At 68.3% G+C, this 44,544-nt stretch carries 39 protein-coding genes, 1 tRNA gene and 1 pseudogene; 25 read left to right on the top strand and 16 right to left on the bottom strand.

Annotated features, from left to right (window positions below):
- The 5 genes from AB7F93_RS12140 to AB7F93_RS12120 form a co-directional block, all read left to right on the top strand.
- On the top strand, nt 1-782 hold a 782-nt coding region (locus AB7F93_RS12140; RefSeq protein ID WP_428303174.1), incomplete at its 5' end, for an RHO alpha subunit C-terminal catalytic domain-containing protein.
- Nucleotides 783-824: 42 nt separating this feature from the next.
- Nucleotides 825-1,328, top strand: a complete 504-nt coding sequence (locus tag AB7F93_RS12135; RefSeq protein WP_428303173.1) for an aromatic-ring-hydroxylating dioxygenase subunit beta — start codon at nt 825-827, stop codon at nt 1,326-1,328.
- A 40-nt stretch (nt 1,329-1,368) separates the two neighbouring features.
- A complete protein-coding gene (locus AB7F93_RS12130) occupies nt 1,369-3,132 on the top strand; it encodes a thiamine pyrophosphate-requiring protein (protein WP_428303172.1) in 1,764 nt (587 codons plus the stop codon).
- Nucleotides 3,133-3,230: 98 nt separating this feature from the next.
- Complete coding sequence (locus AB7F93_RS12125; protein WP_428303171.1) at nt 3,231-4,103, top strand: VOC family protein; 873 nt, start codon at nt 3,231-3,233, stop codon at nt 4,101-4,103.
- Between the two features lie 539 nt (nt 4,104-4,642).
- Nucleotides 4,643-5,209 carry a hypothetical protein gene (locus AB7F93_RS12120; RefSeq protein ID WP_428303170.1) on the top strand — a complete coding sequence of 189 codons (567 nt, stop codon included), beginning with the start codon at nt 4,643-4,645 and terminating at the stop codon, nt 5,207-5,209.
- Nucleotides 5,210-5,301: 92 nt separating this feature from the next.
- On the opposite strand, the gene AB7F93_RS12115 is transcribed toward AB7F93_RS12120, so the two are convergent.
- The 6 genes from AB7F93_RS12115 to AB7F93_RS12090 all read right to left on the bottom strand — a co-directional run bounded on the left by AB7F93_RS12115 (nt 5,302) and on the right by AB7F93_RS12090 (nt 11,870).
- Nucleotides 5,302-6,006 (bottom strand): hypothetical protein, encoded by a 705-nt coding sequence (locus AB7F93_RS12115; RefSeq protein ID WP_428303169.1) that lies wholly within the window; start codon nt 6,004-6,006, stop codon nt 5,302-5,304.
- A 301-nt stretch (nt 6,007-6,307) separates the two neighbouring features.
- On the bottom strand, nt 6,308-7,294 hold the full coding sequence (locus AB7F93_RS12110; protein ID WP_428303168.1) for a 2-hydroxyacid dehydrogenase: 987 nt from the start codon (nt 7,292-7,294) through the stop codon (nt 6,308-6,310).
- Nucleotides 7,291-9,033, bottom strand: coding sequence for a SulP family inorganic anion transporter (locus AB7F93_RS12105; protein WP_428303167.1), 1,743 nt, complete (start codon nt 9,031-9,033; stop codon nt 7,291-7,293). Before AB7F93_RS12105 ends, AB7F93_RS12110 begins: the two co-directional genes overlap by 4 nt.
- Before the next feature lie 112 nt (nt 9,034-9,145).
- Nucleotides 9,146-10,291, bottom strand: a complete 1,146-nt coding sequence (locus AB7F93_RS12100) for an alkane 1-monooxygenase (RefSeq protein WP_428303166.1) — start codon at nt 10,289-10,291, stop codon at nt 9,146-9,148.
- 214 nt (nt 10,292-10,505) lie between these two features.
- The gene (locus AB7F93_RS12095) at nt 10,506-11,081 is read right to left on the bottom strand and encodes a YajG family lipoprotein (protein WP_428303165.1); all 576 of its coding nucleotides are present in this window, start codon (nt 11,079-11,081) and stop codon (nt 10,506-10,508) included.
- 72 nt (nt 11,082-11,153) lie between these two features.
- Nucleotides 11,154-11,870 carry an SDR family NAD(P)-dependent oxidoreductase gene (locus tag AB7F93_RS12090; RefSeq protein ID WP_428303164.1) on the bottom strand — a complete coding sequence of 239 codons (717 nt, stop codon included), beginning with the start codon at nt 11,868-11,870 and terminating at the stop codon, nt 11,154-11,156.
- A gap of 212 nt (nt 11,871-12,082) precedes the next feature.
- Between AB7F93_RS12090 and AB7F93_RS12085 the strand changes: the two genes are divergently transcribed.
- Together AB7F93_RS12085 and AB7F93_RS12080 are read left to right on the top strand one after the other, a co-directional pair.
- Nucleotides 12,083-13,045, top strand: a complete 963-nt coding sequence (locus tag AB7F93_RS12085; protein ID WP_428303163.1) for a dihydrodipicolinate synthase family protein — start codon at nt 12,083-12,085, stop codon at nt 13,043-13,045.
- A gap of 34 nt (nt 13,046-13,079) precedes the next feature.
- The gene (locus AB7F93_RS12080; RefSeq protein ID WP_428303162.1) at nt 13,080-14,045 is read left to right on the top strand and encodes a dihydrodipicolinate synthase family protein; all 966 of its coding nucleotides are present in this window, start codon (nt 13,080-13,082) and stop codon (nt 14,043-14,045) included.
- Between the two features lie 125 nt (nt 14,046-14,170).
- Here AB7F93_RS12080 and AB7F93_RS12075 read toward each other — a convergent pair whose 3' ends face one another.
- Genes AB7F93_RS12075 through AB7F93_RS12065 form a run of 3 tightly spaced genes read right to left on the bottom strand, consistent with a single transcriptional unit; the run spans nt 14,171 to nt 17,017 of the window.
- Nucleotides 14,171-15,163 (bottom strand): lysylphosphatidylglycerol synthase transmembrane domain-containing protein, encoded by a 993-nt coding sequence (locus AB7F93_RS12075; RefSeq protein ID WP_428303161.1) that lies wholly within the window; start codon nt 15,161-15,163, stop codon nt 14,171-14,173.
- Nucleotides 15,160-15,909 carry a DUF2334 domain-containing protein gene (locus AB7F93_RS12070; protein ID WP_428303160.1) on the bottom strand — a complete coding sequence of 250 codons (750 nt, stop codon included), beginning with the start codon at nt 15,907-15,909 and terminating at the stop codon, nt 15,160-15,162. Before AB7F93_RS12070 ends, AB7F93_RS12075 begins: the two co-directional genes overlap by 4 nt.
- Nucleotides 15,896-17,017, bottom strand: a complete 1,122-nt coding sequence (locus tag AB7F93_RS12065; RefSeq protein ID WP_428303159.1) for a glycosyltransferase family 4 protein — start codon at nt 17,015-17,017, stop codon at nt 15,896-15,898. The genes AB7F93_RS12070 and AB7F93_RS12065 overlap by 14 nt, the downstream gene beginning before the upstream one ends.
- A 172-nt stretch (nt 17,018-17,189) precedes the next feature.
- Here AB7F93_RS12065 and AB7F93_RS12060 point away from each other — a divergent pair, with 172 nt between their 5' ends.
- From AB7F93_RS12060 to AB7F93_RS11985, 16 genes are all read left to right on the top strand, one after another.
- Nucleotides 17,190-17,897 carry a cytochrome b/b6 domain-containing protein gene (locus AB7F93_RS12060; protein ID WP_428303158.1) on the top strand — a complete coding sequence of 236 codons (708 nt, stop codon included), beginning with the start codon at nt 17,190-17,192 and terminating at the stop codon, nt 17,895-17,897.
- Between the two features lie 65 nt (nt 17,898-17,962).
- Nucleotides 17,963-18,036, top strand: a tRNA-Arg gene (locus tag AB7F93_RS12055).
- Between the two features lie 31 nt (nt 18,037-18,067).
- Entirely contained in the window at nt 18,068-19,063 is a 996-nt protein-coding gene (locus tag AB7F93_RS12050) for a biotin--[acetyl-CoA-carboxylase] ligase (RefSeq protein ID WP_428303157.1), read from the top strand.
- A complete protein-coding gene (locus AB7F93_RS12045) occupies nt 19,047-19,799 on the top strand; it encodes a type III pantothenate kinase (RefSeq protein WP_428303156.1) in 753 nt (250 codons plus the stop codon). The genes AB7F93_RS12050 and AB7F93_RS12045 overlap by 17 nt, the downstream gene beginning before the upstream one ends.
- Nucleotides 19,796-20,770 carry a hypothetical protein gene (locus AB7F93_RS12040; RefSeq protein WP_428303155.1) on the top strand — a complete coding sequence of 325 codons (975 nt, stop codon included), beginning with the start codon at nt 19,796-19,798 and terminating at the stop codon, nt 20,768-20,770. Before AB7F93_RS12045 ends, AB7F93_RS12040 begins: the two co-directional genes overlap by 4 nt.
- Before the next feature lie 197 nt (nt 20,771-20,967).
- Entirely contained in the window at nt 20,968-22,410 is a 1,443-nt protein-coding gene (mgtE, locus tag AB7F93_RS12035) for a magnesium transporter (RefSeq protein WP_428303154.1), read from the top strand.
- 187 nt (nt 22,411-22,597) lie between these two features.
- Nucleotides 22,598-23,851, top strand: coding sequence for an LLM class flavin-dependent oxidoreductase (locus tag AB7F93_RS12030; protein WP_428303153.1), 1,254 nt, complete (start codon nt 22,598-22,600; stop codon nt 23,849-23,851).
- Nucleotides 23,852-23,862: 11 nt separating this feature from the next.
- Nucleotides 23,863-24,669 (top strand): alpha/beta fold hydrolase, encoded by an 807-nt coding sequence (locus tag AB7F93_RS12025; protein WP_428303152.1) that lies wholly within the window; start codon nt 23,863-23,865, stop codon nt 24,667-24,669.
- A gap of 127 nt (nt 24,670-24,796) precedes the next feature.
- Nucleotides 24,797-26,170 carry an aromatic ring-hydroxylating oxygenase subunit alpha gene (locus tag AB7F93_RS12020; protein ID WP_428303151.1) on the top strand — a complete coding sequence of 458 codons (1,374 nt, stop codon included), beginning with the start codon at nt 24,797-24,799 and terminating at the stop codon, nt 26,168-26,170.
- Nucleotides 26,167-26,661, top strand: coding sequence for an aromatic-ring-hydroxylating dioxygenase subunit beta (locus tag AB7F93_RS12015; protein WP_428303150.1), 495 nt, complete (start codon nt 26,167-26,169; stop codon nt 26,659-26,661). The genes AB7F93_RS12020 and AB7F93_RS12015 overlap by 4 nt, the downstream gene beginning before the upstream one ends.
- A gap of 112 nt (nt 26,662-26,773) precedes the next feature.
- Entirely contained in the window at nt 26,774-28,459 is a 1,686-nt protein-coding gene (locus AB7F93_RS12010) for an N-acyl-D-amino-acid deacylase family protein (protein ID WP_428303149.1), read from the top strand.
- A gap of 28 nt (nt 28,460-28,487) precedes the next feature.
- Complete coding sequence (locus tag AB7F93_RS12005; protein WP_428303148.1) at nt 28,488-29,648, top strand: acyl-CoA dehydrogenase family protein; 1,161 nt, start codon at nt 28,488-28,490, stop codon at nt 29,646-29,648.
- Between the two features lie 129 nt (nt 29,649-29,777).
- Nucleotides 29,778-30,239: a CoA-binding protein gene (locus AB7F93_RS12000; RefSeq protein ID WP_428303147.1), complete on the top strand. Its 462-nt coding sequence runs from the start codon at nt 29,778-29,780 to the stop codon at nt 30,237-30,239.
- A 4-nt stretch (nt 30,240-30,243) separates the two neighbouring features.
- On the top strand, nt 30,244-31,527 hold the full coding sequence (locus AB7F93_RS11995; RefSeq protein WP_428303146.1) for an O-acetylhomoserine aminocarboxypropyltransferase/cysteine synthase family protein: 1,284 nt from the start codon (nt 30,244-30,246) through the stop codon (nt 31,525-31,527).
- 124 nt (nt 31,528-31,651) lie between these two features.
- Nucleotides 31,652-33,676 carry a carbon starvation CstA family protein gene (locus AB7F93_RS11990; protein WP_428303145.1) on the top strand — a complete coding sequence of 675 codons (2,025 nt, stop codon included), beginning with the start codon at nt 31,652-31,654 and terminating at the stop codon, nt 33,674-33,676.
- Nucleotides 33,673-33,849: a YbdD/YjiX family protein gene (locus AB7F93_RS11985; RefSeq protein ID WP_428303144.1), complete on the top strand. Its 177-nt coding sequence runs from the start codon at nt 33,673-33,675 to the stop codon at nt 33,847-33,849. Before AB7F93_RS11990 ends, AB7F93_RS11985 begins: the two co-directional genes overlap by 4 nt.
- Before the next feature lie 14 nt (nt 33,850-33,863).
- Here the strand turns inward: AB7F93_RS11985 and AB7F93_RS11980 are convergent, their stop codons facing one another.
- Nucleotides 33,864-34,598, bottom strand: a complete 735-nt coding sequence (locus tag AB7F93_RS11980) for a J domain-containing protein (protein ID WP_428303143.1) — start codon at nt 34,596-34,598, stop codon at nt 33,864-33,866.
- A 191-nt stretch (nt 34,599-34,789) separates the two neighbouring features.
- Here AB7F93_RS11980 and AB7F93_RS11975 point away from each other — a divergent pair, with 191 nt between their 5' ends.
- The gene (locus AB7F93_RS11975; protein ID WP_428303142.1) at nt 34,790-36,022 is read left to right on the top strand and encodes a DEAD/DEAH box helicase; all 1,233 of its coding nucleotides are present in this window, start codon (nt 34,790-34,792) and stop codon (nt 36,020-36,022) included.
- Nucleotides 36,023-36,063: 41 nt separating this feature from the next.
- Nucleotides 36,064-36,849, top strand: a complete 786-nt coding sequence (xth, locus tag AB7F93_RS11970) for an exodeoxyribonuclease III (protein WP_428303141.1) — start codon at nt 36,064-36,066, stop codon at nt 36,847-36,849.
- Between the two features lie 16 nt (nt 36,850-36,865).
- Here the strand turns inward: xth and ntrC are convergent, their stop codons facing one another.
- From ntrC to AB7F93_RS11940, 6 genes and pseudogenes are all read right to left on the bottom strand, one after another.
- Complete coding sequence (ntrC, locus tag AB7F93_RS11965) at nt 36,866-38,296, bottom strand: nitrogen regulation protein NR(I) (protein ID WP_428303140.1); 1,431 nt, start codon at nt 38,294-38,296, stop codon at nt 36,866-36,868.
- On the bottom strand, nt 38,293-39,390 hold the full coding sequence (gene glnL / locus AB7F93_RS11960; protein ID WP_428303139.1) for a nitrogen regulation protein NR(II): 1,098 nt from the start codon (nt 39,388-39,390) through the stop codon (nt 38,293-38,295). The genes ntrC and glnL overlap by 4 nt, the downstream gene beginning before the upstream one ends.
- Before the next feature lie 39 nt (nt 39,391-39,429).
- On the bottom strand, nt 39,430-40,014 hold the full coding sequence (locus AB7F93_RS11955) for a DUF4124 domain-containing protein (protein WP_428303138.1): 585 nt from the start codon (nt 40,012-40,014) through the stop codon (nt 39,430-39,432).
- A 46-nt stretch (nt 40,015-40,060) separates the two neighbouring features.
- Nucleotides 40,061-41,470, bottom strand: a complete 1,410-nt coding sequence (gene glnA, locus AB7F93_RS11950; RefSeq protein ID WP_428303137.1) for a glutamate--ammonia ligase — start codon at nt 41,468-41,470, stop codon at nt 40,061-40,063.
- Between the two features lie 215 nt (nt 41,471-41,685).
- Entirely contained in the window at nt 41,686-44,001 is a 2,316-nt protein-coding gene (locus tag AB7F93_RS11945; protein ID WP_428303136.1) for a penicillin-binding protein 1A, read from the bottom strand.
- A 202-nt stretch (nt 44,002-44,203) separates the two neighbouring features.
- Nucleotides 44,204-44,544, bottom strand: a pseudogene (locus AB7F93_RS11940) (hypothetical protein); the annotation flags it as partial.

Raw genomic sequence — 44,544 nt, 5'->3', positions numbered from 1 at the left:
AGGCCATCCCGGGCGTGTCGACCTACACCTACGACGCCAACTGGAAGATGCAGGTCGAGAACTGCATCGATGCCTATCACCTGACGTCCTGCCACCCGAGCTTCATGAACATCGTCAGCCGCCGCAAAGCTGGCGAGAGCAAGAACAAGCAGGTCAGGTCCATCGACTTCAACATGATGGACGTAGTGAAAGGCGGCACGGCCTGCTTTCCGCGTGGCCACGCGGTGATCTACGCCACCAATCCCAACGCCGACGAGCGGGGCCTGTACCAGCATCTCGACGAGACGGTGGCGCGCTGCGGTGAGACCAAGACCAAGTGGATGCTGGCGACGCGCAACCTCACCATCTACCCGAACGTGCAGTTCGCGGAGAATGCGTCCTTGCAGATGCGGGTGATCCGTCCGCTGTCGGTGGACAAGACCGAGATGACCATCTACTGCATCGGCGCCAAGGGCGAGAGCGACGCCGCGCGGGAAATCCGTATCCGTCAGTACGAGGACTTCTTCAACACCTCGGGCCTGGCGACGCCGGACGACACCATCGCCTACGAGGACTGCCAGGTCGGCCACCAGGCGCGCGTGCTGGAGTGGATGCAGGGCACCGCCCGCGGCATGAGCGCCTACCACGACGGCGGCGATGAGCTGTCGCAGGAAATCGGTTTCGAGCCGCAGTCCGGTTCCATGGGCCCGATGGGTGCTTGGGACGAGACCGTTTACTTCGGCGGCTACCGCGCCTGGAAGCAGTTCATCAAGGACGGCATGAAGGGCGACGGGCTTCTTTAAGAGCGGAGTCAGTCCGCCGTATCAACGCAAGGGGAAATTGCCGTGACCGATCTAGTCAAGGCCCTGGCCGACGCGAGCCAGGCGCTGTACCGCGAAGCCTACTATCTCGACGCGCAGCGCTGGGACGAGTGGCTCGCCATGTTCACCGAGGATTGCGAGTACTGGATGCCGGCCTGGAAGGGCGAGCACGAGCTCACCGAAAATCCGAAGCGCGAGATCTCGCTGATTTACTATGGCACCCGCGCGGGCCTCGAAGACCGCGTGTGGCGTATCCGCTCCGGCCAGTCCATCGCCAGCACGCCGGTGCCGCGCACCACGCATGCGGTCAACAACATCCTGGTCGAGGACGTCACTGCCGACAGCATGACGGTGCTGTCCACCTGGACCGCGCACTGTTTTTTCCACAAGACCAACAAGAGCGAAGTCTTCTACGGCGACTACCGGCACACGCTGCGCCGCATCGACGCCGGCTGGAAAATCGCCCGCAAGTACGTGGTCCTCAAGAACGACTACGTGCCGACCATGCTCGACATCTACAACGCCTGATCTGATCAGACCCGCCGATTCACTCACTGGAGCCACTGCAATGTCCGCCAACCCCATATCCGTACTGCCGCAGCGCGAGCAGTCGCCCACCAACATGACCGCCTCCTACTGGCTGGAGGCGATGAACGAGATCGGCGTCGATTACCTGTTCTGCAACATGGGTACCGACCACGCGCCGATCATCGAGACCATGGCCCAGTGGCGCAAGGAAGGCCGCAAGTACCCGCAGGTCATCCTGTGCCCGCACGAGAACACCGCCGTGCACATGGCGATCGGCTACTACCGCGCCACCGGCAGGGCGCAGGCCGTGCTGGTGCACGTCGACGCCGGCACCGCCAACGCCGCCATGGGCCTGCACAACGCGTTTCGCTCGCGCGTGCCGCTGGTGTTGATGGCCGGCACCGCGCCGGTCACCATCCGCGGCGAGCTGCTCGGCACGCGCGACACTTACGTGCACTTCATCCAGGACCCCTACGACATGAAGGGGATCGTGCGCAATTACGTGAAATGGGAATACCAGCTTCCGACCGGCGTGGTGGTGAAGGAAGCCATGCGCCGCGCGTTCTCGATGGCAGAGAGCGACCCGCCGGGCCCGGTGTACATGACCCTGCCGCGCGAGATCCTGGCCGAGACCTGGGAGCCGTCGCAAATCGCCTCCTTCCCGGTGGATGCCTACGGCCCGCTGCGCCTGGGCGGCGTGAACGACGCGCCGCTCACCGAGATCGCCGACCGCCTGCTGGCGGCCGAGTACCCGCTGCTGATCACGAGCTTCGCCGGCCGCAACGTGAAGACCCCGGCGCTGCTGGATGAGCTGGGCCAACTGGTCGGCATGGGCGTGATCGAGTCCTACCCGCAGGTACTGAACATCTCCAAGGCCTCGCCGGTGTTCCTCGGCAACCTGTCCGAGCCGCACCTGCCGAAGGTCGACTTCGGCCTCATGGTCGACACGGACCTGCCGTGGATGCCGAAGGAAGCGAGCCCGAACCCGAACACCTTCTGGGCGCACATCGACATCGACCCGATCAAGAGCGAGATCCCGATGTGGGGCTTCCCGGGCCACCTCAAGGTGCAGGCGGACAGCTACGAGGCGCTCAAGCGGCTGATCGAAATCGTGAAGACCAAGCTCACAGACGCCCACCGGGCGCGTGCCAAGGCGCGGCTCGAAGCCTTCGGCAAGCAGCGCCAGGAGGCCGTGGTCTTCATCCAGAACCTCGCCAAGGACAAGGGCACAGACGGCCTGATCAACCCGGCTTACCTGTGCGCGGAGCTGAACAAGGTGCTGGGCGAGGACGACATCCTGGTGTCCGAGGCGGTGATGAACGAGCCCTCGGTCGGCATGCAGATCCTGCGCACCAAGCCCGGCACCACGTTGGGCTTGGGCGGTGGCGGTCTCGGCTACAGCCCGGGCGCGGCGCTCGGCGTGAAGCTCGCGAACCCGAAGGCGATGGTGCTGCACCTGTCCGGCGACGGCAGCTTCTACTTCGGCAACCCGAGTTCCACCTACGAGGTGGCGCGCGAGCACAAGCTGCCGATCTTCACCGTGGTGTTCGAGAACGGCGGCTGGTCGGCGGTGAAGGAGTGCACCATCAAGGTCCACCCGGACGGCATCTCGCGCGACACGGACGAGTTCCAGGCGCGCCTGAACCCGGCCTACCAGTTCCAGAAGGTGTGCGAGGCGGCCGGCGGCCACGGCGAGGACGTCGCCAACCCGGACGACCTGCCGGCGGCGATTGCCCGCTGCGTGAAGGCCGTCCGCGAGGAAGGCCGCTCGGCGCTGCTGGTGGCGCACGTCCGGCGCCTGTGATCCTGATTCGATCGTGATCGAGGCGCCGTCATCCGGTCGGGTGGCGGCGCCTTTTTTGTGACGTCGAAACCCGAACCCAACCACACGGAGAAGTGACCATGTCCCTGAAAGCGCTCGGCTACATCGGTGCCAACGCCGTCAACCTGAAGGAATGGAAGGACTACGCCTGCGACATCTTCGGCGCGCAGATAATCGCCGAAACCCCGGACCAGCTCAAGCTGCGCCTGGACGACAAGCACCACCGCATGAGCATCCACAAGGCGGACGCGCCGGGGGCGCGGCATTTCGGCTGGGATGCGGGTTCCCGCGAGGGCCTGGCCGGCGTGGTGAGCCTGCTCAAGCAGCGCGGCTGCGAGCTGCGCGAAGGCACCGCGGCCGAGTGTGAGGACCGGCAGGTGATGGGCCTCGTGCACGTGCGCGATCCGTCCGGCAATGCGCTCGAGATTTTCTATGGCCAGAAGAGCGGCTATCCGTTTCAGCCGGCCCGGCCGATGAGCGGCTTTCGCATCGGCGATCTCGGCATGGGTCACGTGGTGTTCATGACGCCGGCGCTGGACGAGATGCTCGATTTCTACGGCGCGCTCGGGTTTCGCATGAGCGACTACATCGTCATGCGCGCCTTCGGCAACGTGAAGGCGCACTTTCTGCACTGCAACCAGCGCCACCACAGTCTGGCCATGGTGCCGGGCCCGCACAGCGCCTTCCACCACATGATGCTGGAGGTCAACAGCCTGGACGACGTCGGCAGCGCCTACGACCTGGTCAACGCGCGCAAGATCAACGTCACCCAGACCTTCGGCAAGCACACCAACGACCACATGCTGTCCTTTTACTCGCAAACGCCGTCCGGCTTCGAGCTGGAATACGGCTGCAACGGCCGCACCATCGACGACGACGCCACCTGGAACATCGTCGAGTACGACTCGATCAGCTACTGGGGCCACATCGGCGCCATCAACGCTGCTAACTGAAGCGGCGCGAGGAGCACGGCATGGCGCGGGCGCGCCCGCGCCCGCCAGTTCGACAATCCTTGATGCGCGAACCCCGCAGTCCGGTCTGCGCGGCTTACCGCCGAGCGATACGTAACGCCACAACGTGCGCGGCGGCAAGACGGATGTGCACGCAGCAGGATTGAGCGACGCCGTGCGCTTGGCTGGATGAAGCGTGGCAACGGCAGCTTGCGGGGCCGTTGAGATGGCGGATTGCGCGGCGTTTCGGCGGGTGTTGGATGGGGCGGGGGTGGGCGTCGATTGACCAGAAATTCATTCCGGGGCCGCGGCAATGAATGCCCTGCAAGTTTCACCGGCGGGCAGGGTGGGCAAAGGCCGATAGGCCGTGCCCACCGATCCGACAGGCCAGTTCTTCAACGCCATGAAATGACGTTGGGCCGTTGCGTTGATTCGCGATATGACGTTACATTCAGTCCCGCGTGGGCACGCTGCGCTTTGCCCACCCTACGGCTCGCTGCGGCTCGCTCGCTGAATTTCGTGAATCGTAAAGGTGAAGCCCATTGTTAGAAACTCTGAAAAATTCGCCATCTGAGGCATGGGTCGGGTTGCTCGGCGTAATTGTTGGCGCGCTATTGAGCATCTTTGGTTCGTGGCTCTCGACGCGCTCAAGCGCAAAGCAGCTGAAAGTTCAATTGGAGTTTGAAAAGTCAGAAACTGAGAGGCGAGTAAGACGAGAGCGTCTTGAAGAGCTGTATGTCTTGTTGGGTAACTGGCTATCGGGGCTCTTCGGCCACTCAATGACTTTGATTCTCGTCATGCGCGGGCAAATCGATTACAATCAATACCTTGATCAAGTAATCGAAATGGGAAGAAAGCGCAAGCACGATTTTAACCGACTTGAAATGATAATTGACATCTATGCGCAAAGTTTGAAGCCAAGCTACCAGCGTATCCTAGAGGCTAGAGAAACGCTCAACGATATCGCCGACGAGCACAAACGGTCTTATAAGGCGGGCGATTTCGATGGAGAGCGGTTCTTAAAGCCATATTCTGAGGCCCTGCTGCTTATTGATGAGCTCACTGAAAGATTCAGAATGGAAGTAGCCCAACTTGCCGCGTATGCATAACAAGTCTTTGAGGTCCAGATAGACGCGGTGGTGATGGGCTTCGTGTTTCGCTATACCCTGAGCCGACTAATCACGTTTTCCGAAATGGAAGATCAAATCCGGCCACCTGCAGTAGCGATTCCATATTCAGCGGATGACTCACTGGTTTTTATCGCCTCGCCGTTCAAGTAAATTAGAACGGCAATAGTTCCATCGGAAGATTTGTTCTGAGCAGCGATGTAAGGAGTATCGCCCTTTCGCGCAAAAAAGCGCCGGTTCCATGGAATATTAACATCGTGCTGCTCTGTGCCGCCCGTTGCGTTTGTGTATGTCAAAAATGCTCGGTCCGCAGACCCGAAAACCACATATTCGACCACATAAAATCCGCGCGCTTTGGCGGTTTCTATATCTTTTGCGCGTTTGGCTTCCTCTTCGGCTAACGCCAGTTTCTGAAGTTCTTCCATTTCGCGGAGCCTCTTTGATCGGTCGGCGACCTTCTGCCTTTCGAGGGCGGCAGTCTTCTCGCGCGCTCTATTCTTTTGGGCGAGGCGTTGCTCATCCGCCAATTTTGCAGCGCACATCCGATCTTTTGGAGATGCTGCGTTGGTGAAGACTTTTGCAGTGTAGTAGTTCAGAGACTCTACGCATACCAACTCGGAGGATGGTTTGTTCGGCTGCCAAGTACATGGGGTGTCTTGCAACGCTATGCTTCCTCCAATATTACATCTGTAAATCGTAGAGGCAGAAACCCGCGATCCGAGGGCAAGGGCAATACCTACTGAAATAATGGCTCGAACGAAAACGTTCTTACTGGTCATGACGTGTCCTCCCGAACAAACACGCCTAGAATGCGCTGACGTACGAAGCGCATCGATCGAGGAGGCGGCGAACGATGCGCCTCCTGTGTCGGCGCAGCTTACAGCTGTACCTTAACGCGGAAGGCGGATCGTCATCCACCCTACGGCCAGAATTAGCTTGCAGGATATGCCGATGCCGGAGGCGCATCGATCGCGGTATCTCTCTTTGTGGGAGGTCCGCCCTCGGGCCGAATGGTGTGCCCTGTCGGTTCGCGGCGGGGCGCCGCTCCCACATGGTGCCGCCGTCATCGCGTTCCGGTAATCACGCCATGTTGACGCTTGCCGCATCCAAAAGCCCGTGCGGCATCTCGCCGCGCAGCCAGCGGGCGATGTTCTCGCAGGCACGCGCGGCGGAGACTTGGGCGCCGCCCGGCGTGCGGGGTGAGTTATGCGGCGAGCCGAGCACGTTCGGCAGGTCGAGGAAGGGATAGTTCATGCGGAACTCGCCGTGGCGGAAGGGCTCGATCCACCAGGCGTCGATGCCGGCGCAGCCGTTCGGGTTCGCCACCAGCCAGTCGTAGAGCGCCTTCTCGTCGATGATCTCGCCGCGCGCGACGTTGATCAGCATGGCATCGGGTTTCAGCCAACCAAGTTCCCAGGCGCCGATGAGCCCGGCGCTCTGCGGCGTGAGCGGCAGGCTGATGAGCAGCAGGTCCGCGGCGCGTATGACGCGTTCAAGGTCCGCCAGCGTGCCGATGAAGTCCGCCGGGTGGTCGCTGTGGCCGCGGCTGTTGATGGCCTCGATGCGCATGTCGAAGTGCCGCAGCAGGTCCGCCGTGGCCTGGCCGATGCCGCCAAAGCCGACGATGCCAGCGGTCTTGCCGCGCAGCGTGCCGGTGTCGCTGAGCTGGTCGAACACGCCCTGCTGCATGCGGTGGTGGTTGTAGAGCAGCTTCTTGGACAGCGCGAGCGCCATGGCGAGGATGTGCTCGGCCATGGCTTCGGAGAACCCGCCGCCGTTGCAGGCGAGTTTGGCAGTGTTCGGAAACCGCGCAAGATCGATGTGATCGACGCCGGCGCTCATGAACTGCACAAAGCGCCAGCCCGGCTGCGCGGGCCAGTCGGCGCCGATTTCCATTTGCGGACGCAGGCAGAACAGCACCTGGGCTTCGGCGAGTGCGGCGCGGCGGTCGGCGGCGTCGATCTCGGACAGAAAGTGCACGTCGGCGAGGCCGGTGAGCTTGGCTTCGAGCAACGGCCGCAGCTCCGGGCCCATGGTGCACAGGACGGTGGGTTTGCGCGTGGTCATGTCGGCGTCTCCTCGGTTACAGCGGCGTCTTCCGCAGTCAGCGCGGTGGCCGCTTCGTTGGTACTCAGAAACACACGGCCGGGCGGCAGCAGGTCGAGCAACCGACTGCGTTGCAGGCGGTCCAGTACCGGACCCTTGAACTCGGCCAGATGCACGCGCACGCCAGCCTCACGCAGGCCGGGCAGCAGGCCTTCGAGCATGGCCAGGCCGCTGCTGTCGATGTGGTTGATGCCACTGCCGACCAGCACCAGATCGGTGACGCGCGGGTGCGTGGCGAGCGCCTCCAGCACGAACTGCTCGACGCGGCTCGCGTTCGCAAAGTAGATGCTCTCGTCGACGCGCAGCAGAAGCAGCGTGGGCCAGGTCGTCACCTCGTAACGCCGCACGTTGCGAAAGTGCTCCGTGCCCGGCACGCGGCCGACGATCGCCATATGCGGGCGCCCGCTGCGCCACACGTAGACGGCGAGCGCCAGCAGCGCGCCGAGCAGCAGCCCGCGCTCGACGCCCAGAAACAGCACACCGATGAACGTGGCGGCAAAACACAGCCCGTCGCCGCGGCTGTAGGCGAGCGTTCGCCGGAAGCTGCCGATATCGACCAGCGGCGCCACCGCCGCCACGATGAGCGCGGCGAGCGCGGCCTTCGGCAGCGTCCGGAACGCGCCGGTGAGTGTGAGCGTGACGGCGCCGACGATGAGCGCCGTCACCACACCCGCGAGCGGCGTGCGCGCGCCGGTCGAAAAGTTGAGCGCCGAACGGCTGAAACTCGCCGCCACCGGCAGTGCACCGCCCACGGCCGCGGCCGCGTTGGCGGCGCCGAGCGCCAGCAGTTCCTGGTCGGTGTCGATGCGCTCGCGCCGCCGGCTGGCGAGCCCCTGCGCGATCGACACGCTGCTTACGTAGCTGATCAGCGCGATCAGCACCCCCGGCACCAGCAGGTCGAGCCAGCCAGGAGCGCGCAGCAGCGCGAGCGACGGCGCCGGCAGTCCGCTCGGGATCGAGCCCACCACGGCGACGCCGTGCGTGGCGAGGTGACCGACCGCAGCCACCAGCGCGGCCAGCGCGATTACCACCAGCGGCAGCATCCGGCCGAGCACATCGGCAACCAGCGGGCGCAGCGGCAGGCGCCTCAACTGGGTGCGCAGCGGCCCGGCCCCGAGCAGCAGCACGAGACTCGCGATGCCGACGCCGGCCGTCGGCGTGTTCACGTGCGCCACGTTCCGGGCCAGCGCGGCGAGGACCTCGTGCAGCAGCGGGCCGGATTGCGCCGGCACGCCGAGCAGCGGCGGAATCTGCGTCAGGACGATCAGCAGCGCGGCGCCGCTGGTGAAGCCGTCCAGCACGGGCCGGCTCAGAAAATTCATGAAGGCACCGGCCCGCAGCGCGCCGAGCGCGAGCAGCGTGACGGCTGAAATCGCCGCCAGTTGCAGGGCGTGGATGACCTTGGTCGACGGATCACCGTGGCCCGCGGCGGCGAGCGCACTCGCCACCATGATGGCGTTGATCGCGACCGGCCCGATGCCGATGTAGGGACTGGTGCCGAGCAGGGCGTAGGCCAGCGAGGGCAGCACGCTGGCATAGAGCCCGACCTCGGGCGGCAGACCGGCGACCACGGCGTAGGCCATGGCCTGCGGGATGAGCAGGACAGCGGTGACCGTGCCAGCCAGCCCGTCGGCGACCGCATCGCTGCGGCGATAACCGCGCAGCCAGCGCAGCAGCGGCACGAGTCGCATCAGGGGCATGGGGCGGGGACGGCGTGGTTACGGCGCGGACATTATCGGCCGAGCGCGGCGCGCCTGCGTCCCGGCAGGCGCATGGCCCGGCCCCGCGCGGGGCCGGGCAGACGGCGACAGATCAGTAAACCGCGCTTGCCCGGTAGCGCTCGGGCAGGTTCTCGGGCCGGCCGTGCGGCACGGCGGCGCCGCTGTCCCAGAACGCCTCGACGCGCGGGTGCATCACCCGGCGCCACAGCGGTGGGATCAACGCCACCCACAGCATGACGAGGTAGCCGTAGGGCAGGCGCGGAGCCTCCTGCATCACGCGCAGGATCTGGTACGGCCGCCCGACGTTGGCGTGGTGGTCGGAATGCCGGTCGATCTGGCAGAACAGCAGGCTGCTGACGAGGAAGCTGTCGTCCCAGGCGTGAGCCGGGCGGATGGTCTCCCAGCCGCCGTCCGGCAGGCGCCGGCGGGCGAGGCCGTAGTGCTCGAGGTAATCCGCCACCGCCAGCAGCACGCGCGCAAACAGGAAGTGCGCCAGGAACAGCGGTACCGCCAGCCAGCCGAACAGCGCGACCATGGTCGCTAGCCAGGCGAGCGGCAGCACCGTCATCCACAGCATGCCGTTGTGCAGCGACAGCGGCGAGCGGCCCTGCCGGCGCAGGCGCTCGGCCTCGATCTCCCAGCCCATCAGCGTCTTGTAGACGATGCTGCGCACGATGAAGGCGAAGATGCTGTCGCCGTACTTGGCCGAGCCGGGGTCTTCCGGCGTTGCCACGCGGTTGTGGTGGCCGTAGTTGTGGTAGATCGCGAAGTCGCACATGTTGATGGGCGTGAACAGGAAAATGCCCATCCAGCGGTCGAAGCGCTGGCCGTGGTGCGCAAGTTCGTGCGCCGCGGTGGCGCCAAAGCCGACCGCGATGGCGGACGACAGCAGCACGCCCGCCTGCTCGGCGACCGTCAGATCACCCTGCGTGAACAGCCAGTAGCAGAACACGGCGACTGCCCACTGCGCCGGCACCAGCAGCCACAGCATGACGCGGTAGAACAGGCTTTTTTCGAGCGCGAGTTCGTCTTCCGGGCGGTGGTTGATGTTGTCCGGGCCGACGAAGGGGTCGAGCACCGACATGCCGACGAACACCATCAGCGTCAGCCAGTGCCAGATGCCGCCGCCGAGCGCCCAGCCGATGACGGGCAACGTGAGCAGGCCCATCAATGGCCACGTGGTGACGCGGGCGACCACGCTCAGCGGCGCGGCGCCGGGTTTCAAGACACCTTCCATGGTTATCTCCAGTGCGCGAGGGCGGCCAGGGCAGCCGCCGTCAGGCCGCCATGGTAATGGCTGGGTTGAGCTTTACAAGCGTTTGGGAGGGCCGGGGAACCCTCGCCTGATTCATCTGTGCTGTGGGAGGCCCGCCCTCGGGCCGAACGCGGCTTCGATGAGGTTAAAGGCCAAAGATTCGCGGCGAGGGCGCCGCTCCCACACTGGCCTACCGTTACGGCGCGCCGCGCTGCGTCAGCACGCCCATCAACTGCGGGTCTGAAAACGCGCGGCTGAGCGCGTTCGACAGCGTCTCGTTGATCAGCCGCTGGCTGGTGGCGGGCGCCGGCAGGAAGGCCACTTCCTGTTCCTGATGCGCCCGGTACGTGGTCGCGAAGCTGTTGCCGCCGGACTTGGCCGTGGCGCGCACGTCGGCGTCGATGAACACGGTCTTCTTCATCACGGCAGTCGACAGGTCGTAGTTGATGCGCAGCAATTCCAGCGTGAGCGTGTTGCTGAGCGGGCTCGCGGTGGGTTCGACGGCGAAGCCGAGCTGCTCCAGCGCCCGCGTCGCCTCCTGGTACACCACGTCCACCACGTTCACGTTCGGGTCGACGCCGGTGACGGCGCCCGAGCGCTGCGCCTCGGTGAGTTCGCGCCGGTCGACGACCTGCACGGCGACCGGCGTGCCCTGGCCGACGTTGCGACCCGTCACGGCGATGGCGGGTTTCAGATCAAGCCGCTGCGGGGCGGTGCTGCACGCGGCGAGCAGGGAGGCGAGTGCAATCAGGGTGACGGAAAGACGGGGCATCGATGGCGATCCGAAAGCGGGGGAGTGGCTATTGTGCCGCCCGCCGCCACCGGCCGCGAACCGGCGCGCGGATCAGAACCGCTCGACCGCCGGGCGCAGATCCATCTCCAGCGTCCAGGCGCTCGCGTCCTGGCAGTGCAGTTGCCAGTAGGTCTCGGCGATCGCGTCCGGCGCCAGCAGCGTGTGTGCCGAGCGGGTCGGATCGCGCTCGCGTAGGCGCGGCGTGTCGATCTGGCCGTCGATCACCACGTGCGCCACGTGCACGCCCTGCGGGCCGTACTCGCGCGCCATGCACTCGGCCAGCGCGCGCAGGCCGAACTTCGGCACCGCCAGCGTGGCGAAGCCCTTGCCGCCACGCCAGGCCGCCGTGGCGCCGGTCAGCAGCACCGTGCCGCGACCGGCATCGGCCATGGCCGGTACCAGCCTGCGCGCGAACAGGAACGCGCCCATGCAGCCGATCTTCCAGGCGGCCTCGAACTGCACTGGCGTGATGTCGACGAGGCCGCCGGGCGAATAGCTGCCCGCGTTGTAGATCAGCACCGAGGGCTCGCCAAGGTCGCGCAGCGTGGCGTCGCAGACCTCGTCGACGGCCTGCGGGTCGGCGGCGTCGGCGGCGTAGCTTTTAAGGCGTGGGCCGAGCTTGTGGAGCTGCTCGCGCAGCGGCGCGAGCGTGGCGTCGTGCCGCGCCACCAGGGCCAGCGCGAAGCCTTCGCCAGCGAAGCGGCGCGCCAGCGCGAGCCCGAGGCCCGGGCCGGCGCCCACGATGACGGCGGTGGGCCAGTTGCTCATGAGGGTGCCTCGCTGGAACGTTGCGGTGGCTGCGCCGCGTCAGGCCCCGTGCCATGCCGCATCAAGTTGCGCTGGTCGATCAACTTTGGAATCATCGCCCCTCTTGCGCACAGCGGCGAATCGAATGGGCGTGGTGGACTCCGCCTGCGCCATTAACCGACCGCTCAGTCAAGTTCTGTTTCCCCAAGCCACCGCACAACCTGGAGCGTGCCATGCTCGAATTCGATCGCAAAGACGCCAAGACCTGGGCTCTGAAGAAACTGACCGGTTTCTACCAGTGCCCGATCAGCCCCGTCAAAGACGGCAAGATGGACGAAGAGGCGCTGCGCTACAACATCGAGAAGTTCATCGAGGTCGGTATTGACGGCCTGGTGATCGGCGGCTTCATCTCCGAGTGCTGGAGCCTGACGCTCGGCGACTGGTACAAGTACCACGAGATCGTGGCCGACGCGGCCAAGGGCCGCCTGCCGCTGTGGACCATCATTCTCGACCCCTCCGTGCACCAGGCGCTGGAGAAGATGCAGTACGTCGAGAAGCTCGGCTTCGAGGGCGCCGAGGTCATCAACCCGGTGGTGCAACTGCGCACCGACGACGAGATTTTCGACTGGTTCAAGTACCTGACCGACCGCAGCAACCTGGCCGTGTGCCTGTACCGCACGCCGGTATCCGGCAAGGTGCTGGGCTTTGACCTGATGCGCCGCCTGGCGGATCTCGACACCTGCGTCGCGGTCAAGCAGGGCAGTCTGAGCCGTGCCGAGACGCTCAAGCTGCGTCACGAGCTGCGCAAGGATTTCATCGTGTCGGATCCGAGCGAGGCGGTGTTCCTGGACGATTTGCGCGTCGGTGGGCAGATCTGCTGGGGCGAGATTTCCTATCTGGCTTACGGCAAGAAGCGCACCCTCATCGACCAGTACCGCGCGCTGGCGGCCGAGGGCAAGTGGGAAGAGGCCCGCGCGGTGTCCGTGCAACTGGATCCGGTGCGCGAGTTCCTGGGCGAAATCCTGCTGTGGGAAATCGTTCGCACGGCGACCTACGCCGGCGCGGTGGCGAGCGTCAAGGTCTGGTTCGATGCACTCGGTTTCAAGGCCGGCGGCATGATCCCGCCGGTCAGGCCGGTGTCGGACGAGCGCGCCGATTACATCCGCGCCAAGGTCAAGGAACTGGGCCTGGTCTGAGCCGGTCGCCCGTCAACTTCGAAGGAGTACTGTCATGCTCGATTACAGCCGTAAAGACGCCAAAGCCTGGGCGACCGAAAAGGTCAAGGGCTTCTACATGTGCCCGGTCAGCCCGGTCGGGGACGATTTCCAGTTCGACTACCCCAAGCTGCGCGAGAACATCGACAAGTTCATCGACATGGGCGTCGAGGGTCTGGTGGTCGGCGGGTTCATCGCCGAGTGCTGGAACGTCACCCTGCGCGAGTGGCTGAAGTACCACCAGGTGGTGGCCGAGGCCGCGCGCGGCAAGATTCCGCTGTGGACCATCATTCTCGACCCGTCGGTGCACCAGGCGCTGGAGAAGATGGACTACGTCGAGAAGCTCGGCTTCGAGGGCGCCGAGGTCATCAACCCGGTGGTGCAACTGCGCACCGACGACGAGATTTTCGACTGGTTCAAGTACCTCACCGACCGCAGCGACCTGGCGGTCTGCCTGTACCGCACGCCGGTGTCGGGCAAGGTGCTGGGCTTTGACCTGATGCGCCGTCTGGCGGATCTGGACACCTGTGTCGCGGTCAAGCAGGGCCATCTGATCCGCGCCGAGACCCTCAAGCTGCGCAAGGATCTGCGTAAGGACTTCATCGTGTCCGATCCGCTGGAGTCGGTGTTCCTGGAGGACCTGCGCCTGGGCGGGCAGGTCGTGTGGGGCGAGCTGTCCTACATCCTGTACGGCAAGCTGCGCCCGCTGGTGACCGAGTACCGCAAGCTGGCGGCCCAAGGCAAGTGGGAAGAAGCCCGCGCCGTGTCCGACAAGCTGAACCCGGTGCGCGAGTTCTACGGCGACGTGTTCCTGTGGACCGTTGTGCAGACGGCCACGTATGCGTCGGCGCTCGCCGGCATCAAGGTGTGGTTCGAGGAACTGGGCCTCAACGCCGGGCGCATCATGCCGCCGGTGCGCGAGGCTTCCGACGAGTTCAAGGACAAGATTCGCAGCAAGCTGCGCGAGCTCGGCGTGGTCTGACGGCGTGGCCTGAGCAGGGCCTGACTCGGTAGTCGAAACCCGGTCCCCGGTAATGCGGGGGCCGGGTTTTTTTGTGCCCGACCATGGCTCGACCATCGCTCGACCATGGCTCGGCGTCAGCGGGATCAGGTCGCGGGCGTGTCCTGCTGCCACAGCCGCCGCCCGATCAGCACTACAAACGGCCCCAAGCCCGCCAGCAGCAGCCAGTAATACGTCGCGCACCGCCAGGCGATCAGCGCCGCCGCCAGCGTGGCGGCCGGCAGCCACGGCGCGAGCAGTGCGCTGAAACCGAGCTCAACCCCCCCGCTGCCGCCCGGCAGCAGCGCCGCCTGACCGACGCTGAAGCTCAGCATCTGCGTCAGGAACAGGTACGACCACGGTATCCGCTCACCGAGACCACGCACGATCCAGAACAGGATGCTGTAGCGGATCACCCAGTGGCACACGCACAGCACATACACCAGCGCCAGGCGCCAGCGGGCGAGCCCCAGCAACAGGCCGACGCCATGCCTGAAGCGCAGGATCCAACGCGCCAACTGGCGGCGTCGGGCGACCGAGATGCGCAGGTGGTGCAGCATGCGCCCCGCCCACAGCAGCACGCGCCGGTAATCGCGCACCATCAGCCACAGCAGCACGCAGCCGCCGAGCAGCAGCGTCAGCAGCGTGCCGAGTTGCCAGCCGAGGTGCGGTTCGCTCGGTCCCGCCAGCAGCAGCGGGGCGATCACCAGCAGCGCCGCCAGAAAGAAGGTGAGGTCCAGCACCTGGTCCAGCGCATACATGGCCGCCGCGTGGCTGCTGCTGAGGCCGCGCTGGGCGACGAGGTACACGTAGGCGAGCGCACCGCCGCTGCCGGCGGGGGTGGCATTGGTGGCGAATTCGATCGCCATCACCTTGCCCACGGCGCGCGGCAGGGACAGCTTCTGCCCGAGGCCGCCCAGCACCAACGTCAGGCGCGTGGCGTTGATGCACCAGCCGAGCGCCACCGATCCCAGCGCCACCAACCACACCTCGGCCGGCAGGCTGCGCAGTTCCGGGAGCAGGGCCTGGCCACCGATGAACAAGGGGATGGCGGCGCCCACGGCCAGCGCGAGCGCAATCAACAGGAACGTGCGTTTCAAGTGGCCAGGTCCAGCCAGGTCGATTTGGTGAGCGCCGTGCGGTGCGTGAGCAGTTGGGCGAGCGTGTCGGTCCAGAAGCGCTGGACGCGGGCGTGGTCCATGTCGACTGGATGCAGGCCAAGACGCAGCACAGGCGCATCGCGATGCCGGCAGCGGAGGGCCCAGTTTACAAGCTGTGAGGCGCTGCGGCGCCATGGGCTGCGGGCGCTCCAGGTGAGTCCGGGCGCCGGGTGGCTGCGCCCGGCGCGCAGGTTGATGAGCCGGGTGCGGGTGCTGGTGTAGCGCAGCGGCAATCCGATCAATGCGGCGCGCGTGCCCGCGCCGGGTAGCCACGCCGGCGGCACGAAGCCCGCTGCTTGCCAGCCGAACTGCGCGAACAGGTCGAGTCCCCGCTGTATCCGCTCGCGCGCCGCGGCGGCGTCGAGGCGGTAGCACTCCGCCTCGCGGGTGTAGACGCGACGCATGAAGAAGTCGACCGGATTGCGCGGCGCGGGCTGATCATCGGCGTGAAAGTACCCATGCAGGGCAATCTCGTCGCCGCGCGCGAGGCGCGCGTTGATCGCCGCGACGAAGCGCGGGTGCCGGCGAAGGTCGCCCGCGTGATGAAAGTCCGGCACCACCAGCAGCGTCAGCGGCACGCGAAGGCTGTCCGCGAACGTCACGAACGGCTGGTATCGATCCCAGGTCTGTGGCGCCACATCGTGCAGCACCACGCATACGGCGCGCGGCCCGTCAGGGGCCGGCATGCCACACCCAAGGGCCTGGCGACGCCACGCCCAGCACGCGGCGGTAGTTCGACACCAGCGTCGCCAGAGTGCGCGCCCAGGCGTAGCGGTCCTCGACGTGACGGCGCGCGCGTCGCCCCATGGCGGCACTGTCGAGGCTGAACAGCGCGCGCGTCGCGTCGACCAGCGCCTCTGTAGTGGCGACCGTCGCCAGCACACCGGTGCCGGGGACCACCAGCTCCGGCACTGCGCCGGCGTGCATGCCGATCACCGGCAGGCCGCTCGCCATGGCCTCCAGCACCACGAGGCCAAACGTCTCCTGCGTGCCGGCGTGGATGAGGGCGTCGCAGGCGGCGAGGTGGCCTGCCAGCCGGTCGGTCGGCATGAAGCCGTCGATGCCCGTCACGTTGCCATCCCGGCCCTGCGGCATGCCGGGTCCGATCAGCAGCAGGTGATACCCCGGCCCGAGCGCCCGTGCCGCTGCGCGCAGCAGCGGCAGGTTTTTCTCGCGCGCCGCGCGTCCGGCGAACACGAGCAGCCGCGTGCCGATCGCGACGCCGAGGCGCTCGCGCAGCGCGGGATCGGCACGCTGTGGGTGAAACGCGCGCGTGTCGACGCCGAGCGGCTGCACCGCGACGCGCTCCACGCCGATCGCGCGCAGCCGCTTTGCCATGGCGCGGCTGGGCGCCAGTACCTCGGTGAAGTGTCCGTAAAGCCGACGCGCGTAGCGCTCGGCAAGGCGCCGCGCCGGGCCGCCGAATCTTGCCTCGATCAACCGCGGCAGGTCCGAGTGGTAAAAGCCGAGCACCGGTACGCCAAGGCGCTGCCCGGCATCGAGCGCCGCCCAGGCCAGCCGATACGGGTCACCGGCTTCGATCAGGTCCGGTCGCAGGCCGCACAGTGCCCGCGTCCATGCGGCGCCGCGCAGTGGTGCCCGGTAGCCGGTCCAGCCGATTGGCGGGGCGGGCAGCGTATGCACATCACCGTCGTGTGCGGCGGTCCGGCCCGGCACCAGAATGCTGTGCCGGATGCCCGCCTGGCCCGACAGGTACCGGTGCTTGTTGGTGAGGTAGCTGCGCACGCCGCCGCTGGTCGGCGCGTAGAACATGGTGATGTCGGCTAGGTGCACGCGGGGGTGATCCTCGGCGCGGCGCGCGTGGTCGTCGGCATGCGGCTTGGAGTGCGGTGGCGGTCGGTCGGTTCCCAGGCCTTGGGCATAATCGGGTGGCCGCGTGGGCGCTGCGGCACGCCCGCGCGGCAGCCGATCGGCAAGCACCCTACCTCATGCGGCGGACAAGCGGATGACGACTGGTAAACCACCCTCGCAGAGCGGCCGCACGGCGACCTCGCCGGCCTACCACGCGGTCTGGGACTGGCCGGTGCGCGGGTTCCACTGGCTGCTGGTGGTGTTGCTGGCCGCCGCCTGGGCCACGGCCGAGGCCGGCATCGACTACATGCACTGGCACATGCGCTGCGGCTACGCGGTGCTGACGCTGCTGCTGTTTCGCCTGCTATGGGGTGCGGTGGGCAGTGGGAGCGCGCGGTTTGGCGGCTTCGTGCGCGGGCCGCGCGCCGTGTGGGCGTACGCGCGCGCCTGGTTCAGCCGCCACCCCCAGCACTACCTTGGCCACAACCCGCTCGGCGGCTGGATGGTGCTGGCGTTGCTGGCGCTGGTGGCCGTGCAGGCCGGCAGCGGGCTGTTCGCCAACGACGACATCGTGAACGAAGGTCCGCTGGCGCGGCTGGTGTCCGGCGACGTGAGCGGTCTGCTCACCGCCATCCACAAGTTCAATTTCAACCTGCTGCTCGGCGCGGTGGGTCTGCACGTGGCGGCCGTGCTGCTGTATCTGTGGCGTGGCGACAACCTTCTGAAGGCGATGTTCACCGGGCGCAAGCCGGCGGGCCATTATCGAGATCGGGTCGGGCCGATGGCGCCCGCGTGGCGCGCTGCGCTGTGCCTTGCCGTGGCCGCCGCTGCCGTCTGGGCGCTGGTCGAACTGCCAGCCTGAGCGGCCGGTGGACGGGCCCGCGCGGCTTCGGGTAAGGTTCCGCGCGCCCGTCGGGCACCATCGTCGCCCCGGTAGCTCAGATGGATAGAGCGTCCCCCTCCTAAGGGGAAGGTCACACGTTCGAATCGTGTTCGGGGCACGCCCCTCGTCGATCCGGTCCGCGCCCCCGCATGTCGCAGCCTTCTGCCACGAGTCTTGCCCTGCTGCGCCGGCTGGCCGACGGCGGCTGGCATTCGGGCACGGCGCTCGCGGCGCAGCTGGGTCTGAGCCGCGCGGCGGTGTGGAAGCAGCTGCAGGGCCTCACGCGCTTCGGCGTGGATGTGCAGGCGCAGCGCCCGCGCGGGTACCGCCTCGTGGACGGGCTTGATCTGATCGACCTGCCGCGTCTGCACAGCCTGCTGACGGGCTCGGCGGTTGGCCGCGAGCCGCTGCTGCATTTCGATTCGCTGCCCTCCACCAACGCGCATCTGCTGGCCCGCATCGGCGCCGGTCAGGGCGGGGGCGTGTGTCTTGCCGAGCACCAGAGCGCCGGGCGCGGCCGGCGCGGGCGGTCCTGGCATTCGCCGTTCGGGCGCAATCTGTATCTGTCGGTCGCGCAGGCTTGCGACAGCGGCCCGGCCGCGCTGGCCGGGCTGAGTCTTGCCATCGGCGCCGGGCTGGCGCAGGCGCTGTCTGCGCTGGGCGTGCCGGGCCTCGGCCTGAAGTGGCCGAACGATCTGCTCTGCGGTGGCCAGAAGCTGGCCGGCATCCTGATCGAGCTGCAAGGGGACACGCAGGGCCCGTGCTGGGCGGTGGTCGGCGTGGGTCTTAACGTCAACATGGAGCGCGCCGACGATGGCGTCATCGACCAGCCGTGGACGAGCCTCGCGCGCGTCAGCGGACGCGCCTGGGATCGCACCGCGCTCGCGGCGCAGCTGCTGACGGTGGTCGGCGAGCTGATGGCGAGCTATCCGATGCAGGGCCTGGCGCCGTGGCAGGACGCCTACGCGCGGTTCGACCTGCTCGCCGGTCGACCCGTGCAGGTGGATTGGGCCGGCGAGCGCATTGCCGGCGTGGCGCGCGGCGTCGACCCGAACGGCGCGCTGCTGGTGGACTGCGACGGGCAGCGGCGCGCGCTGTGGGGTGGGGAAGTCACCGTCAGGCCGGCGCATGGACCTGCTGTTTGATCTTGGCCACAGCCGCCTCAAGTGGGCCGGCTGGGGGCAGGGCCTGCTCACCGCGCCGGATGGCGCCGTGTGGCGCGGCGAGGATGCGGCGCGGTTTTGCGCGAGCGTGCTGGACGGATTGCCGACGCCGCGCCGGGTCGCCATTGCTGCTGTCGCCCGTGGCGAGCTGCTGGATGCCCTGCAGCAGGCGCTGCGCGAGCGGTGGGGTTGCCCGGTCAGCGTGCCGGTGGCGAGTGCCCGCTGTGGGGCGGTTCGCAACGCGTATCGGGAGCCGGCGCGGCTTGGGTTCGATCGCTGGGCGGCCCTGGTCGGCGTTGAGGCGCGCCAGCCCGGCCGGGCCGCGGTGGTCGTGGACTGCGGGTCGGCCGTGACCGTGGATGGTCTTGCCGACGACGGACAGCACCTTGGCGGGATAATCATGCCCGGCCCGCGGATGATGGCCGAGGCGTTCTACGCCCGCACGGGGTTGCCGGCGGCGGATGCCGACCTCACCACCGAGATTGCCGCCGACAACACGGCGAGCGCGGTGGCGGGCGGTGCCTGGCAGGCGGCGCTCGGCGGCATCGAGCGCGCGGTGCGCGCCTGGTGCGCGCGTCTGCCGCAGGCAACGGTGTGGCTGACGGGAGGCGATGCGGCGGTGGTCGCAGGCGCCGCGGTGTTGCCGGGGGAGGCGCTGCACGCGCCGCACCTGGTGCTCGAAGGCTTGGCGCGAATACTCGAACAGGGGGCGGAATGAGACTGATGCTCTGGTCGCTGCTGGCGCTCAATGGCGTCGCCGCGGCGCTGTGGCTTGCCGGCGTCACGGTGCCGGCGGCATCCCGCCCCGCGGCGCCGCCGCCCGCGCTGGCCGCCAAGCGCCTTGAACTGCTCAGCGAGCTGCCATCTCCGCCGCCGCGGATCGGCGCGCAAGACGATGCGTTGCCGCAATCCCCCGCGCCGGCATTGTCGCAGTCGGCACCCGCCGCGGCCGAGGGCGCTGCGCCACCTGGCGATGCACCGCAAGCGACTAAGGTCGAGGACGACCCGGATACCGCCGTGGCAGTCCCGCCGGTGGATGACGGCGTCGCGCCGGCACCGCCGGCACCATCAGCTTCGTCCGCGCCCCCGTCCGCCGGCGCCACCGAGCCCGCCGCACTGCCGCCGGCCCCGAAGCCAGAGCCAACGCCAGAGTCAACGCCGATCAAACCCGCTGCGACCGCGGTGCCGGCACCGGCAACTGTTGCGGCGCCGGCGACGCCGTCCGGCACGTCAAGGGCTGCTGCCGGGACGCCCGATGGCGTCGCGTGTTATCGCACCGCCGAGTTCGCGCCGGACGCCCGGGAGCGCATTGCAGGGGCCTTGCAAACGGCCGGGCTGGCGCCGGCGGACCTCAAGTCCTCGCTCCGGCCGCGCTACTGGGTGTACTGGCGCGGCGCACCTGGCGCCGTGGCGAAGGTCGAGCAGGCGCTCAAGTCCGGCGGTGTGAAGGACTGGTACCGCGTCGGCGCCACCCCCGACGTAATCATCTCGCTCGGCGTGTACGGGCAAGCCGAGGGCGCGCGGCGGCGCCAGCGGGAGCTCGCCGCCAAGGGCGTCGAGGCGACCGTCGCCGAACGCTACGCCCAGGCGGCGCGCCAGCGCTGGCAGGTCAAGGCGTCCGCGGCGTCGGTGGAATCGGCCCGCGCCACGCTGGTGGGCGCCGGCGTGCGTCTGGAAGCTTGTCCGTAGCGGGTCGCTGACCTTGGGTGGGCACTGCGTTGCGGCGCGTGCCCGACCCTCGCGCGCGTCGTAACGAGCGCACGTGTGCGCCTTCTGCGCGGCGACTGGCCGCGCCTCGGCGGGCATAATGGCGGCCCCGCCTGTCCCCCCGGCGGCGTGCGCCGACCGTCCGCGTTGGCGTCGCCCCTGACCCGGTGCGCGCCGCCATGATCGAACCCGCGAGCCCCGCCGCCGACGACGTGCAGCAGCACCTGCGCGAAGTGCAGGAGCTGCTGGCCCGGCACCGGCTGGTCGAGAACCTGGTCCACCGCCAGGAAATGCCGCGCCATGACCTGGTCGAGACGCTCGTGCACAGGCAGCACGTGGCGGGGCTGCAGCATCTCCTCGATAACCTGCACCCGGCTGACATCGCCTTCATCCTGGAGGCGCTGCCGCTCGAAGACCGCCGCTTCGTTTGGGATCTGGTCAAGGCCGAGCGCGACGGCGAGATCCTGATCGAGGTCTCGGACGCGATCCGCGAGTCGCTGATCGAGGTCATGGACCCGGCCGAGCTGCGTGCCGCGGCGCAGTCGCTCGACGCCGACGAGCTGGCCGACCTGGTGCCGGACCTGCCGGCGCACGTGATCGACGACGTGTTCCAGTCGCTCGACGTGACCGAGCGGGAGCAGCTGCGCGCCGCCATGTCCTACGCCGACGATTCGGTCGGCGCCCTGATGAACTTTGATCTCGTCAATGTTCGCGAGGACGTGAGCCTGGAGGCGGTGCTGCGTTACCTGCGCCGCTTCGAAACCTTGCCGGACCACACCGACGCGCTGTACGTGGTGGACCGCGAGGCGCATCTGAAAGGCCTGTTGTCACTCGAAGCGCTGCTGATCAACGACCCCGAGCAGACGGTCGGCGAGGTCATGACGCGCGAGGGCGTGATCAGCTTCGAGCCGGCGGACGACGCGAGTGAGGCCGCGCAGGCCTTCGAGCGCTACGACCTGATCTCGGCGCCGGTGGTGGACGGCCAAGGGCGGGTGGTCGGCCGGCTCACGGTGGACGACGTGGTCGACTTTATCCGCGAGGAGAGCGAGGCCGAGCTGCTGGCCCGCGCCGGACTGCGCGAGGGCGAGGACATCTTTGCCTCGGTGTGGGACTCGGTGCGCAACCGCTGGTCGTGGCTGGCGGTGAATCTGGTGACGGCGTTTGTCGCGTCGCGCGTGATTGGTCTGTTCGAGGGGTCGATCGAAAAGCTGGTGGCGCTCGCCGCGCTCATGCCTATCGTGGCCGGCATCGGCGGCAACTCCGGCAATCAGACCATCACCATGATCGTGCGCGCGAGTGCCACCGGTCAGGTGTCGCCGGACGCCTTCAAGCGTCTGCTGCGCAAGGAGCTTGGCGTCGCGAGCGTGAATGGCTTGCTGTGGGGCGGTCTGCTGGGTGTGCTGGCGTGGGTGCTGTACAGCAACCCGTGGCTCGGCGTGGTGATGACCGCGGCCATGACCCTGAACCTGCTGCTCGCGGCCACCGCCGGGGTGGCCATTCCGCTGCTGCGCCTGCGTGTCGGGCGTGATCCGGCGCTCGGCGGTTCGGTCATGATCACCGCGCTCACCGACGCCGGCGGCTTTTTCATCTTCCTGGGTCTCGCAACGCTGTTCCTGCTGTAACGCGGCGGCCGCAAAGGCGCCTGCACTGGCGCTGGCGCGAAAAGGGCGCCATCTGCTATACAGTCGTTTAGGAAGCGCCGCGGCAGCCCGCGGCACGCGCCAAACAATCAACATCGCGCCAGGCCGGGGTGGCATCAGGCCACCCGGTACGCCTTGGGCCGCGGCAAGGCCAGACGCCGGAGTACCCATGAAGACGGTCGCTTTCAACCTGATGCCCTACAAGGACCTGCCGGCCGATTTCGAGAAGAAATACGACAGCGTCTGGGTGAGCATTCCGCGCACGCTGTACGACCCACGCAAGGGCCACCAGTACTACCACGAATATCTCGACGCGCTCGAAACGGCGGTCGATCTCGGCTACGACGCGGTCGGCGTGAACGAGCACCACAGCAACGGCTACGGCCTGATGCCGTCGCCGAACCTGATGGCGTCCATCCTGTCGCGCAAGGTGCGCCACTCGGACACCACCTCGGTTGTCGTGCTCGGCAACAGCCTTGCGCTATACAACCCGCCGATTCGCGTGGCGGAAGAAATGGCCATGCTGGACGTGCTGTCGGGCGGCAAGTTCATTGCCGGCTTTCCGGTCGGCACGTCCATGGACACCAACTACGTCTACGGCATCAACCCGTCCGAGATGCGCGAGCGCTATTACGAGGCGCACGATCTCGTGATGAAGGCCTGGACCACGGACGAGGTGTTCACCTGGAACGGCAAATACAACCAGCTGCGCTACGTGAACACCTGGCCGCGCACCGCCCAGCGCCCGCACCCGCCGGTGTGGATTCCGGGCGGCGGCAGCGTCGAGACGTATGACTTCTCGCTGCTCAACGACTACTCGTTCTCGTACCTGTCGTTCTTCGGCCACAAGTACGCCAAGAAGGTGATGGGGCCGTTCTGGGACCGCGCCGACGCGCTCGGCAAGGACCGCAACCCCTACCGGGCCGGCTACGCGCAGTTCATCTGCGTGTCGGAGACCGACGCGCAGGCGCAGATCGACTACGAAGAACACGTCAAGTATTTCTTCGCGAAATGCATGCACATCGACCCGCGCTTTTTCGAGGCGCCGGGCTACCGCACCGTGGCCTCGTTGCGCGCCGGCCTGCGCTCGCAGCTCGACGGCACGGCCAAGGTCGGCAAGGCCATCCTGGACGAGGGCTTCGGCTGGAAGGAGCTGGTCGAGAGCGGCTACATCATCGCGGGATCACCCGAAACGGTGCGCGAGCAGATTGTCGAAGCCGCGCGCGAGCTGCACGTCGGCAACCTCATCTGGCTGTTCCATTGCGGTTCCATGCCGCAGCACCTGACGCTGAAGAACCTGCACCTGTTCGCCGAGGGCGTGCTGCCGCATATCCGGAACCTGTGGCCCGAGTGGGATCACCGGCCGTTCTGGCCGAGCGGCTTCGGTGATCCGACGCCGGACACCCGCCGCAGCGCGGCCTGAGGGAGCACGAAGTGGCCGAGCCGACAATCCACACCTATCAGGTCAACGCCCGCCTTGCCATCGACACGCTGGAGGCCGGCAGCGGCGAGCCGCTGCTGTTTCTGCACGGCGCCGGCGGCCTGGCCTGGGATCCGTACCTCGACGCGCTGGCCGAGCGCCGGCGCGTGATTGCACCGTTCCTGCCCGGCACGTCGAAATCCAACGACATCAGCCAGGTGCGCGACCTGTGGGATCTCGTGCTGTGCTACTACGACCTGCTGGACGCGCTCGGCATCGACCGCGCCGACGTCATCGGTCATTCCATGGGCGGGATGATCGCCTGCGAGATGGCGGCCAACGACCCGAGCCGCGTCGGCCGCCTCGTCGCCATCGCGCCGGCCGGCCTGTTCGACATCGACGACCCGATGCCGGACATCTTCGCCATGCGTTCAGCGGAGCTGGCGCAGCGTGTGCTGGTCGACCCCAAGTCGCCGATCGCCGAGCTGCTCGGCGCCATGCCGGACGACGTGGACGAACAGGTGGAGGTACTGATCCAGCGCCTCGGCACCCTGAACGCCGCGGCCAAGTTCCTGTGGCCGATTCCGGACAAGGGCCTGCTGCGCCGGCTGCCGCGCATCAAGGCGCCGACGCTGATCGTATGGGGGCGGCAGGACGGCCTGATCCCGGTGAGTTACGGCAACACGTTTCGCGACAGCATTCCCGGCGCGCGGCTCGACGTGCTGAATCAGGCCTCGCACCTGGTGCAGCTGGAACGCCTGCCGGATGTGCTGGCGCTGACCTGGCAAGCGTTGGCTTCGCAGGGTGGCTCGGCGCCGTGAACAGGGGGTAAGGACGTGATGCGCCGGCCCGGATTGGCCGGCGTGCCCGCGCCAGCGCGGGCTCGGCAGGGAGGAGTGCAGTTGGGCTGAGCATCAGCCGGATGAACAACACGACGAGGAGACACCGATGGACGCACGCGTTCGCGACTGGCCGCTGCGGGATTTCACCCGCTACATCGACGCCCGCCCCGAGGACGGGGTGCTGCGCATGCATCTGGACCTGTTCCGGGATCCGGAGCTGTTCGAGCTGGAGATGCGCTACATCTACGAGCGCTCGTGGGTGTTCGTGGGGCACGCGGCGCAGATTCCGCAGCCGCACGACTTCATCACCGGCGTAGTCGGCCGCACGCCGATCATCCTGCAGCGCGGCGGCGACGGGCAGGTGCGCGCGCTGCTGAACCACTGCTCGCACCGCGGTGCCGCGGTGGCCACCACGCAGGCCGGCAACACGCAGCGCCACAAGTGCCCATACCACGGCTGGATGTTCGATAGCACTGGCAAGTGCCTGCAGGTGGCGGATGAAGCCGCCGGCGGCTACACGGACGCGTTTCGGGGCTTGAGCCACGACCTGCCGCAGGTGGCGCGCTTTGAGGAGTACCGCGGCTTCTTCTTCGCCAGTCTCAATCCCGACGTCATGCCGCTGCGGGAGTACCTCGGCAGCGCCGCGGTGTTCATCGACTCGTGGGTCGACCAGTCGCCGGACGGGCTGGAGGTGGTGCGCGGCGACGCCAACTTCACCTACGGCGGCAACTGGAAGATGGTGTTCGAGAACTGTCTCGACATCTATCACGCCAAGACCCTGCACGCGAGCTTCGGCACCATGGTGATGAACCGGGTCAAGCGCGCCGGCAAGGACGCCAACCGGTCGGTGGATCTCAACAGTTTCATCAACGCCGACGCCGAGGTGTCCTACTACACCTTCCCGCATGGCCACGCCGGCATGTGGCTGCGCGGTGCCGGCAAGCGCGAGGACCGGCCGTCCTATGCCATGTGGCAGCAGATGGCCGAACGCCACGGCGAGGCCAAGGCCGACATGATGGTCAGTGGTCGGGTGGTCGCCATCTTCCCGAACATCCTGCTGGTCGAGAGCGCCACCTTCCAGATGCGCCTGCTGCGTCCGGTGTCGGTGGACCGGACCGAGGTGTACGCGTTTTGTCTCGCGCCCAAGGGCGAGCCGGCGGCGGCGCGCGCGCTGCGCATCCGCCAGTACGAGGATTTCTTCAGCGCCACGGGCGTCGCCACGCCCGACGACACCGTGGTCTACGAGCGCTGCCAGCTGGGCGACCAGGCGCGCAGCGTCGAGTGGAACCAGGGGTACCACCGGGGGCTCGCGCTGCTGCGGGACGGCCCGGACGAGGCGGGGCGGGCCGTTGGCATCGAGCCCACGCACTCCATCAGCGGCAACATCGGCATCCAGGGCGAGGCGGCGTATCTGGGCGTCTACCAGGGCTGGCTCGAACAGATGCAGCGCGGCCAGGCCGACGTGGCGGTGAAGCCATGAGCCCGGCCGAGTTGCTCGCCGCCGGCAGCGAGGTGCTCTACCGCGAGGGCTACTACCTCGACCGCCAGCAGTGGCAGGACTGGCTTGCGCTGTACACCGAGGACTGCGTGCTGTGGGCGCCGTCGTGGGTCGGCGAGCACGCGCAGATCACCGACCCGCAGACCGAAATCTCGCTGCTGTACCTCGCCGGCCACGGGCGGCTTCTGGAGCGCGTCGAGCGCTTCGTGTCGGGCGCCTCGCCGGCCTCGGTGCCGCTGCCGCGGACGTGTCATCAGGTCAGCAACATCCTGCTGCTGGACCACGCGCCGGGCCGCATGACGCTGCACGCGTCGTTTCGCGTCGATTACTTCCGCAACAAGCAGGTCGGCGCGTTTTTCGGCCTCTACGAGCACCGGCTGGTGGCCGACGGCGACGCCTGGCGCATCGCCGGCAAGCGCATCACGCTGATGAACGACTTCATCCCGACCGTGCTCGACCTGTACCACGTCTGAGCGCGCTCTTCTGTGGGAGGCCCGCCCCCGGGCCGAATGGTGATCACTACACCCTTCGCGGCGAGGGCGCCGCTCCCACAGTTCCTTCATCCCCCTTCGGGAGTGCCCAATCATGTACGACTTGCTGATCGAAAACGCCCGCATCGTCGACGGTACCGGCGCGCCGGCCTACCCCGGCGGCGTGGGGGTCAAGGACGGGCGCATTGTGGCGCTGGGACAGGTGTCCGGCGAGGCCGCCGAGCGCATCGACGCGAAGGGGGAGGTTGTGGCGCCGGGTTTCGTCGACCCGCACACGCACTTCGACGCGCAGATCGCCTGGGACGCGCTGCTCACCCCGTCGGCCGAGCATGGCGTGACCACCGCCGTGATGGGCAATTGCGGCGTCGGCGCGGCGCCGGTGCGCGCCGACATGCGTGAGTTCCTGATGGGGGATCTGGTGAACGTCGAGGGCATCCCGCTCGACGTGATGCGCGCCGGCATCGACTGGCAGTGGGAGCACTTCGGCGACTACATGGATGTGCTCGACCGGCGCGGCCTTGGCATCAACGTGGCGCCGCTGGTGGCGATGACGCCGCTGCGGCACTACGCGATGGGCGATGCCTCGCTCGACCGGGCGGCGAATCCGGACGAAATCGCCGCCATGACGCGCGCCTTCGCGAGCGCCATTGAGGCCGGCGCGTACGGCTACTCCACCACCCGCGAGGGCGTGCACGTGGGGTATCTGGGCAAGCCCGTGGCGTGCCGCAACGCGAGCCTCGACGAGCACCGCGCGCTGTGCGGCGTGCTGCGCGATGCCAAGCGCGGCAACGTGGAACTCACGCTCAAGCTCGGTGGCGTCGTGAGCCACGACGAGCACGATTTTCTGGAACTTTTGGTGCGCGAGAGCACGCGGCCGGTGACCTGGCTCGCCGTGGTCAACGCCGCCGAGCAGCCGCGCTCGTACGAGGAGCGCATGGCCGCCGTGGCGGACCTGACCGGCTGGGACAAGGCGGTGCCGCAGACCACCTGCCGGCCGCTGCGGTTTCAGCTCAATCTCGCCAATCCGTACATCCTGGGAGTGTTCCCGAGCTGGCAGCCGGTGATGCGTCTCACCCGAGAACAGAAGCTCGCCACCTACGCGGACCCGAAGTTCCGGCAGTCGTTCCGGGATGACCTCAAGAACATCCCCGCCTTCGGGCGCGACATCTGGAGCCGCTTCTACGTGCTGGACGGCGTGAGCGAGCAGGCGACGGGCATCGCGAAGAGCGGCAAGAGCCTGCGCCAGCTCGCCGACGCGAGCGGCCGCGACCCGATGGACCTGCTGGTCGAGATTGCCGTCGAGGACGAGCTGCGCACCACGTTCGACATGGCCGCGCTCAACTACGACGCCGCCGACACCATCCCGCTGGTGCAGGACGACCGGCTGCTGATCGGGCTGTCGGACGCCGGCGCCCACGTCGACATGCTGTGCGACGCCGGTTACAGCACGCATTTGCTGCAACGCTGGGTGCGCGAGACCGGCGCGCTCACGCTGGAGCAGGGCGTGCGCAAGCTCACCTCGATCCCGGCGCAGTTCTTCGGCATCGACCGCGGCGTGCTGGCGGTCGGCAAGGCGGCGGATCTGGTGATCTTCGATCCGGCCACGGTGGCCTGTGGCGACAAGGAATGGGCGCACGACCTGCCAGGCGGCGGGCGGCGCTTCATCACGCGCTCGACGGGCGTGCGCGCCACCATCGTCGCCGGGCAGGTGCTGTTCGAGAACGGCGGCTACCGCGACGGCGCCCGGCCGGGGCGCATGCTGCGCAGTTACGACGCCTGACCGGGCGCCGGCGGGTAGGGGAGGCGCGATGAACTTCGACTACACCGAAGACCAGCGCGCGCTGCGCGACCTGTGCCAGCGCCTGGGCAGCGACTTCGGCGACCCGTACTGGAACGCCATCGACCAGGAACACCGCCACCCGTTCGAGTTCTGGAACCTGCTCGCCGAGCAGGGCCTGATGGGCACCACCATCCCCACCGAGTACGGCGGCAGCGGGCTTGGCCTGCTGGAGCTGTGCATCGCCGCCGAGGCGCTGGCCGAGGCCGGCTCCGGCGACGGCGCGGGCGTGTTCGTGTCCGGGCCGGTGTTCGGCGGTTACCTCATCGACAAGGGCGGCACGCCGCAGCAGAAAGCGGACATCCTGCCGGCGCTGGCGCGCGGCGAGCTGTGGACGGGCGCCTTCACGGAGCCCGACTCGGGCTCGAACGTCACCAACATCAAGACCTTCGCCCGCCGTGAGGGCGACCGCTTTCTGGTGCGCGGGCAGAAGGTTTACATCTCCAACATGGCGGTCGCCAGGCGCATCGCCGTGCTGTGCCGCACCGCCATGCGTGACGAGAAAAACCGCATGGCGGGCCTGACGCTGCTGCTCGGCAACCTGCCGAGCGAGCGCATCGAGTACCGCCCGTTTCGCAAGATGGGCACCAACTACATGGACACCAACGCGGTGTTCTTCGACGACTTTCCGATCCCGGCCGAGAACGTGGTCGGCGAGGAGGGCAACGCCTGGCGCTTGCTCTACAAGGTGCTGAACCCGGAGCGACTGGTGATTTCCGCCATCAACGTCGGCACTGGCAACTACCTCATCCGCAAGGCCGTGCAGTACGCGACCGAGCGCTCGGTGTGGGGTGTGCCGCTCGCCACGCACCAGGGCTTGCAGTTCCCGCTGGCGCAGGCGCGTATCGAGCTCGAATGCGCGCGCCTGAAGGTCTACGAGGCAGCGTGGCTGTTCGACCGTGGCCAGGAGGCGGGCGTCGCCACGGTGATCGCCAAGCACGCCGCCACGCACGCCGCCCTGCACGCCGCCGACCGCGCCATCCAGACGCTCGGCGGCGCCGGCTACATCGCCGATTCCGGCGTCGAGCGCGCGTATCGCAACCTGCGCGGCTCGCGCATGGTGCCGGTCAGCGACGAGATGGTGCTGAACACCGTCGCGCAGCACGATCTGGGCATGCCGCGCTCGTACTGATCAACAGGCGGCGTCAGGTGGGCGCCGTCATGCAGGCCGCTAACGGCGTCCCGCGTCAGGTTCAGTTCTGGACGAATCGGTGCAGCCGGCCCGGCGGCCGTCCCATCATCCGTTGTTACCATCGGCACAATGAACACCGATGCCCCCACGCTGCGCCGCATCCTCACCGCCTGCCGCACCATTGCAGTGGTCGGGCTGTCCGCCGAGTGGCATCGGCCGAGCTACTTTGCCGCCAAGTACATGCAGCAGCACGGCTTCCGCATCGTGCCGGTGAATCCGCGCTATGAGGAGGTGCTGGGCGAGCGGTGCTACGCGAGCCTTACCGACATTCCGCACCCGGTGGACCTGGTGGACGTGTTCCGCCGAACGCAAGACGTGCTGCCGATTGCCGAGCAGGCGATCGCCATCGATGCCAAGTGCCTGTGGCAGCAGATCGGCGTGCGGAACCTCGAAGCCGATGCCCTGGCGCGCGCGGCGGGGCTGGATTCCGTGATGGACCGCTGCGTCAAGATCGAGCACGCGCGCCTGTTCGGCGGGCTGCACTGGGCGGGCGTGAACACGCGGGTGATTTCCGCGCGCCGGGGGCGCTGAGGCAATGGCGGATCATCAGTTCCGGCCGGAGACGCTGGCCATCCACGCCGGCCAGGTGCCGGATGCCGAGACCGGCGCCCGTGCGCTGCCCATCTACCAGACCACGAGTTTCGTGTTCGACAGCGCCGAGCACGCCGCCGCGCTGTTCAACCTGCAGACCTTCGGCAACGTCTACTCGCGCCTTTCAAACCCCACCGTGGCGGCGCTGGAGGAACGCGTCGCGGCGCTGGAAGGCGGGCGCGCCGCGGTGGCGTCCGCCAGCGGCATGGCGGCCGAAGCGATGGCGCTGATGACGCTGCTGGAGCAGGGCGACCACGTGGTGGCGGCCGGTGCGCTGTACGGCGGCACGGTGACGATGCTGGCGGTGAACCTCGCCAAGTTCGGCATCGAGACCACCTTCGTGGACGCCACGCAGCCGGAAGCCTTCGCCGCCGCCATGCGGCCGACCACGCGCGCTGTGTTCGCCGAAACGCTCGGCAACCCGAGTCTTGCGGTGCTGGACATCCCGGCCGTGGCGGACATCGCCCACGCGCACGGCGTGCCGCTGGTGGTGGACAACACCGTGCCGACGCCGTTTCTGTGCAACCCGATCGCGCTCGGCGCGGACATCGTGGTGCATTCCGCCACCAAGTACCTCGGCGGGCACGGCACCACGCTGGCCGGGGTGATCGTCGAGAGCGGCGCCTTCCCTTGGGACAACGGCAAGTTCCCGGGCATGACCGAGCCCTCGCCCGGCTACCACGGCGTGAAGTTCTACGAGACCTTTGGCGACTTCGGTTTCACCATGCGGGCGCGCATGGAAACGCTGCGCGTGTACGGCGCGGCGCTGTCGCCGATGAGTGCCTGGCAGATCCTGCAGGGCATCGAGACGCTGCCGGTGCGCATGGAGCGCCACTGCGACAACGCGCTGCGCGTGGCGGAATTCCTGCGCGCCGACCCGCGCGTTGGCTGGGTGAATTACCCGGGCCTGCCGGAGCATCCACAGCATGATTTGGTGACGCGCCAGATGCGCGGCGCGTCCGGGGTGCTGGCGTTCGGCGTGAAGGGCGGGCTCGAAGCCGGCGTGCGGTTCATCGAATCAGCGCGCTTCATGAGCCATCTCGCCAACATCGGCGACACGCGCACGCTGATCATCCACCCCGCATCCACCACGCACCGCCAGCTCGACGCGGACCAGCAGCTCGCCGCCGGCGTGCCGCCGGACATGGTGCGCATGTCGGTGGGCCTGGAGCACGTGGACGACATCCTGTGGGACATCGATCAGGCGCTCGCCGCGGCGGGCGCATAGCCCGAGGCCCTTACCCGTTGCCCGAGTGAGTGCGCAACGGGCGGCGGCATTCCGGGACAATGACCGCCCGAATCACGCTGCGATGCGCCCGCACGAGCGGGCATCTGGGGAGGAGAAAACGCGTATGGCTCGATTCAGCCGGTTGATCTTCTGGGCGGGCGTCGCGACGCTCGGTGCGCTCGCGTTTGCGGGCATTGCGCTCGCGCGCGGGGAGGCCATCAACGCCTGGTGGCTGATCGCCGCCGCGGTGTGCGTGTACGCCATCGGCTTTCGCGTGTACGGCGCCTGGGTGGCGACGCGCGTGCTGCTGGTGGATGGCCGCCCGACGCCGGCCACGCGCATCAACGACGGCCGCGATTTCGTGCCCACCAACCGCTGGGTGGTGTTCGGTCACCACTTCGCGGCCATCGCCGGGCCGGGCCCGCTGGTCGGGCCGACGCTCGCCGCGCAGTTCGGTTACCTGCCGGGCACGCTGTGGATCCTGATCGGCGCCGTGCTCGGCGGCTGCATCCAGGACATGGTGATCCTGTTCGCCTCCACCCGCCGCGACGGCCGCAGCCTGGGGCAGATGGCGCGCGACGAACTCGGCCCCGTCGGCGGCGCCGCGGCGCTGGTCGGCACGCTGATGATTCTGGTGATCCTGATCTCGGTGCTGGGCCTGATCATCGTGAACGCGATGAAGCACAGCCCCTGGGCCACGGCCACGGTGACGGCGACGATACCGATCGCCATTCTGGTCGGCATCTACATGCGCGGCATCCGCCCCGGGCGGGTGCTGGAGGGCAGCGCCATCGGCGTCGCGCTGCTGCTGCTGGCCGTGTGGGGCGGCGGCTGGGTGGACCACCACCCGACGCTGCGGGCGTGGTTCGACCACGCGCCGCTCACCATCGCCTACGCGATCATGATCTACGGCTTCGCCGCCGCGGTGCTGCCGGTGTGGCTGCTGCTCGCGCCGCGCGATTACCTGTCCACCTTCATGAAGCTCGGCACCGTGGCGCTGCTCGCCGTCGCCATCCTGTGGCTGAACCCGGTGCTGCACATGCCGTCGGTGACGCAGTTCGTGGACGGCACGGGGCCGATCTTCGCCGGCAAGGTGTTCCCGTTCGTGTTCATCACCATCGCCTGCGGGGCGATCTCGGGCTTTCACGCGCTGGTCAGTTCCGGCACCACGCCGAAGCTGCTCACCGACGAGCGCGACGTGCACATGATCGGCTACGGCAGCATGATGCTGGAGTCGTTCGTGGCCATGATGGCGCTGATCGCCGCCTGCGTGCTGGAGCCCGGCGTGTTCTTCGCCATCAACACCGCGCCCGGCGTGGTGGGCGAGGGGGCGCAGGCGGTGGCGACCATCTCGTCCTGGGGCTTCCCGGTGGCGCTCGACCAGATGCAGCAGCTGGCGCGCGACATGGGCGAGGCGACGCTGTTCGGCCGCACCGGCGGCGCGCCGTCGCTCGCGGTCGGCATGGCCAGCATCTTCAGCAGCGCTTTCGGCCAGGGGCTGCTGGCGGTCTGGTACCACTTCGCCATCATGTTCGAGGCGATCTTCATTCTCACCACGCTCGACGCCGGCACCCGCGTCGGGCGGTTTCTGTTGCAGGATTTTCTCGGCAACTTCGTACCGGCGCTGGGGCGCACCAGCTGGTATCCGTCGGTGCTGCTGTGCAGCGGCGTGTTCGTGGCGGCGTGGGGGTATTTCCTGTACATCGGCGTGATCGACCCGGCCGGCGGAGTGAACATCCTGTGGCCGCTGTTCGGCATCTCGAACCAGATCCTCGCCGGCATCGCGCTGTGCGTGGCCACCGCCATCCTGGTGAAGTCCGGGCGTGAGCGGTATTTCTGGGTCACCGGGCTGCCGCTGGCGTGGCTGACGGCCGTCACCAGCACCGCGGCGTGGCAGAAGGTGATGAGCGACGACCCGCGGCTAGGGTTTTTCGCGGGCGCGAACGATCTTGCCGCCAAGCTCGCCAGCGGCGCGCTGCCGCCCGAGAAGGCCGCCGTGGCGCCGCAGCTCATCGCCAACATGCGCCTCGACGGTTGGCTCACGGTGCTGTTCGCGGGCCTGCTGTGGCTGATCCTGGCCGACACGGCGCGCGTGTGCCTGCGGCACTGGCGGGCCGGTGCGGGCGTCATGGCGGAGGGCCGGGCGTGAAGGCGCTGCGCGCGTTCTGGGGCTGGCTGCGGGCGGTGTCCGGCGACGATGCCTACGAGCGGTATCTCGTCCATCACGCTACGGCGCATCCTGGCTGCGCACCGCTCGACCGGCGGGCGTTTTTCCGGCAGCGCGAGGCCGCCGCCTGGGCCAAGGTGAAGCGCTGCTGTTGAGGCCGCGCGGCGGCTTACACGCGGGTCGACACCAAACTGCCGGCGGGCGCCAGCAGGGCCAGCGTCAGGAATTCGAGCCGCAGCAGCCAGGCGTCGTCGGTGCTTGAGACCGGCCCGCAGTGCACCACCCGCGCCAGCGCGTCGAACAGCGGCGTCTTGAGCGCGGCGACCACGTCCACGGCGACCGCGTCCGCGGTCGACAGCTGCGCGCCGCGGGGTGAGAAATCCAGCAGCATCGCCGGCCGTGGCGCGGCATCGCCGTGCAGAAAATACTCGGCCGGCATCGCCCGCGTCTGTCGCTCGAACGCGCGCCGCGCGTCGCTCATCTGCTGCGTCGGCGGCGGCGGCGTGAGCGGGCTGGCGCACCCCGCGCAGCGCCGAGGTCGGGCCGGCGCTGCGGGCAGAGGTGCGGCGCAGAAGGGGCACGCATCGCCCCCGACAGCCCTCGCCGCCGGCAACGCGGCCGTGCGTTCTCGCACTGGCGCAGGCGCCGGGCTCACTGCCGGCTCGGCGGTGGCGCGCGGGCGGGGCGAGCCGAGCTGCGCGTCATAGGCGGCGCGCTTTTCCGGGTCCGACAGCACGGCATAGGCCTCGTTGATCAGGCTTGCCGTGGCGCCATCGCCGCCGAGGTCCGGGTGCGCGCGCAGCTTCTGCAGCAGCGTGCGGTAGGCCATGCGGATGACCGCCTCGTGGGCGTCCGGCTGCACGTGCAGGATGCGGTAGTAATTGCGCCGGTTGGGTCGTGACATGTGCCATTGCGCCAGACGCGCCGTTCGGGTGGTAGAAGGATACCCGCGCGCCATGCGCTACACTCTGCCCCCTTCGTCGGTGCGCTTCGGTCCGCGCCGCGTCTGCACGAGCCCATCGCGGGCCGTTTCCAACCCTCTCTCGCCTGGACCGACCGCAGGCTCTCCTGCGCAGGCCCACCTCAGGAATCTAAATGCCTTTTGCCACCCTTGGCCTGCGGGCCGAGCTGTGCCGTGCTGTGTCCGCGCACGGCTACGACACCCCAACCCCCATTCAACAGCAAGCCATCCCGGTCATTCTGGACGGCAAGGACGTGCTCGCCGCCGCGCAAACCGGCACCGGCAAGACGGCCGGTTTCTCGCTGCCCATGCTGCAGCGCCTGGCTGAGAGCGATCAGCCGGCACGGCCGAAGTCCGTTCGAGCGCTGGTGCTCACCCCGACCCGCGAGCTCGCGGCGCAGGTGGGGCAGAGCGTGAAGGACTACGGCGCGGGCCTTCGCCTGCGCAGCGCCGTGATCTTCGGCGGCGTCGGCATCAACCCGCAGATCAGCGCGCTCGCGCGCGGCGTGGACGTGCTGGTGGCGACACCGGGCCGCCTGCTGGACCATTTGCAGCAGGGCACCTGCGCGCTCGACCGGGTGGAAATCCTGGTGCTCGACGAAGCTGACCGCATGCTCGACATGGGCTTCATCCGCGACATCCGCCGCATCCTGGCGCTGCTGCCGAAGCGCCGCCAGACGCTGCTGTTCTCGGCCACGTTTTCGGGCGACATCCGCGCGCTCGCGGCGCAGTTCCTGCACCAGCCGGTGGAGATCGACGTGGCGCCGCGCAACTCGACGGCGGCGCAGATTGACCAGGTGGCATACGCCGTCGACAAGGGGCGCAAGCGCGAGCTGCTGTCCTGGCTGGTCGGCAGCAACAACTGGCAGCAGGTGCTGGTGTTCGCCCGCACCAAGCACGGCGCCAATCGCCTGGCCGAGCAGCTGGAAGCGGATGGCCTCAAGAGCGCCGCCATCCACGGCAACAAGAGCCAGGGCGCGCGCACGCGGGCGCTGGAAGGCTTCAAGAACGGCAGCGTGCGCGTGCTGGTGGCGACCGACATCGCCGCCCGCGGGCTCGACATCGATCAGCTGCCGCTGGTGGTGAATCACGACCTGCCGGAAGTGCCGGCCGACTATGTGCACCGCATCGGCCGCACCGGCCGCGCCGGCCGGACCGGGCACGCCATCTCGCTGGTGTCGCCGGACGAAGTCGACCTGCTGCGCAACATCGAGCGCCTGGTCAAGCAGCGCATCGCCCCGCAGGTGTTGCCGGGGTACGAGCCCTCACCGCACGCCGTGCATGCCCCGCCGGAACCCCGGCCGCCCATGCGCGGCGGGCCGCGCCACGGTGGCGCCCGGCGCCCGGAACGCGGGCCGCGCCGCTGAGGCGATAAGCTCGGCATTTCGTCGCCCGGCCGGTACCCGACATGCGAATTGCCACCTGGAACGTCAATTCGCTGCGCGTGCGCCTGCCGCAGTTGCTGGACTGGCTGGCCCACGCGCAGCCGGACATCGTCGGCCTGCAGGAGACCAAGCTCGTCGATGAGAATTTCCCGCTGGCGGAACTCGCGGCGGCCGGCTACCAGGCGCTGTTCACTGGCCAGCGCACCTACAACGGCGTTGCCATCCTGAGCCGTGCTACGGGGAGCGATGCGCGGCTGGCGCTGCCCGGTGTCCGGCCGGTGGACGAGCACCGGCGCTTCATCGCGACCTGCTTCGGTGACCTGCACGTGGTGAACGCCTACGTGCCGAACGGCAGCGCGGTCGGCTCGGACAAGTACGCGTACAAGCTCGGCTGGCTCGCCGATTTTCGCGACTATCTCAAGGACGCGCTTGCCCGCTGGCCGAAGTTACTGGTGATGGGCGATTTCAACATCGCGCCGGCCGACATCGACGTACACGACCCGGCCGCCTGGGAAGGGCAGGTGTTGGTGAGCCCGGCGGAACGTGCGGCGCTTGCCGGGATCGAGGCGCTGGGCCTCACCGACACGTTTCGTCATCTGAACCCGCACCAGCAGGCCTTCACCTGGTGGGATTACCGGGCGGCGGGCTTTCGGCGCAACAACGGGCTGCGCATTGACCACATCCTGGCGAGTGCGCCGGTGCTGCGGGCCTGCCGCGCGTGTCGGGTAGAGATGGACTTGCGCCGCGCCGAGCGGCCATCGGACCACGCGCCGCTGCTGCTGGATCTAGACGGCCAAGCGCTCGGCTGACCGCTGCCGCTAGGGGTCAATCCTCCGCTTCGGCGTCGGCGTCGGTTTCCGAATCGGCGATGCCGAGTTCCTTGATCTTGCGCGTCAGCGTGTTGCGGCCCCAGCCCAGCAAGAGCGCCGCTTCCTGACGGCGCCCGCCGGTGCGTTCGAGCGCAACGCCGATCATCAGCCGTTCGAAGGCGGGCGTCAGGTCGTTCATCACGCCGCGCTCTCCGCTCGCCAGTCGACCGGCCGCCCAGCGCCTGAGCGAGCTTTGCCAGTCCGCGTCCACGGCGGCCGGCGCACCCAGCACCTCGCTCGGCAGGTCGTCTGCGCGCACCGTCTGCGTCGGCGTCATCACGGTCAGCCAGCGGCACACATTTTCGAGCTGGCGCACGTTGCCCGGCCAGTCGAAGTTGGCAAGGCGCGCGGACACGTCCGGCGCCACCGTCTTGCAGTCGACCTGCAGTTCCTTGGCGGCGCGAGCGAGGAAATGCTGTACCAGGCCCGGGATGTCCTCGCGCCGCTCGCGCAGCGGCGGCACGCGGATGCGCACGACGTTCAGGCGGTGCAGCAGGTCCTCGCGGAACTTGCCGGCCTGCACCTGCGCTTCGAGGTTCTGGTGGGTAGCGGCGATCACGCGCACGTCCACCTGCAGCGGCGCGTGGGCGCCCACGCGGTAGAACTCGCCCTCCTGCAGCACGCGCAGAAGGCGCGTCTGCAGCTCGGCCGGCATGTCGCCGATCTCGTCCAGGAACAGCGTGCCGCCGTGCGCCTGCTCGAAGCGCCCGCGGCGCAGCGCCTGCGCGCCGGTGAAGGCGCCGCGCTCGTGGCCGAACAGCTCGGACTCCAGCAGCTCGCGGTTGATGGCGGCCATGTTGAGCGCGATGAACGGCCCCCCGCTGCGCGGACTGTGGCGGTGCAGGGCGCGCGCGATCAGTTCCTTGCCGGTGCCGGACTCGCCGGTGATGAGCACGTTGATGCTGGAGCGCGACAGCCGGCCGATGGCACGGAACACCTCCTGCATGGCCGGTGCCGAGCCGATCATGTCCGACGGCGCGGCGGGAGTGACCAGTTCGGCCGGTTCGGTCGTTTCGCGTCGCTGGGCGATGGCGCGGCTCACCAGATCGACAGCGTCATCGACATCGAACGGCTTTGGCAGGTGTTCGAACGCGCCGCCCTGGAAGGCCGAAACGGCGCTGTCAAGGTCCGGGTAGGCGGTGGTAATGATCACTGGCACCTGCGGCGCCCGTTCGCGCAGCTCGGCCAGCAGGTCGAAGCCGCTGCGTCCGGGCATGCGCACGTCGGACACGATGGCGTCCGGCTCGTTGTCAGCCAGCGCCGCGCTCGCGCGTTCGGCGTCCTCGAATTCGATCGCTTGAAAGCCGGCGCTCTGCAGTGCCCGGCACAACACCCAGCGTATGGAGCGGTCGTCGTCGACCACCCACACGCGTTCCTGGCGATTCATCGGCGTTCTCCGGCAAGCGGCAGCAGCACGGAAAACACCGTGTTGCCCGGCATGCTGTGAAAGTTAATGCAGCCTTCGTGCCGACTGACCAGGGACTGCGCGATCGACAGGCCAAGCCCGGTGCCCGTCGTGCGACCGGTGACCAGCGGGTGAAAAATCTGCTCGCGCAGGTTCTCCGGCACGCCGGGCCCGTTGTCGACCACGTCCACCTGCGCGAGCAGGCGGTGGTGGCGCCCGGCGATGGTGACGCGACGGCGCACCCGCGTACGCAGCAACACCTGGCCGGGCCGGACATTGCCCTCGTCGACGGCCTGCACGGCGTTGCGGACCAGGTTCAGCAGCGCCTGGATCAGTTGCTCGCGGTCGCCCCACAGGTCCGGCAGGCTGGGGTCGTAGTCGCATTCGATGTCGAGGCCCGGCGGCAGGTCGGTGGCGACCAGCGCGCGTACCCGCTCCAGCACCTCGTGCACGCTGACGCGGGCCATTTCCGGCGCCGGCCCGGGGCTCAGCATGCGGTCGATCAGGTTCTTCAGGCGGTCGGCTTCGCCGATGATGATCTGCGTGTACTCGGTCAGGTCCGGGTCGGCGAGTTCGCGCTCCAGCAACTGCGCCGCGCCGCGCAGGCCGCCGAGCGGATTCTTTATCTCGTGCGCGAGGCCACGCAGCATCAGGCGGTTCGCTTCCTGCTGGGCCAGCAGATGGCCCTCCCGCTGCGCATCCCCGACGCTGCCGGTAGCAGCAATTTCGATGATCAGCCCGCCGCGCTGCGCCCCGTCGAGCGGCGTGAGCCAGCAATCGAAGCGCCGCGGCGGGCTGCCGGGCAGGCCGAAGTCGAGGTCGTGCCGCAGTACCGCCTGTTGACGATCGACCGTTTCGCGGACGATCGCGCCGAGCGCGGCGTCGTGCAGCACGTAGTCGAGGGGCTGGCCGCGCAGCTGGCGCGCGCTGGCGCCGAGCAACTCCTCGGCGGCCTGGTTCAGGTAACTCACCTTGCGGGCGGCGTCGATCACCAGGATCGCCGTGCGCAGTGTGTCGAGGACGGCGCGGGACGGAAAGTCGTCAGGGCCGGGCGGCGCTTTGGGGGCGTTGTTCATCGATGGACGACGCGAGTTGCCGGCGTCGCCGATCAGTCATCACCGGCCCTTCGGCGGCGGGCGGCGGGATGGCAGATTGACCGATTGCCGCTTGAAGTGAAAACGAACGGCCGCGCTCTGTTTCAAGGTCTTGCCGGCGGCGTCACGAATCGCCACGGACAGGCTGTAGGTGTCCGGGTCAAGATCGGTCAGGTTGAAGCCGTTGCCGGCCACGCCATCGCCCTGCGCGACCCCGTTCAGGATCGGTACCAGCAGGTGCCCCTCGGCGAGCGGCGGCGCGATGTCGACACTGACGGCCACCGCGCCTGCGCCAAACCAGTGCACGGAATCCTTGACCGGCGCCGTGATGCGCAGCGTCTTGTAGGCAACCGGTGGAGCGGTGTCGGGCGCCGCCGCGGGCGCGGCACTGGCCGGTGAGACCGCCGGTGCGGGCGGGGGCGTTGACGGCGCGACCTCAACCTCGGTCGCCTGGGGGCTCGGTTGATCCGAATACACCGTGCTGCCGTCGGGCGCGGTCGACTTGTACACGCGCGTTGCCGCGGCCGACCAGGGCAGTGCGATCAGCAGGGCGCAGGCGAGCAGGCGTCGGGTATGGGTCATGGGTGTCCGGTTGCGGACCGGCAACGACCGGAAAACGGGGGCCTTCGCGTGAAGGCCCCCGCGGCCGTCGTCAGCTGCTGTAGTACATGTCGTACTCGACCGGGTGGGTCGTCATGCGAAGGCGCGTGACGTCTTCCATCTTCAGGTCGATGTAGCCGTCGATCATGTCGTCCGTGAACACGCCACCGGCGGTCAGGAAGTCACGATCGGCGTCCAGCGCTTCCAGCGCCATGTCGAGCGAATGACAGACCTGCGGGATGGCCTTGGCCTCCTCGCGCGGCAGGTCGTACAGGTCCTTGTCCATCGCCTCGCCGGGGTGAATCTTGTTCTTGATGCCGTCGAGGCCGGCCATCATCAGCGCCGAGAAGGCCAGGTACGGGTTGGCGGTCGGGTCCGGGAAGCGGACCTCGATGCGCCGGCCCTTGGGGCTGGACACCCACGGAATGCGCACCGAGGCCGAGCGGTTGCGAGCCGAGTAGGCCAGCATCACCGGCGCCTCGAAGCCCGGCACCAGGCGCTTGTAGCTGTTGGTGCCCGGGTTGGTGATGGCGTTCAGCGCGCGGGCGTGCTTGAAGATGCCTCCGATGTAGAACAGCGCCAGTTCCGACAGCCCGCCGTACTTGTCGCCCGCGAACAGGTTCACACCGCCCTTGGACAGCGACTGGTGCACGTGCATGCCGCTGCCGTTGTCGCCGACCAGGGGCTTGGGCATGAAGGTGGCGGTCTTGCCGTAGTTGTGGGCCACGTTCAGCACCACGTACTTGAGCACCTGCACTTCGTCGGCCTTGCGCACCAGCGTGTTGAACTTGACGCCGATCTCGCACTGGCCGGCGGTCGCCACCTCGTGGTGGTGCACCTCGATGTCGAGGCCCATCTCTTCCATGGCCATCACCATGGCGGTGCGCACGTTGTGCAGCGAGTCGACCGGCGGCACCGGGAAGTAACCGCCCTTGACGCGCGGCCGGTGGCCCTTGTTGCCGGCCTCGAAGCTGCCCGCCGAGCGCCAGTGCGCTTCCTCGGAATCGACCTCGACGAAGCAGCCGGACAGCCCGGCGCCCCAGCGCACGTCGTCGAAGATGAAGAACTCGGGTTCCGGCCCGAAGAACGCCGTGTCGGCAATGCCCGTGGACTTCAGGTACGCCTCGGCCCGGCGTGCCACCGAGCGCGGGTCGCGCTCGTAGCCCTGCATGGTGTGCGGCTCCAGCACGTCGCAGGTGAGGTTCATGGTGACTTCATCCGTGAACGGGTCGAGCACGGCGGTGGCCGTGTCCGGCATCAGCACCATGTCGGACTCGTTGATGCCCTTCCAGCCGGCGATGGACGAGCCGTCGAACATCATGCCGCGCTCGAAGAAATCACCGTCCACAGCCTTGGCCGGAATGGTGACGTGCTGCTCCTTGCCGCGCGTGTCGGTGAACCGCAGGTCGACGAACTTGACGTTCTGCTCACCGATTCTCTTGAGCACATCGGACGCTGACATTGAGTAAGGCTCCTTGACGGATGGATGAACGGGGCGATAGGGCAAACGATCGGGTACGGATGGACGTCACCAGCGGCACCGACGCACCGCGGCGAGGAAAGCAGCGGGTGTGCCAAGGCCAATCGCGCGCACTACGGACATTTTGCCTGCGACAGGCGCGCGGGCGTCGGTCAATGCGGTGCGTCCGCTGTGCGGGCCGCCCCATTGTAGTGCAATCAAAACAGCGTGGCCTCGCTCGCCGGATGCGGCGACGCGACGTCCTGGCTGCCGGAGGTGCTGGCGGCGGCGGGCAGCCGATCGGCGCTGAACCATTCAAACTGGCTGTCCGGGGCGCCCGGTTGGGCGAGCAGGCCGGTGTGGCGGTCGATGCACATGGACACGATCCCGTCCGGGACAGCCATCGCCACCACCGGTTGTCGTGGCAGCTCGTCGGCCATGAAGTCCATCCAGATCGGCAACGCCGCGCGCGCGCCCGTCTCTCCCTTGCCGAGTGACCGCGGCTGGTCGAAACCGACCCAGCCGAGCGCCAGCAGAGACGGGTTGAAGCCGACGAACCAGGCGTCGCGCTCGTCGTTGGTGGTGCCCGTCTTGCCGGCGAGGTCCGGCCGCCCGAGGCTCCGGGCGCGCACGGCGGTGCCTGACACGATCACGTCCTGCAGCATGGAGTACAGGACGTAGGCGTCGGTCGCCGGAATGGCGCGCGGCGCGGGCTGCGTGTCGGCCGTCATCACGTTGTCGCAGTCTGCCTCGCACGGCACCACCCGCGGCGACTGCCAGACGACCGCGCCCGGCGCGTCGAGAACCTGCGCGACCCAGTACGGGCTGATGCGGTAACCGCCGTTGGCGATCGGTCCATAGGCGGCGGCCAGCTCCAGTGGCGTGACCGAGGCGGTGCCGAGCGCGAGCGACAGATTCGGCGGCAGCGTGTCCGGTGCGAAGCCGAAACGCAGGCAGTAGCGGCGTGTGAAGCCCACGCCGACCGCGTCGAGCAGGCGCACCGCCACCACGTTGCGGGAGTGCGCGAGCGCTTCGCGCAGGCGCGTCGGGCCATAAAACCGGTCGGTGTAGTTCTCGGGCCGCCAGAAGCCGCCTTCGACGTTGGCCGGATAGGCGACCGGCGCGTCGTTGATGACCGACGCGGCCGTATAACCCTTCGCCAGCGCGGCCGCGTAGAGGAACGGTTTGAAGGTCGAACCGGGTTGCCGCTTGGCCTGCAGGGCGCGGTTGAACTTGCTGCGCTGGAAATCGTAGCCGCCGACGAGCGCGCTGATGGCGCCGCTGGCGGGTTCTAGTGCCACGAATGCGCCCTCGATTTCGGGCGGCTGCGTCGCCTGCCAGCCCTGCTCGGTGGCCGCCAGATACACCACATCCCCGGCGGTCGGCTGAAATTGCCGGCCAAGACGGCTCGCGTCGATTCGGTCGGGCACCACCACCTCGCCGGTCGGCGCCAGCAGGTAGTCGCCGCTGGTGAGGCGGACGGCCGCCTGCAGCGCGCCTGGCCGCGGTAAACGGTTGAGCAGCGCCAGCCGGCGAGCCGGGTCGGCGAGCTCGGCCGGCGTGAGGCGCGCGGCCGGGCCGCGATAGCCGTGCCGACGGTCGTAGGCCAGCAGGCCGGCCCGCAGCGCCCGGGTGGCGCTGATCTGCTGCGCGCTGTCGATGGTCGTAATGATCCGGTAACCGGCCGTGTACGCCGCGTCGCCATAGCGCTGGATGGCCCAGGCGCGCGCCATCTCGGCAACGTCCGGGGCGTCCAGTTCCGGGATGAAGCCGTACCGGCCGGCGGTGTCCGGGTACTGGAGGGCGCGCTGGTAGGCAGCGTCGTCGAGGTAGCCCAGGACGTGCATCCGGCCCAGTACGTAGTCGCGCCGCTCGCGCGCCCGCGCGCGGTTGGCCAGCGGGTTGTCGCGCGAGGGCGCCTTCGGGAGGCCGGCCAGCAGCGCCACCTCGGCCACGTCGAGCTGTTCCAGCGGCCGGCCGAAGTACAGCTGCGCGGCGGCCCCGAAGCCGTAAGCGCGCCCGCCCAGAAAAATCTTGTTGACGTACAGGCCGAGAATCTCGTCCTTGCTGAAGTTCTGCTCGATGCGGACCGCCAGCAGGATCTCGCGCGCCTTGCGCAAGAAGGTCTTCTCGCGGCTCAGGAAAAAGTTCCGCGCCACCTGCATGGTGATGGTGCTGCCGCCCTGCTGCGGCTCGCCGGTGCGCACCAGCTCCCAGGCAGCGCGTGCGAGGCCGCGGCTGTCGAAGCCGGGGTGCTCGAAGAAGCGGCTGTCCTCGGCCGCCAGGATGGCCTGCACCAGCACCGGCGGCAGGTGGCGGTGGTCGATCGGGATGCGCCGCTCGTCGCCGAACTCCGCCAGCCGCTTGCCGTCGCGGGTGTAGACCTGCAGCGGCTGGGCAAGCTGCACCTGCTCCAGCTCGTCCACCGACGGCAGCTTGCGTTCGAGCTTGACGTAGAACCCCACCACGCCGATGGCGAGCAGGGACGTCGCGCCGACCAGCGCCGACAGCAGCGCAGCGAGCAGCCGCCTCATGCGTGCCGGGGTCGCGTGCGGTTGCAGGCGATGCGGCCGCGTGGGGGCGAACGGGACGCCGACTGGCCCGCGGCGATCAGGGCGGCAGGCGACCGGGTGTGACGACAGTGCGCAGGGTGCAGATTCATGCGGCGATTCTATGGCGTCGTGCCGTGCAGGGGGCGCCGCGGGTTTCCAGGGGCGACCGCCGGTTGAATGAGTTTCAGGGGAACGTTACCGCCTGCACATACAGCAGCTCGCAGGCGCCGTCGCCGCTGTCGTCGCGGCGCAGGGAGCTTCGCCAGTGCCAGCCGTCGCTGGCGGCCAGCTCCACCAGATAACCGCGCAGCGTCACACGCCGGCCGGCCTTGGCGCGAGCGAGCGCCTTGGCGACGGCGCGGTTCGCCGGGATCAGGTGCGTGTTGGCGCTGGAGCGGACGATTTCGTCTTCCGGCAGCGGCGGCGCGCCCTGGTAGCGCCAGTAGTACCAGCGCCCGCCCTGGTGGATGTCGAGGCGATCGACGACCGCCGCGTCCGTCATGCGGCCCCAGCCGAGCGCGAAGT

The organism is Immundisolibacter sp., from assembly GCF_050250495.1.
Taxonomy (GTDB): Bacteria; Pseudomonadota; Gammaproteobacteria; order Immundisolibacterales; family Immundisolibacteraceae; genus Immundisolibacter.
This window is presented reverse-complemented; position numbering and strand designations above follow the sequence as displayed.

Coding starts and splice junctions, on each gene's coding strand:
- AB7F93_RS12060 (WP_428303158.1), top strand. CDS start 17,190: ATGACGACTGGTAAACCACCCTCGCAGAGCGGCCGCACGGCGACCTCG.
- AB7F93_RS12070 (WP_428303160.1), bottom strand. CDS start 15,909: ATGCCGGCCCCTGACGGGCCGCGCGCCGTATGCGTGGTGCTGCACGAT.
- AB7F93_RS11995 (WP_428303146.1), top strand. CDS start 30,244: ATGGCGGATCATCAGTTCCGGCCGGAGACGCTGGCCATCCACGCCGGC.
- AB7F93_RS12010 (WP_428303149.1), top strand. CDS start 26,774: ATGTACGACTTGCTGATCGAAAACGCCCGCATCGTCGACGGTACCGGC.
- AB7F93_RS12040 (WP_428303155.1), top strand. CDS start 19,796: ATGAGACTGATGCTCTGGTCGCTGCTGGCGCTCAATGGCGTCGCCGCG.
- AB7F93_RS12045 (WP_428303156.1), top strand. CDS start 19,047: ATGGACCTGCTGTTTGATCTTGGCCACAGCCGCCTCAAGTGGGCCGGC.
- AB7F93_RS12030 (WP_428303153.1), top strand. CDS start 22,598: ATGAAGACGGTCGCTTTCAACCTGATGCCCTACAAGGACCTGCCGGCC.
- mgtE (WP_428303154.1), top strand. CDS start 20,968: ATGATCGAACCCGCGAGCCCCGCCGCCGACGACGTGCAGCAGCACCTG.
- AB7F93_RS12100 (WP_428303166.1), bottom strand. CDS start 10,291: ATGGAAGGTGTCTTGAAACCCGGCGCCGCGCCGCTGAGCGTGGTCGCC.
- AB7F93_RS12020 (WP_428303151.1), top strand. CDS start 24,797: ATGGACGCACGCGTTCGCGACTGGCCGCTGCGGGATTTCACCCGCTAC.
- glnA (WP_428303137.1), bottom strand. CDS start 41,470: ATGTCAGCGTCCGATGTGCTCAAGAGAATCGGTGAGCAGAACGTCAAG.
- AB7F93_RS12080 (WP_428303162.1), top strand. CDS start 13,080: ATGCTCGATTACAGCCGTAAAGACGCCAAAGCCTGGGCGACCGAAAAG.
- AB7F93_RS12085 (WP_428303163.1), top strand. CDS start 12,083: ATGCTCGAATTCGATCGCAAAGACGCCAAGACCTGGGCTCTGAAGAAA.
- AB7F93_RS12090 (WP_428303164.1), bottom strand. CDS start 11,870: ATGAGCAACTGGCCCACCGCCGTCATCGTGGGCGCCGGCCCGGGCCTC.
- AB7F93_RS12005 (WP_428303148.1), top strand. CDS start 28,488: ATGAACTTCGACTACACCGAAGACCAGCGCGCGCTGCGCGACCTGTGC.
- AB7F93_RS12110 (WP_428303168.1), bottom strand. CDS start 7,294: ATGACCACGCGCAAACCCACCGTCCTGTGCACCATGGGCCCGGAGCTG.
- AB7F93_RS12105 (WP_428303167.1), bottom strand. CDS start 9,033: ATGCCCCTGATGCGACTCGTGCCGCTGCTGCGCTGGCTGCGCGGTTAT.
- AB7F93_RS12015 (WP_428303150.1), top strand. CDS start 26,167: ATGAGCCCGGCCGAGTTGCTCGCCGCCGGCAGCGAGGTGCTCTACCGC.
- AB7F93_RS12115 (WP_428303169.1), bottom strand. CDS start 6,006: ATGACCAGTAAGAACGTTTTCGTTCGAGCCATTATTTCAGTAGGTATT.
- AB7F93_RS11945 (WP_428303136.1), bottom strand. CDS start 44,001: ATGAGGCGGCTGCTCGCTGCGCTGCTGTCGGCGCTGGTCGGCGCGACG.
- glnL (WP_428303139.1), bottom strand. CDS start 39,390: ATGAACAACGCCCCCAAAGCGCCGCCCGGCCCTGACGACTTTCCGTCC.
- AB7F93_RS12095 (WP_428303165.1), bottom strand. CDS start 11,081: ATGCCCCGTCTTTCCGTCACCCTGATTGCACTCGCCTCCCTGCTCGCC.
- AB7F93_RS11980 (WP_428303143.1), bottom strand. CDS start 34,598: ATGTCACGACCCAACCGGCGCAATTACTACCGCATCCTGCACGTGCAG.
- AB7F93_RS12130 (WP_428303172.1), top strand. CDS start 1,369: ATGTCCGCCAACCCCATATCCGTACTGCCGCAGCGCGAGCAGTCGCCC.
- AB7F93_RS11990 (WP_428303145.1), top strand. CDS start 31,652: ATGGCTCGATTCAGCCGGTTGATCTTCTGGGCGGGCGTCGCGACGCTC.
- AB7F93_RS12050 (WP_428303157.1), top strand. CDS start 18,068: ATGTCGCAGCCTTCTGCCACGAGTCTTGCCCTGCTGCGCCGGCTGGCC.
- AB7F93_RS12125 (WP_428303171.1), top strand. CDS start 3,231: ATGTCCCTGAAAGCGCTCGGCTACATCGGTGCCAACGCCGTCAACCTG.
- xth (WP_428303141.1), top strand. CDS start 36,064: ATGCGAATTGCCACCTGGAACGTCAATTCGCTGCGCGTGCGCCTGCCG.
- AB7F93_RS11975 (WP_428303142.1), top strand. CDS start 34,790: ATGCCTTTTGCCACCCTTGGCCTGCGGGCCGAGCTGTGCCGTGCTGTG.
- ntrC (WP_428303140.1), bottom strand. CDS start 38,296: ATGAATCGCCAGGAACGCGTGTGGGTGGTCGACGACGACCGCTCCATA.
- AB7F93_RS12000 (WP_428303147.1), top strand. CDS start 29,778: ATGAACACCGATGCCCCCACGCTGCGCCGCATCCTCACCGCCTGCCGC.